The sequence below is a fragment of the Candidatus Nanopelagicales bacterium genome (genome assembly GCA_030700225.1).
Taxonomy (GTDB): Bacteria; Actinomycetota; Actinomycetes; order S36-B12.
Map to the genome: position 1 here is coordinate 1 of JAUYJT010000004.1, position 41,074 is coordinate 41,074.

The following is a 41,074-nucleotide window of genomic DNA, read 5'->3' on the forward strand; positions in this document are numbered from 1 at the left end:
ACCCGTTACCACGACACCGGCGACACCCCGATCACAAAACCGTCAGCCTGACCATCAAGGCCCCGCCCCGAACACCGCGACGGGGCCCACGTCACACCGCCTCACCCGCACCCGCGATGACGCCGACATCTCAGCCAGCCTTGCGGTCAACAGCTAGCATCTCAGACGGGACAGATGCGGCCCGTTTCATCAACCGCCGCTGTCCGTTTCCGTAACACGCAAACGCGCCTCAACCGTGACAGATGCGGCGCCGCCGCCTTGCACGGACTGGGCTTCTTCGTCGGTGAGTGGCGCGTCTTGGGCGGTCTTGTCATCGGTGTTGTCTTTGTCGGACATGGTTGTCTCCCGTCGTTCCGGCCGACGCGATGTCAGCCAGTAGTGACTCTATGACTCCGCGTCCATGATCGCCACCGCAGCGCGCTACCAACACCCCATCCCGGCTTTCAGCCGGATCTTCGGTGGCGCTGAGACCTTAGCCTTCAGAGACGAAGGTTTTCTTCCTTGGCCTCCAGAATCCACTCAGACCGGCGAAGGGCGGCGCCGCCTTGCACTGACTGGGCTTCTTCGTCGGTCAGTGGCGCGTCTTGCGCGTCGGACTTGCTGGTGTCTTCTTTGTCGGACATGGTTGTCTCCCGTCGTTTCGGCCGACGCGATGTCAGCCAGTAGTGACTCTATGACTTTGCGTCCATGATCGCCACCGCGGCGGGCTACGAACACCCCATCGCGGCTTTCGCCGGGATCTTCGGAGGCGCTGAGACCTTAGCCTTCAGGGACGAAGAGGTTTTCTTCCTTCCGGCGAACGGCGGCGCCGCCTTGCACTGACTGGGCTTCTTCGTCGGTCAGTGGCGCGTCTTGGGCGGTCTTGTCGTCGGTGTTGTCTTTGTCGGACATGGTTGTCTTCCCTTCGTCGCGGCCGACGCGATGTCAGCCAGTAGTGACTCTATGACTGCGCGTCCATGATCGCCACCGGTAGAGTCGCAGACCCAGACGTCCCCCAAGGTCCACGCAGGTTAGCGCCGCAGCGAGCGGCGATGGCGGTAGATGTGATTGAGTGCCATAGTGCGGCGTCAACCGAAGGTGGTGACTGCTGGTACTCACCGTGCTAGCAGCGCTGAGGCGACCTGGGAGCGGGTGCGGCCACTGCTGCCCGAGTTTGGAATAACGCGAGTCGCGGATCTGACGTGGTTGGACGACATCGGTATCCCCGTATTCCAGGCAGTCCGCCCCAAGAGCAGAGCCCTGGCCGCGTCCCAAGGCAAGGGATTGACGCGCGAATTGGCTCGAGTGTCAGCAGTGATGGAAGGCGTGGAAGGCTTCGCCGCGGAGTGTGTGCCCGTTACGCGAAGCGGACTAAGGGCAGCAGAACTTGGCTTGCCCTACGACGTCGGGGACTTGGCCCGGTCCGGTTACGAGTCGATGGCGCGATCTGTCCGATTGGACTGGACTGCCGCAGTGGACTTGATGACCGGGGCCAGCACCTATGTCCCGGTGGATGAAGTCTCACTGGACTGGACTGTTCGGTTGAGCTGGCGGCCGCCGGTATTCGCCTCCGACAGCAATGGGCTGGCCAGCGGGAACACCTACGAGGAAGCCGTTCTGCACGGCCTGTATGAGCTGCTCGAGAGAGAGGCGCTCGCCGTCGGTGGGCGCGAGACGGTGGGTGCGGCGTCGGTCACCGGGGAGCATGCGTTGACCCTGTTGGACCGGATGACGGCTTCTGGCGCGGATGTCCTTATTGAGTCAATGACGAATGAGATCGGGCTCCCGGCGTTCGCCGCTGAGATGATCGACCCATCGTTCCCTACGTCGTTCGGTGGCTATGGCGCACACTTGGACCCGGATGTGGCATTGTGCCGGGCGTTGAGCGAGGCCGTGCAGTCTCGGTCCACTGTGATCTCGGGAGCACGTGACGACATCAGTGCGTCGACCTACAAGTGGAGCAGCACTGATTGGGTCGCGCGGGACCCGGGCTCAACCATCACGTTCTCAGAGGTCGCTGAGCGCGCTCGCCATCGCGGACTGGTCCCTACGTCTGATCTGGTCGCGGATCTGGCGATCTTGCGGGACTGTCTGCGAAGCTACAGCGAGTCGGTGCTAGTCGTCGACCTCACACCTGCGGACGGCGTTCACGTCGTGAAGGTAGTCGCTCCCGGCTTGACCCCGTATCGGGGGCACTGATCATGGCATCTGGGACTGTAGTGGTATTCGCTGGACCGACCATTGGTCACAGCGGTGTCCGCGCCCTGCTCCCGGCAGCGCGGGTGATGCCTCCAATCGCGGCGGCGGACCTGTGGGACCTCGAGCTGGGCCCGGGCGACACGGTTGCCGTCATCGACGGCTACTACTTCCAGCAGCGGTCGGTGCGTCACAAGGAACTCGTGGCCTTGTGTGACCGAGGGGTCACTGTGGTCGGGGCGGCCAGCCTGGGTGCGCTGCGGGCCGCCGAACTGGAACCGTTCGGGATGATCGGTGTCGGTCAGGTGTTTCAGTGGTACCGCAGTGGATTGATCGAAGGCGATGACGAAGTCGCGGTTGTGCACGGCTCGCCCGCAGAGGGATTCCCGGCCTTCTCGGAGGCGATGGTGACGGTTCGCGCGACACTGGATGCCGCCGTGTCCGCTGGGGACTGCCCGCTGCGGAGCGCCCAGATGATGGTTGCCGCCCTGGTGGCGATGCCCTTCACGGAACGCACGGTAGCTCGAATGCGAGCCAGGGTCGCCGCCGAGCTCGGCCCCGAACTCGCCGAAGAGTTCGCTCGAATCTGGACGAAGTGGCAGGTGGACGTCAAACGCGAGGACGCTGAGACGCTGCTGCGGATGATCGCGCGAGATGAACTTCCCGAACGAGATGTTCGCAGTTTGTCTGCCCATGTGGACGAGACGGACGTCGCCGGAATCTCGCTGTTCCACGGGTGGGCCGCCGCTGAGCGGGGAACGACGGGCGACAGTGGCGCGTTCATCACGGAGGGCCTGATGGTCGCGTGCGCTCGCATGCTCGCCGCCGACTTTCCCGCGCTACACCGGCGGGTGGCATTGGCCGCGGCAGTGCCTTCGGACCCTCCGGACCCTTCGGACCAGGCTGTCCTGTCAGAGCTGCTGACGGCCCGGGGCCTAATTGATCAACCCACCGATATCGCCGCGCTGGTCAATCCGTGGCTGACCGAGGCGGAACGAGACTCTGCCGACACCGTCGAGCAGCTGACGATCTTCCTGGCCCGCACTCACACCGTGCCCTGGCTCACCGAGCAAACGGCGACCGCGATGGACCGCATGGGGATCGCCAAGCACTGGCGCGCGGTGGCCGACCGGGTCGTTCGGCTCAATGCTGAACTGATAGAGCGCCGCCCCAACTTCGACTTCGACCGAGTGCCGGTCGATGATGTCCGGCGGTGGTGCGAGCGACGCTGGCTGGGTGCCGACACCGCCGTGACTGATCAGGAATGGTTGCTGGCCCTGGCTGACCGTGGATTCGTCGACGAGCGCACTTGGCGCGATCAGGCCCGGCGCACCTTCCCGTTCGCCCTGCTGCGAGCCGATCGGTACGAGGACCTGGGGATATTCGATGAGCCCAGGCCGACGGATGCCAAGGGCGATCAGGACAACTCGCCGTCCTTGTAGCCAGCTTCTGTTCTCAGGACAGGCGGGAATGCGGTAGACCATACTGGGCGCGTGCGACCGCGACGCTCCGACCGAGTATCGGCCTGAGCGCGCGGCTGTGGCTGCGACTGAGGTGAGGGCGAATGGGCACACTCTTCCGAGATCGTGCCGCCGCCGGACAGTCGAGCGCTGACACTCTTAACGCCCAGGTGCGGATAGTTCGGCTTCCTGCTTGGGCTGCCCTCTGCTTCGCTTTGCTCCTGCTCGCCGGACTCGCGGTGTGGCTCTTCGCCGGAACGGTCGCGATTACGGTCGGCGGATCCGGAGTTGTGAACAACGCTCCCGCGAACGCGGTGGTTTCCGCCCCAGTCACCGGGTTGTTGACGCGGGCCGCCCCGCCCGTCGGAACGGTAGTGCGTGCCGGTGATGTGATCGGGAAGGTCAAGGAGTCTTGGGAGGATGAGTCGACTATCGTGCCGGTTCTCGCGCCCGTCGCTGGCACTGTGATCGGCATCGGCGCGGGCAGCCACACGGGTGTGTCATATGGCGACTATTTGGCGACGATAGCCCCTGACACGGCTGACCAGATCGGGTACCTGTTCATCCCTGTCGAAAAGGGCGGCGAGTACGTGCAGCCGGGAATGAGCGCGCTGCTCATTCCTGATTCGGCGGAAGCCTCGTCGGAAGGACAACTGCGAGGAAGAGTGACCGCGGTCAGCCCAATTCCCGTCACGCGATCGCGCATCATGTTCATCACGGCCGACCCCGAGTACACGGACATCCTGTTGAGGCAGGGGCCGTCGGTCGAGGTGCAGATTGAGTTGCTGCCCGACCCAGCGAACCCGACCGGATGGGATTGGACTCTGCCGCCAGGTCCCAGCCAGCGACTCGTGTCCGGTGTGTCCACTAATGGAACTGTTGTTCTCGAGGAAGTGAGCCCCTACCGGACGATCTTCGGGAGTTAATGATGGCGGACCTTGATCAGAGCACGGAATCCGCGCCCGAAGCCGACCTGGCCTGGACCATGGACGTTCATGGAAGGCGCGTTTCCGTGCCCACGGTGCTGCAGATGGAAGCCACCGAATGTGGAGCCGCTTGCCTGGCGATGATTCTCGGGCACTACCAGCGCTGGGTTCCGCTGGAGGATCTCCGAGTAGCTTGCGGAGTCTCCCGCGACGGTGCCAATGCCCACAACATGGTGCTGGCCGGGCGTGCTCAAGGGCTGATCGTGGACGGCTTTCGGCGGGAGCTGGAGCAGCTGCCGGATGAGCCCTTCCCGGTCATCGCGTTCTGGCGGTTTTCGCACTTCGTGGTGATTGAGGGGGTGGACAAACATGGTCTGCTGCTCAACGATCCAGCCGTTGGCCGGGTTCGGGCTGACTGGTCCGAGGCCGACCGGGATTTCACCGGTGTCGTGCTGCGAACAGCGCCTGGACCTGACTTCGCTAGAAGCGGTCGGGCACCTAGCGCCTGGCGTGGGCTGGGCCGCCGCCTGGGCGGCACCTGGTCGGCCCTGATCTACTTGACGATCGCCTGCCTAGCGCTGGCAATGCCAGTTGCCTTGGTTCCGATGGCGTTGCGTGCCTACGTGGATCGAGTGGTGATCGACGGCATCACCGACTGGATACCGGCCACTCTCACAACCCTTGTGTTCGCCGGCGCCATGACGTTGTGGCTGACCTGGTGGCAAGGGGCGGTGGCTCGACGATTGGGACTGGCGCTGTCGCAGAATCAGGCGATTGCGCTCGTCCACCACGCATTGCGACTTCCGTTGAGCTTCTTCGTTCAGCGCTACGCCGGAGACACGGCATTTCGAGTTCAACTCGTTGACGAGGTCAGCTTGGTGGCGTCAATGCAGCTGATCCCGGCGGTCGTTGGTTTGGTGACCGCGACCGTGGTTGGAGTGACGCTACTCGTCTACTCCTGGCAGCTCGCTTTGGTTGCCTTGGCGGCGGGGCTCGCTGTTGTCTTGGCTGTGCGCGGTTCAGCGCAGTGGCGCCAAAGTGCCGCTGGCCGATGGGCCCGGGAGCAGGCGGCCTTCTCAGGTTCGCTCGCGTACGGTCTGCGCAGTATCGAGACCGTGAAATCCTCCGGAACCGAGGATGATCTTTTCGTTCTCAGCTCAGGCCGTCATGCCCGCTCGGTCAATGCGCTTACCCGACTCTCGGTGTCAGCGTTGGCGCTAGCGGCTTTGCCGACCTTGACGGCGGGCATCGCGTCGGCGGTGTTCGTATCGGCCGGGGGACTGCTGGTGATGGCGCAATCCCTGTCGCCGGGTGGTTTCGTCGCCGCTCTCGCCCTGCTTCCACTGTTCCTGGGCCCGTTGGGGGCTTGGGCCGGACTCGGCGCCACTTTGCAGCAGGCTCGGGCATCCCTTGACCGTCTTGATGACCTGCTGGAATACCCGATCGATCCCACGTGCGCCGCCAGTGTCGAATCCATCGAAGAGAACGAGGCCACTGGCCGTTCTCGGGTCGCGGATTCAGCGGAACCCAGTTTGGAGTTGCGCAATCTGACCTTTGGCTTCAGTCCGTCGGCTCCTCCACTCATCCGTGACCTGTCGTTGATTCTGAGTCGGGGCCGTCGCGTTGGCTTGGTGGGGATGTCCGGATGCGGGAAGTCCACGGTCGCGCGCATGGCAGTTGGGCTGCTGCAGCCGTGGTCCGGCGAAGTGCTACTGGACGGCGTGCCCTTGCCGCAGGTACGCCGAGATCTTCGGGTGGCTCAACTCGGCTACGTGGATCAGGAGATCGTGTTGTTTCCGGGAACCGTGCGCGAGAACATCACGCTGTTCGATGCGTCCATCACGGATAGGCAGGTTGTGGCCGCCGCCCGAGGTGCGGGCATTCACGAGGAAATCGCGGCGCGTCCCGGATCCTACGACTGTGCGGTATCTGAGGGGGGCTCCAACTTCAGCGGTGGGCAGCGGCAGAGGATCGAGATCGCCCGGGCGGCTGCCGGATCGCCAGCCCTGCTCGTGCTCGATGAAGCCACCAGCGCGTTGGACCCGATGAAGGAGTTCGAGGTGATGGAGGCCCTGGCACAGTCTGGGGCGGGGCTGCTGATCATCGCTCATCGGTTGTCGACGGTTCGCGACTGCGACGAGATCTTGGTAATGGATCAGGGCCAACTCGTTGAGCGCGGAACTCACGAAGAGCTTCTCGCGCGGTCGGGTCACTACGCCGCGATGGTGTCGCTGTGAGCCCTGAACTATTCGGCGGATCTGGCAGCCCGACGTCGGACACCATTCCGCTGGAGGTCGCCGCCGACGCGGCGCTGCGCGAGATCCTGACCCCCTCCGGCATGGACGTCATCCAGGCGTCGGGCTCCGACGTCGTGGACGCACTCGTCGTCGCGGCTGCCGCCAGCGGCTTCCACGTGTCGCCGGCCCGCACGGCCCAGGTCGGTAGGGGCGAACCCACCGATGTGATGGATGCGGCTCGGCGTATCGGAGTGCCGACCCGGGCTGTGGCGCTGAAAGGCCGCTGGTGGCGCAGGGACTCTGGACCGTACATTGTTCAATGCCTTGATGGGCGGGTAGCCGCCGCCGTCCCGCGGGGGAGATCGTACGTCCTGGTTCTGGACGCGCGAGCTACTCGGCTCGATGACGGCATCGCCGCTTCCCTGAGTCCCAGGGCCTGGTCGGTGACCCCGCGGCTACCCGATGAGGCAACAGGACTACGCGAATTGGTCAAAGCGTCGGTCGGAACGAGCTTCCGATCGGACATTGTCATCGCGCTTGGCGCGGCGGTGTGCACCGCTGTGCTTGGTATCGCCGTGCCGGCCCTGTCGGGGTATGTCGTGGGCGACTTGGTGGACCGCGGCGCCGGAGCCCGGACCGTGGCGATCGGGCTTCTGCTGGTGATGGTGGCCCTAGCCGCAGCTGGCTTGATCCTGTTGCAATCGCTTCTGCTTCAGGGGCTTACGACCCGCTTGAACTCCAGGATGGTCGCTGCCCTACTCGATCGGGTAGTCCGGTTGCCTCTGTCGTTCTTCCGCGCCCATAGCGTCGGCGATCTTGTTCAACGCATCCAAGGGCTTGATCAGGTCGGATTCGCGGTTACCACCTCGTTGCTGCGGATCACTTCGGGCTTGCTGTTGGCGGTGTCCGGGTTCGCAGTGATGTTCGTCGTCAGCCCGGCGCTGGCGTGGATGGTGTGTGCTGCGCTCTTCGCCACCGGGCTTGTGGTCGTCACAATCATGTACCGACAGGTGCAAGCGCGGGAGCGCTATGTCGGGCAAGCCCTAGAGCTGTCCGGGACCACGTTGAGCCTGTTCACTGGAATCGCGAAGATCAAAGTCGCCGGTGCCGAGACGCGGATGCAGGCCTTGTGGACTTTGACCTACGCTCGGCAACAACAGGCCGCCCGGGACGCTGCCCGCGGGGTTCAGAGGCTGTCGTTGGTGGCCGCACTCGCACCGGTTCTGGTGACGGTTGTGGTAGTTCTGGGATCGATCCGTGCGTCGAACGGACTTCCGCTGGGGGCCTTCACCTCGTTCATCGCGGCCGCTGGCCAGTCCGCCGGTGCCCTGGCGGCCCTGTTGGGACCCATGAACGTTGTTGTCGGAGCGATCCCGGTTCTCAAGGCGGTCCGGGTGCTTCTGGCGGCGAGGCCAGAACCCCTTGGGTCGGCTGCCGCGGATCCCGTGCTGGAGGGCGGTGTCGAACTGGCGGAGGTGTCGTTCAAGTACGACGAAACCGGACCCGACGTGCTGTCACACGTGTCGCTTCAAGTCGCGCCCGGGGAGTTCGTCGCCATCGCAGGGCCGAGCGGCGCTGGCAAGAGCACGCTGCTGCGAGTCTTGATCGGCCTTGAAGTGCCCACCTCCGGTGAGGTTCTCTTCGACGGCCGACCACTGGAGCGACTGGGTTCGGATTCGATTCGCCGACAGATCGGCGCGGTGGCTCAGTCCGCTGAGCTGGCTAGCGGCACGATCCTGGACAACATCATTGGCGCTTCGCCGCTGACCGAATCGGATGCTTGGGCCGCTGCCGAACTAGCCGGGATTGCCGCGGACATCCGTGCGATGCCGATGGGTATGCGAACCTTTGTCAGCGACGGTGCGGCCACCTTCTCTGGCGGCCAGAAGCAGCGCATCATGCTGGCTCGTGCGCTCGTTCGCAATCCCAGAATTCTGCTGCTGGACGAGGCAACAAGCGCGTTGGACAATCGAACTCAGGCGGCGGTCGGCGACAGCATGCGGGCACTTGGCGCCACCCGTATCGTCGTCGCCCATCGACTGACAACGATCCGCGACGCTGACCGGATCTATGTGGTGGACGGCGGCCGGATCGTTGAGCATGGCTCCTACGAAGAACTGATGCGACGCCGGGGTGTGTTCTTCGCGCTTGCCGCCCGGCAGCTGAGTGCCTAGCCGGGCCTGCTGCCCCTCGGACACACCGCGCCTTCCGGACCCTGTTCCGGTGATCACCACGTGCCCGAATGGCAACCACGGGCGTTCCCGGGCACACTGCTCGCAGGACGCCTGACGAATGGAGGCCACCATGAACAGAAAACGCACCGCGATCGCGGCAGTCGCCGTCGGCATCACCCTGCTACTGGGCGCGTGCTCCAACTCGGAAAGCACCACGCCGACCCCCGAAGACACGAGCCGCGACATAGGCGCCTCACCGGGCACCCAGTCCGAAACCTACCGCAACTGCGAGGGCATCATGCCGGCACCCGGCGTCGACCTGTCCAACTGCGACCTAGCCGGGGTGTACTACCTGGCACGCGCGGACCTGAGCATGGCGAAACTGGACAGGGCGAACCTGAAAGGGACATTACTGTCCGCGACGATCCTGTACAAGGCGGACCTGAGCGATGCGTTCCTGGAGGGGGCGAACCTGAGCTGGGCGGACCTGGAGGGGGCGGACCTGCCGAAGGCGAACCTGGGCAAGGCGAATCTGTTTAAGGCGGACCTGACGAAGGCGAACCTGAGCTGGGCGGACCTGGAGGGGGCGGACCTGACCCAGGCGAAACTGGGCAAGGCGAACCTGATGAAGGCGAACCTGCCGAAGGCGAACCTGCCGAAGGCGGACCTGAGCGATGCGTTCCTGGAGGGGGCGAACCTGAGCGACGCGGACCTGACGAAGGCGAACCTGACCGGGGCGAACCTGACCGGGGCGGACCTGACCGGGGCGGACCTGACCGGGGCAATTTGGATCGATCGTCGGAGTTGCGATCGAGGCTCGATAGGGAAGTGCGTATTGCGGTGACTAGTCTAAGCGCGCCTCGCTGATCTTTGGGTGGCTACCGACTCGGTGACCCCGGGATGAACAACGGGGCATCCGACATCCACGACAGCCGCGCGGCAGCTGATGCCCCGACACCGGACACCCGTATTCCAAGATCACCTCACGATTGCGACACGTGGATCACATTCAATGGTCGATGCGGGATTCAACCGGATCCTCGGCGTTGTATCTGCAGGCTGTGAAACTGTGAGCAGGTTGCCCGCGGATCCTGCACGCCGGGCGGCGGCCGGGCGTGGATCGGACGAATCGGACATACCGGGCGCAGCGGCTCACGGCGGAGCGGCGCGCTGCGACGTCGCACACTCCTGGCGCCCGCCTGTGCCCCGAACGAGGCTGTTCGCGGGCTACGGTGGCGGGGGAGGTCAGATGGAACTCGGCGGTACCCACATGATCTACCGGCGTAGCGGCAAGGGAGATCTGCCGCATCAGCGGGCGGCGCAGAACGCTGCTGGTTGGGTGGGCGATCGCTTCTTCCGAGCGATCGCCAGGGCTGGTCGCCTTCACCCCCAGGCCGACCCGTCGCTGCACGGTGTGGAGGTCATCCATGACCTTAGCTACGCGCCCCCCGGGGACCGGGAGAACTCACGGGCCCACCGGCTCGACGTCTATCGGCCAACCGGCGCGGGCGAGGGGATGCCGACCGTGCTGTACATACACGGGGGCGCGTTCCACTCGTTGTCGAAAGACACGCACTGGATCATGGGCCTTGCCTACGCGCGCCAGGGCTACCTCGTCTTCGTGATCAACTACCGGGTGGCGCCCAGGCACAAGTTCCCGGCGGCTGCCCAAGACGTGGCGCGGGCATTCACTTGGACGGTCGAGCACGCGGCCGACTTCGGCGGGGATCCCCGGCGGGTCGTCGTCGCTGGCGAGTCCGCGGGGGCCAACTTGGCCGCTTCGCTGACGGTCATGGCGTGCTTCGACCGGCCTGAGCCCTGGGCGGCTGACGTATCGGCCACCGGAGTGACGCCGACCGCCTGCCTGCCAGCGTGCGGCCTGCTTCAGGTGTCAGACACCGAGCGGTTCACGCGGAGGCGCAGTCTGCCGGGGTTCATTCGCAACCAGATCGTCAGGTGCGAGGCTGGCTACCTGCACGGTGCGCGCCTCGGATCCGGTGGCGTTGACCTGGCAGATCCGTTGCTTGTGCTGGAGTCGAACGAAGTCCCGACTCGCCCGCTGCCCCCGTTCTTCGCGCTGGTGGGTACCCGCGACCCTCTCCTGGATGACACGCGCCGACTCGAGGCAGCCCTTCGTGCTCGCGGCGCCGACGTCGAAGCGAAGTACTACCCTGGCGGCCTGCACGGCTTTCACGCTGTGCCGATGTTGCGTAACGCTCGGCGATCGTGGAGAGACCAGTTCGCGTTCCTCGACCGGGTCTTGGCGCGCACCTGATGCAAATCCTCTGTTGATCAAGCTCGTTCGCGATCTTCCCCGCTCACGTGATCGCGAATGTCCAAGGTCAACAGAGGATATGCATCATCTGGGCCGGCGCACACCGAGGCTCGGACCGACCACCTGCGTGGAAGGGATCCCAGAAGCTGACCACTCACGATCTGCGGATCGAAGCTTGGTTCCGGGCATGCGCGCGACCCAGGTGAACTTCGACTCGAATTCAGCGATGGCAGCGTGATCGATGCCGGACCGAGCCACAGGCATGAAGCCGGGACGTCCCCGCCGACTAGCGAGTCGCCCGTAAGCTTATCCAGCGGAGCGTTCGTAACTTTCGCAACTGCGTTACAGTGAAAGGGCAAGGACATGCGAGGCAAGGAGGAGCCATGAACGCGACCGACGCAGAGGTCGTTAGTCCTGCGCCCGCTGACGCTGACGAACTGGCCAAGGTTCTCAGCTTCATGGAGGCGCACGAGGCGCGTCACGGCACATCGCCTGAGTCGGCGTTCTACCTGACCGGCTCCGGCGAGCACGATCGTGTGGAACTCACCAAGCAGCTTCACGCCATCCTCAAGCAGGTCGTTCAGGCTCTGAGTCACGGCCAATCGGTCAGCATCCTGACCCGCGATCAGGAGATCTCCACTCAGCAGGCCGCGGAGATCCTCGGCCTGAGCCGCCCCACCGTCGTGCGCCTGATTAGCGAAGGTGAACTCGCGGCCCATGTGCCAGGAACGGTGCGCCGCAAGCTTCGGCTGGCCGACGTGCTCGCCTACCGTGAGGGACTGCGCGCCCGGCGCAACCGCTTCATCGCCGAGGGTTCGGCGGAGTACGACGACGTCGAAGACGACGACGTAACCTCGCTACTCGCCGAGGCCCGTCGCAATCGCTGAGGTTCGCGGGCTCTGGCAAACTCGTCACGTGTACCGCGCCGTCCTCGACACCTGTGCCCTGGTGCCGGGGCTTCAGCGGAACTTCCTGCTCCAGCTCGCAGATGAGGACGCCTTCGCTCCGCTCTGGGGGTCGGGAATCCTCTCCGAACTGGACTACGTCCTTGCGCGCCTCGATCCCAAGCGCGGCCGCGAGGGTAGCGAGGAGCGAAGGCGCCATCTCTTCGAGCAGATGAGTCAGGCTTTTCCCGGCGCTGAGATCAACGCCCCGAAGGATCGCGACTACGACTACGGGCAGAGCGACGCGGACGACGGGCACGTTGCCCACGCCGCCATCATCGGGAAGGCCGACGCGATCGTCACTGACGACACACGAGCGGGGTTCAGATCCTCCTCTGTCCTGATCGACGCGGGGATCGCTATCCTCTGCCCGCACCAGTTCGCCGCGAACACCGTCGCCGAGATCCTCGAGCGCGAACTGTTGAGGGGCCCGTGACTGATCTGGCCGATGCAGTCCTCCCGCTCCTCAGGACACGTGCTGATCTCCACCGCTGGCGTGCCTCGAACGAGCATGGCCGCCAGATGCACGAGGCCGTCGACATCCTCGACGAAGCGATTCCGACAACCGACCCGGCCGAGGTCTACCCCGTCACGCACAAGGCCCTTGCTTCCGCGATCAAGGTCATCACCCGTGCCGACGACTCCAGCGGGATCATTGGCGACGCCTGCCACCGCCTGCTCGACCTCCACCCGAAGGCTGCGGTGGCCGCCCAGGTCCCGGCTAGCAAACTGATCGTCTGGATGATGAAGTTGCGGTTCGCGACGGCAAGGGCCCATTCGACGCCATCGGGTGCGAGGACACCGAGCTTGGAGAGTGGGTTGGCGGCCTCGCGTTCCATCAGAGGAGCACCGCCTCTCGGCGGATGTCATCATCGATCCGCGGCTTGAGTCCGCCGTACTCGACAAGGTCGACCTCGCGCCCGAGGACCTGCTCGATGAGACGCTTGAACCGAATGAACCCAAACGAGGATGTCCCCTCGGGCGCCTCGACGATGAGGTCGATGTCGGAGTCTCGTCGGGCTTGGCGGCGTGCGACGGACCCGAACGCAGCGAGCCTGGTGTAGCCGTGATCGGCGGCGAGAGCCTTGAGGATGGGCGCTGCCGCTTCGAGCAGGACCTCGGGGTGGAGGTCGTCGAGCTGGGGGGCGAACTTGAGCTGCTGACTGACCGCAGGCTGGCTGATGCCGAGCGCGTCGGCGATCTGGCGCTGGCTCATGCCCGTTGCGACCATCGCGCGCAGCGCCAGTACGCGTCGCAGCCGCGCGACTTCTTCGCCGCGTCGGGCGTCGCGGTACTCCGCAGAGAGTGACATAAGACGATCTTATCAGCACGAGGGCTGCTGACGTGTGAGGCAGGCGCAGCTCAGGGCTGGCGTCGCCGGAAGCGCAGGCATGTCGCGGCCGCGGCACCAGACGTCCCGTGCCGCCAGACCGAGGCACGGGAGGTGCGGGTGGATACGTCGAAGCGAAGTACTACCTTGGCGGTCCGGCAGCAGATCGGCATCAGTCTTTCGCGCTCCCGGCCCTCAGGGCCACGACGCTCAGTCCGTTGATGCCTGAGAAGTCGTCAGGGTTCGCGGTGTAGACAGGCATGCTGTTGGCGATCGCGATAGCAGCGATGAGTGCGTCGTAGGCCCTGGCTTTGTGCATGCGCCCAGAGCGGCGCAGCGCGGAAGCCACTTGACCGAAAACGCGTGCGGCGGGAGCGTCGAACGGCAGCGGGTCGAAATCCGACTCGGCTTGTTGGAGGACGCTCTGCCGCCGGGCTCGCTCCGCGGCATCGTCGGTGACCAGCGGTCCGGCCGACAGCTCCGCGAGTGTGATAGTCGTGATCAGTGGCGTCTCAGGTAGAGCTGACGCGTCGCTCAGCGTCGGGAGAGCGATGATCGCGGACGTGTCAAGAATGCCGACGGAGGCACTCATACCGAATCGTCCATGACTTCGGCCATGTCAGCGCGGAGCCGGACGAGATCGATCACGGCGACGTTGCGCCAGCGCTCGATGAGAGCTGGACCGGACAGTGGAGGCCTGGGCAGGGCGGTGAGTTCCATGATGGGCTTGCCCGCGCGGGTGACCGTGACATGTTCACCAGCTAGTACTCGGTCCGCGACAGCTCCGCCGCTGTTTCTGAGCTCGCGAATCGGAACATTGGACACACAGTCAGTGTCTCACATGTGAGACGCCGACAGAGCGCCGTCGCGACGGGTCAGAAACTCGAATTCGTGAGGGAAAGGCGGCGTGAACCATCAAGATCACAACAAGTAGCGGGGGCAGGATTTGAACCTGCGACCTCTGGGTTATGAGCCCAGCGAGCTACCGAACTGCTCCACCCCGCGATGATCGCCACCGCGACTTCGCAAGGATACATGGCCGGGCTCGGGGCCGCCAACCGCCGACTGAGCCTGTCGGTGCGCGGGTCCGACGGGTGTGCGCGGTCAGGCACCCTGCTCGTTGTCCGGTTGCTCCCCAGCGGACTCGTCCTGTGGCTGGCTCGGAGCCTCGCCCGGAGCCGGGCTGGCGTCGGGGTTCGGTGCTTCAACAGATGGTTTCTTGCCCTGGATCTCGGCATTGGCCTTGGCGGCACGGTCCAGAGCGTTCTTCAAAGCCTCTTGGGCCTTGCCGTAGGCGGCGAAGTCGCCCTTGGCCAGCGCCGCTTGGCCGCTGGCGTACGCCTTGGACGCGTCCTCCAAGGCTTGAGCCAGCTTCTGTTGGGCGGTGGACTTGTCGGATTCCTTAGAGGTGTCGCCGGTGACGTTGAATACCCTCGTCAGTGCCTCGTCCACCGTGTCGGCCATCACCACTGCCTGGCCGTAGGACGCGAGCACTTTTTGCAGCAGCGGATAACCCTGTCCCCCAGCGGCAGCCACGTAGATCGGCTCGACGTACAGCATGCCTTCGGCGACCGGCAGGGACAGAAGGTTGCCGGGCACGACGTCTGAGCCGCCCGCGCGCAGCAAAGTCAGTTGGGAAGAGATCACCGTGTCGGCTTCGAAGTTGCTCTGGACCTGGGTCGGGCCGGGAATCACAGTGTTCCTCGGCATCTGCAGAATCTGGATCTTCCCGTAGTCGGGGCCCGGTGTGGAGTTCGCGGCCATGAACGCGGCAAGAGTCTCCCGTCGGCTGGGCGAGAAGGACGTCGTGAGTGAGAAGCTCGGCTCGCGCGCCCCGGGCATCTGAAGCGTTAGGAAGTACGGGGCCTGGTAGGCGCTCGCGCCGGGCTTGGTCGGGTCGAACGGGATGATCCAGACATCTCCGCCTGAGTAGAACGTCGATGGGTCCGTGACGTGATAGCGGCTCACGATCGCTCGCTGCACCTTGAAAATGTCCTCGGGGTACCGGATGTGCTCCAGAACGCTAGGGGGTATGTCGGACTTGGGCTGAACCGTTCCCGGGAAGACACGCATCCACGTTTGGGCCACCGGGTCGGTTTCGTCCCACTGGTAAAGAGTGACCGTTCCGTCGTAGGCGTCGACCGTGGCCTTCACGGAGTTGCGCATGTAGGTGACCTGGGTTCTCGCCTGAGCGGAGATCGACCTTGAGGTCGTGGTGACCGCGTCACTCGTGGCTTCGCTCAGAGTCGTTCGCGATGCGTTTGGGTACTGGTTCGACGTGGTGTAGCCGTCGACGATCCACGTGATCCTTCCGTCCTGCACGACCGGGTAGGGGTGGCTGTCCAACGTCAGCCACGGGGCGACCTTCGACACCCGGTCTCTGGGATCCCGGTCCCACAGGACCCTCGAGTCCTCGTTAACCAGATCGGACAACAGGATGTTCGGGTCTTGGAACTTCGTCGCGAAGACGAGCCGGTTGAACAACCCACCCATGGCGGCGCCGCCTGTTCCCTCATACGTGTTGTTCCGCTGGCCGGTCGGGCTGGAGTCATCCGGATAGTCCAGCTCCTGCGGCGTGGCGCCCGCAGGAGCGCCGACGATGGAGTAGGGCGGCGACATCTCCCCGAAGTACACGCGCGGCTGTTCGATGTCGAGCCTGCCGACCGGCGGCACGTCACGTTCGAAGAAGTCGGGCTTGCCGTCCTTGAGGATCGTGTTGTCGTATGCGGAAACGAATCCGAATCCGTGCGTGTACACGGTCTTGTCGTTGGTCCAGTTGCGCTGGCCGTCAGGAATCCCGGCCTGGTTCAGCTCGCGGACCGAAACGACTGCCCCCTGCGGAGTGCCACTGGTCAGCGGGTAGCGGTCGATGTTCAACGCGTCGGGGAAGGCGTAGTAGCCGCGGATCTGCTGTAACTGCCGGAAGGTCGGGCTGATGATCGCGGGGTCAAGGAGCCGGATGTTCTTCAGAGTCCCCTTGTCCGTCTTCAGGACAGCGTCAGGAGCAACCAGCTTGCCTGGATAGTCCTGGACCTCAGAGCCGTCCAGACCGTACGAGGTGCGCGTGGCGGTGATGTTGTTCTGGATGTACGGGCGTTCCCGCACCTCCTCGGTCGGGCTGACCTGGAAGGTCTGCACGATCGCGGGATAGAGCCACCCGATGACGATGCTCGACAGCACGAGCAACGCCAGCCCGATCAGAGGCAGCGCCCAGCGGCGGCGAGTGGCTCCGATGAACAGCAGGATCGCGACGATCAGTGAGGCGAACATTAGGATGGTCTTACCCGGCAGGATCGCGTTCGCGTCGACATACTTCATGCCCGTGAACCCTGACCCCTGAACGAGTGACTGGCTCGCGGTGGCCAGCTCGAACCGGTCCAGCCAGTATGAGCCTGCCTTCACGATCAGCAGTACGCCCGCCAGTATCCCCAGGTGAGTCTGCGCCGCGGGCGAGATCCCGCGGTCCGACCCCTGGACCCGCAAGCCGCCGTACAGGTAGTGCACAGCTACGGCGGTGACCAGGGAGAGAAGCAGCAAGGCGAACAGGAAGCCCAAGAGGAACCGGAGCCACGGGACCTGGAAGACGAAGAACCCGATGTCAACTCCGAACACGGGGTCCGTTTGCCCGAAATCGCCACCCTCACGCCACATCTGGTAGGTGGGCCATTCGGCTGCCGCGGACAGTCCGGTCATCAGCCCCAAGAACGCGCAGCCTCCTGCGGCCAGGATCAAGCGATACGGCTCCAGGGATGCCCGGTAGCGCTGCAAAGAGACCTGCTCGGGCGTCATCCTGGCGAAAGTCGGCCTGGACCGGAAGGCGATGGCCGCGTTGATGCCGATAACCGCGCCCATCACGGCGCCGAAGACCACGAAGAGACCTATCTGGGTAGTCAGAGTTGTCGTGAAGACCGACGTCTTGTCGACCGAGTCGAACCAGAGCCAGTCGGAGTAGATGCCGACGAACACGATGAATAGCAGCACGAGTCCGCCCAGAACCAGCAGGGTGGGCGCCAGAGCGCGGCTTCGGCCCGGAGGCTCGGCGACGTCGGTGCGACCATATGGGCCGGGCCCGCTGCCTGATGCGCTTCCCGGCATTTCAAACGACATAGCGCCGAGCCTAACGCGCTGTAGGCGACGCGAGAGAGGCCGGGCAAGTCGGAAGCTCATCGCCGGACTGCCAACGTTTGATCGCGTCCACGGCTTCGGACAGGGTCGAGACTGGGACGATGGGCAGCTCCGGCTGCTGGGCTCCCACGACGTCATCGCAGTTACCGGCGGGTGCGAGGAATAGCTGAACCCCGGCTCGGGAGGCCGCCAGGATCTTCTTGTCTATCCCGCCGATCTCGCCGACTTCCCCGTTGGGCTTGATCGTGCCGGTGCCAGCGACCTGGCGCCCGGCGAGCAGGTCTTCGGGGGTGAGCTTGTCGACTATCGCGACGGCCAGCATCAGTCCCGCGCTTGGGCCTCCAATGTCCGGTAGGGAGAGGACCGGCTTGAAGTTCGACACGTACTGTCCCCCGACGGTGATTCCGATGATGGCGCGATCTGAATCGTCGGGGCTGGCGGTCGTCTTGATCGTCTCGTCCAACCTCTGGCCGCCTCGCTCGACCCGCAGGTTTAGCTCGTTGCCTGGAGGGCGGCTGGACACCTGCTTCGCGACTTGTCCGGAGCTGGAAACGCGGTGACCGTCCACTGATCGGATCACGTCGCCGGGTTGGAGCTTGCCGTCGGACGGGGATCCGGGTTTGACGCTGGACACCACGGCGTCGGTCACGGGGCGGTGCAGGTAGTTGGCGGCCGCGGCGAGAGCATCGGATTGGGATTGGCTGAAGACTTGTTGTTCGAGGGCTCGTTCCTCCTGGCCTGGGTCCCCGCTTGGGTACCTCGCCTGGACAGGCAGGACGGTCACGTCCGGTGTGAGTAGTCCCCAGATGGCTGTCGCGACGGAGATGCTCCCGGAGGGCCCGCCGGCCTCAGCGACGGTCGTCATGTCGAGCTCACCGGTCGTGGGGTAAGAGCGGGTGCCCTCGATCTTGAGCACTGGCTCGCCGTCGTGCTCCCCGAGTATGTCGAAGACTGGACCAGGCGCCAGAGTCACGAAAGGGGCTGGGGCGATGACCGCTGTGCCAGCGACGGCGACCAGGAGTATCCAGGCGCTGGCGTACCAGAACTGGCGCCGACTCATCTGTGGGCCTGGGCGTCGCGAGGGACCGGCGTGCGGCGCAGGGCCTTCTCCATCCTTGCCAGACGGCGAGCCCGGTCCGCGGAACTAAGGTCCCGCTTCCGGGACCGCGCAATGAACAACAAGGCGATGAGGCCACACGTCGCAAGCAAGATCGTCGCGGCCAGCCAGACGAGCGGCTCCACGCAGTTCCTCTCGCTCGATCAGACCCACAAGTATGCATCCAGATCCACATGTGGCCAACGCCATCGGCTCGGCCATTCGTGTCCAGCCCGCTACGGGGATAGGTTGATCCCACACCCTGCAGGAGGACGCATGAGCGGCAACTTCCCCTTCGGCTTCACGCCGCCGGATCCGGACAAGCCAGGAGGCGATCCGACCGGCGGTTTCGACATGTCCCAGCTTGGGTCCGCTCTTGAATCTCTCGGGCGGATGCTCCAGTCAGGCGAGACCGGACCGGTGAACTGGGACTTGGCAAGTCAGATGGCCAAACAGCACGAGGCGCAGCAGAGTGACCCGGAGTTGACCGCCGGAGAGCGGTCGGCTGTCGCGGACGCGGCCATGCTGGCGGATCACTGGCTCGACGGGGCTTGCTCGTTCGCCGCGAGCGATGCGGGTGCCGTCGCGTGGACGCGCCGGGAGTGGGTAGACGGCACATTACCGACCTGGCAGGAAGTCATCACGCCCGTCGCCGAACAGGTCCAAGGCACCTTGGGTGGATTGATCGCTGGACAGGCCATGCCGGGAATGGATGAGCAGGCCGCTGCGATGATGGGCCCACTGGCCGGCATGGCCAAACAGCTCGGCGCGGCACTGTTCGCCGCGCAAGTCGGGCAGGGACTAGGGACGCTGTCAGGAGAAGTCCTGTCGGCCAGCGATATTGGCATCCCACTCACCCGGAGTGGCCGACCAACCATTCTTCCCGGCAACGCGGGTCAGTTCGCTGACGGGTTGGGGCTCGATCGCCAGGATGTGCTTCTCTACGTGGCGCTGCGAGAGTGCGCCCACGAACGGTTGTTCACGCACGTCCCGTGGCTGCGCTCGCGACTTGAAGCCGCGGTCGCCGCTTACGCTCGCGGGATCCACGTCGATACCGATCGGATCGAGCAGGCAGTGGCCCAGATCGACCCCGCCAATCCCGAGTCGATGCAGGAAGTCTTGTCCGGGGGCGTGCTTGAACCTCAGGACACCCCAGAGCAGCGCGCGGCCTTGTCCAGGTTGGAGACCCTGCTGGCGATGGTTGAGGGCTGGGTGGAGCACGTTGTTACTGAGGCGGTGGCGGACCGGATGCCGGACCTTGGCAGGTTGTCAGAGGCGATGCGCCGACGCCGCGCTGCGGGTGGGCCGGCTGAGAAGACCTTCGCGACGCTCGTCGGACTGGAGCTTCGCCCCCGAAGGCTCAGGGAAGCAGCCCAGTTCTGGGGCATGGTTCTTACGGCGGAGGATGCCGCTGGGCGTGACGCACTGTGGGAGCACCCCGACCTGTTGCCCGCGGCCGACGACTTGGACGACATCGATGGCTACTGGGAGCGGCGTCAGTCGTCCGAGCCGCTCCAAGTGCCTGAAGATCCTGGGGCCGCAGGCGAGTAGGCGTGCTGTCCGATCTGATCAGGTCGTCAGTTTGTACTTGCCGTACCGCCGTTTGACGAAGAATCCGGCGATGCGGTTCGTCATGGACGGCTTGCGGGCGAAGTCATCGATGTTGGCGGCGATCCAGTCCGCGACCGCGACCGGCGCCTGTCCGGTGACCCGGGCGACTGTGTCCGTCACCAGGTCCGCGTCGCCGTTCCGCCAGGCGCGCAGGTGACACAGGACGTTGATCTCGAGGGCACGCATGTCGGGGTAGGCGCCGTGCTCGAGCAGCATCTTCGCGAATTCGTCCTCGGGCAGGTCGTAGTAGGGGATGGGCCGATGTAGTGCGTTCGAGAACAAGGCGGTGACCTCAGCCATGTCCAGCGCAGCGGGGCCGGTGCACTCGAGGTTCTCTCCCTCGTGCCCCGCCGTCGTGATCACCGTTGCGGACACGCGGGCGACATCGGCCAGCGCGACGAGACCGACCCGGCCCCTCCCGCTCATGCCCATGACAGCTCCCATCCTCAGCTGCGAGGCGAACGGCGCCAGCGATGTCTCCATCACGGAGTTGGGAGATACGAGCGTCCAGGGCAACCCTGAGTTCTTCAGATGGTTGATCGACTCCACGTGCATCGAGTCGAGCGAGTCGCCATGATGGCGCACGGCCCCGTAGATGGCCACGATGTGGGGTGCGCCGCCAGCCCGTGCTGCGTCGACGACGGCGGTTTCCCGTTCCGCGATGTGCCCATCCATCGGCGATGAAAGGTACACATGTGTGACGTCTGTCAGAGGCGCGACGAGCGAGGCCGGGTCATCCATGTCCCCTTCGACGACTTCGATGTTGTTGCCTGACAGCTTGAACTTCGACCGGTCGCGGACCATCGCTCGCACCTGGATGTCGTCGCGGTTGGCGAGTTCGGCGACGAGCGCATGGCCGAACATCCCGTTCCCGGTTGTCACGAGCACACGTCGGGTCATGTGTCGTCCTCCTGATCGAACTGTCGGCCGCGTGCCACCAGAACTAAGGCTGAGACGTACTCTCCGCTACGGGTAGCCGCAAGGCCCCAGGCGCGCTGGCGGGGACGGCCGGGGAGTTCGGCGGGACAGGGTCGACCCTGCGGTACGGCTCACCCTGTTCGGGACGCGGGTCGGCCTCGCCGCGGTTGGGCCACATGGCGAAGGCACGCTCGGCTTGCGCCGTGATCGTCAGCGAGGGGTTGACCCCGAGGTTCGCTGTCACGGCCGCTCCGTCGACGACGTGGAGCCCGTCGTAGCCCCAGGCCCTGTGGTACGGGTCGATGACACCGGTCTCGGGTGACTCCGAAATAGGCGCTCCGCCGATGAAGTGGGCGGTCAGCGGGGCCGAGATGACTTCACCGAAGTTCCCACCAGGTATGCCGTCGACGCGCGCGGCCATCCGGCGTACCGCGTCGTTAGCGGCTGGGATCCAGCTCGGCGAAGGCTCGCCCATCCCCTGCTTCGACGTCAGCTTCCAACGTCCAGATCGGGTCTTCTTGCTGTAGACGGTCAGCGAGTTATCAACCGGTTGCATGCAAAGCGCGATCACGCTGCGCTCCGACCATCCGCGGATCCCCGCGTACAAGCCCACGAAGTCCCTGGGCCGCTTGGCGACGGTCTTGACCCATGTCTTCCAACGAGGAACGCCCGGCTCCTCGTCAGTCATGACAGTCCCCAGCAGTCCCATCATGTTCGAGCCCTTGCCATACCGGACCGGCTCGATGTGAGTGTGAGGCTCGGGGAAGAACGACGAAGTGATCGCTACGCCGCGCGTGAAGTCGCGACGCCGGTCACGCGAGATCGCTCCCAGCAGGCTCTCGGAGTTCGTGCGCGAAAGCTCTCCCAGCGCTGGGCTCAGCGCGTGCAGGTGTCCTTCGTCCTTCATCCTGTGCAGCAGCTTCTGAGTGTTGAAAGTTCCCGCGGCGAAGACGACGTGCTCGGCTGAGAACTCCCGGCGACCCCGCTTGGGCAAGATCCCCGTGCGTTCGCTCTCGACGGCGAACCCCCCACCGGGAAGCGGGCGGATCGCCCGGACCGTAGTCATCGGGAACACTTCAGCGCCAGCGTTCTCGGCGAGCCAGATGTAGTTCTTGGCCAGGGTGTTCTTCGCGTTGTTCGGGCATCCGGTCATGCATGAGCCGCACTCCCTGCAGCCGTTGCGTTCCGGGCCCGCCCCTCCGAAGAAGGGATCTGGCGACTTCACTCCCGGCCCGTCACCGAAGAACACCCCGACTGGAGCCATCCGGAAGGTGTGACCAGCCCCCATCTCATCCGCCACGGCCTTCATGATCTCGTCGGCTGGCGTCATGTGCGGGTTCTCGACCACGCCCAGCATCCTGGCGGCCTGGTCGTAGTAGGGAGCCAGCTCGGTGGACCAATCGGTGATGCCACTCCACTGCGGGTCGTCGAAGAACCGCTTCGGAGGCACGTACAGCGTGTTCGCGTAGACGAGAGACCCTCCGCCGACCCCGGCTCCCGCAAGGATGATGACGTTCCGCAGGAAGTGCATCCGCTGGATTCCCGTCATGCCCAGCCTGGGTGCCCACAGGAACTTGCGAAGCCGCCAGGATGTCTTCGGGAAGCTGTAGTCGTCGAACCTGCGGCCCGCCTCCAGCATGCCGACGCGGTAGCCCTTCTCGGTGAGGCGCAACGCCGCGACCGAACCGCCGAATCCGGATCCGATCACAACCGCGTCGAAGTCGAACGAGTCCATGCTTGCCCTCCCAGGCTTCGCCGAGCCCTACTTCAGGCCAAGCCGCTTCATTATCCCTATGGAGACCGTCAGCGCGTTGCCCCACTGCTCGTCGCTGAGGCCGAACTGAGCTCCGAGTCCGAGCAAACGCTGGTTGGCGACTGTCTGCGACTCGGTGTACTTCAGAAGTCCCTCGTCGCCGTGTCTTCTGCCCATGCCCGAGTCGCCCATGCCGCCCATGGTCGAGGTGTTGCTGCCGAAGGCGGCCGCGTACCCCTCATTGATGTTGACGGTGCCGACCCTAAGGCGCTGGGCAATGTCGTGACCGCGCTTCCAGCTCCTTGTCAGGACGGAACCGTTCAGGCCATACTCAGTGTCGTTTGACGCCGCCACGACCTCGTCATCCGTGTCGAACGGGTACACCGAAACTACTGGGCCGAACGTCTCCTCCCGGTAGACAGTCATACCGGCGGTGACATCGGCGAGCACCGTTGGCTCATAGGCGTAGGGGCCAAGATCGGGGCGAGCCTTGCCTCCGGCGAGGACGCTGGCTCCCTTCGCGGTGGCGTCGTCCACGTGGCTCTCGACGGTCCGCAGCTGGCCCTCCGATATCAACGACCCCATGTCGGCTCCCCAGCCGACGCCGACTTCGAGACGCATTCGCGCGACGCGGGGGATGAACAGGCTGAGGAATTCGTCCCAGACTGACCGGTGGATGTACATGCGCTCGATGGAGATGCACAGCTGCCCAGCGTTGGCGAAGCAGGCGCGCACAGCGACCTCGGCCGCCCGCGGCAGATCGGCGTCGTCGCACACGATCAGCGCGTTCTTGCCGCCCAGCTCCATTGAGCAGCCGATCAGGCGCTCTCCGCAGGCTGCGGCCAGAACCCGGCCAACCCGTGTGGAGCCGGTGAACATCAGGTAGTCGCTTTCGGCGACGATCGCGGGTCCGAGTTTGGACCCGGCTCCAACAACGATGCTCATCACGTCATCGGGAAGTCCGGCTTCGCGCAGGAGTTCCAGAGCCCAAAGGGCAGTCAGTGGTGTCTGGGAGTCAGGCTTCAGGACCACGGCGTTGCCAGCCAGCAGAGCTGGCAACGCGTCAGTGATCGCGAGTGTCAGGGGATAGTTCCAAGGCGCGATGACGCCGATTACGCCCTTGGGATGGTGGAATTCGCGTACCCCGACGACGAAGGGGAGGACGCCGCGGTGGCGTTTGGGTCGAAGCACGCGCCGACCGTCTCTGCCGTAGTGCCGGGCCACGATGCAGACGTCGAGGATCTCCTCAAGGGCGTCGCGGCGAGCCTTGCCGGTCTCCTGTTGCACCAGGTCGAGTCCCTCGTCGCGGTGCTGCAGCACTAGATCGTGGAAACGCAACAGGACCGAGGCGCGGTGCGCGACGGTCGACTCAGCCCACGCCCGTTGCGCGCGGCGCGCGAACCTGAATGCTTGGTTGACGTCCTCCACAGTTGACACGGGCACATCGGCCAGATGCGCCCGGTTGATGGGTGAATTGATGCTGAGGTGTTCACCGGAGGTCCCGTGCACTCGTCGCGTCAACCGCCTCACCAGACTGGGTTCAAGAGTTGACTGCTGGGAAACGACCGTACTCACCGGACCTCGCTCTCACCGTCGACGCTGACCTCGGACCTAGAGTAGGGGCAGGCGAACAGCCGACCTGGCTTCAGCCCCCAACAACCATGTCGACGCGCTGAAATTCCTTCAGATCCGTGTAGCCGGCGGTCGCTACGGCCTTGCGAATCGCGCCGACGATGTTCATCGTGCCGTCCGCCACGTGGCTGGGTCCGTTCATGATCTGAGCCAATGTGCCGACGGTCCCAAGATTCACACGCTCGCCACGGGGAAGCGTTGGGTGAGTCGCCTCCGGGCCCCAGTGGAAGCCCCGCCCGGGTGCGTCGGTCGCCCGCGCGAATGCCGAGCCGACTACGACCGCATCGGCTCCGCACGCGAGGGCCCGCACCATGTGCCCGGATCTGCCCAGAGACCCGTCCGCGAGCACATGCACGTAGCGCCCGCCTGATTCGTCGAGGTAGTCCCGTCTTGCCTCCGCGACTTCGGTCACGGCCGTCGCCATGGGCACGCTTACGCCCAGCACGTTGGCGGTTCGGTGGGCAGCGCCGCCGCCGAAGCCGACCAGGACGCCCGCAGCTCCCGTGCGCATCAGGTGCAAAGCGGACTGGTAGTTCGCGCAACCGCCCACGATCACCGGGATCTCGAGTTCGTGGATGAAGTCCTTGAGGTTGACGGGCTCCTGATTCGTGGACACGTGCTGCGCACTCACCGTGGTACCCCGCACGACGAGGACGTCCAAGCCCGCGGCTACCGCGATAGGCCCCAGAACCGCTGTTCGTCCAGGTGAAACCGCTGCCGCTGTCACGCCGCCGCTACTCTTCAGCTCCGCGACCCGCGACGCCACCAAGGCGGGCTCGATCGGCGCTGAGTAGATCTGCTGCAACCGGGTGGTTGCCTCCTCCTCGGGCAGATCCGCGATCTGCGACAGCATGGGCTCGGGATCGGCGTAACGGCACCATAGGCCCTCCAGGTTGAGGACCGCCATCACGCCGAGGCCGCCGAGCGTCGCGGCGCTCGCGGGGGACACGACCGAGTCCGTTGGTGCGGCCATGATCGGGGCGTCGAATGTGTAGGCGTCGATCTGCCAGCGAAGCGAAACATCGGCACTGTCGCGTGTTCGACGGCTCGGGACTACTGATACTTCGTCGAACGTGTAGCCACGGCCGCGCCACGCGCGCCCTCTGGCATGTTCGCTCACTGCTGCCACCTGGTCGTTGGGAAGTAGTTCGGGGCTTCGGATGTGACCCGAACGTCATGTGGGTGGCTTTCCCTGAGTCCGGCGGCGGTGATGCGAACGAAGCGTCCCTTTGTCTTCAGCTCCGCTATCGAGGCAGCCCCGGAGTAGCCCATCGCGGCGCGCAGCCCGCCAGTGAGCTGGTGCGCGACGGCGGCGAGAGGTCCGCGGTACGGGACTTGAGCCTCGACGCCCTCCGGAACCAGCTTGTCGTCGGAAAGCACATCGTCTTGGAAGTAGCGGTCCTTGGAGTAGGAGCGTGCCTCGCCGCGGGATTGCATGGCGCCTAGCGAGCCCATTCCCCGGTACTGCTTGTACTGCTTGCCGTTGATGAAGACGATCTCGCCGGGAGCCTCAGCGCAGCCGGCCAGCAGCGACCCGAGCATCACTGTGTCGGCGCCGGCGACAAGCGCCTTGGCGATGTCGCCTGAGTACTGCAGCCCGCCGTCCCCGATCACCGGTACCCCAGCTGGTCGCGCGACCAGGGCGGCCTCGTGGATGGCCGTCACTTGCGGCACTCCAACGCCCGCTACGACCCGCGTCGTGCAGATCGACCCTGGGCCGACTCCAACTTTGATGCCGTCGGCGCCAGCATCGATCAGGGCCGCGGCCGCCTGTCGTGTGGCGATGTTGCCCCCGATCACATCGACCGCGGTGTCCGCCTTCAACCGCCTGACCATGTCCAGGACCGCCTTGGAGTGGCCGTGAGCGGTGTCAACGACCAGGACGTCCACGTCGGCGTCGACGAGCACGCGAGCCCTCTTGTATGAGTCCTCGCCTACCCCCACCGCCGCGCCGACCCGCAACCGACCTGTTCCGTCCTTGGTGGCGTTCGGGTACATCTCTGATTTGGTGAAGTCCTTCACGGTTATCAGTCCTGCGAGTCTTCCGCCTTCGTCGACCAGCGGGAGCTTCTCAATGCGGTGGTGTGACAGCAGGCTCAATGCCTCTTCCCGCGTGCACCCCGCGCGGCTCGTGATTAGAGGCACTGCGGTCATGACTTGGTGAACTGGGGTGAGCCGGTCCTCGATGAACCGCATGTCCCGGTTCGTGACGATACCCAGCAGGATCCCATCGGCGTCCACTACTGGCACCCCGGAGATCCTGTACTTCGCGCAGAGGCGGTCGACATCCGCGATCGTGTGGTCCGGGCCGCACGTGACAGGGTTGGCGAGCATCCCGGCCTCGGATCGCTTCACCAGGTCGACGTTCACCGCCTGGTCTTCAGCGGACATGTTGCGGTGCAGAATCCCGATTCCGCCATGGCGTGCCATCGCGATCGCCAGCCGGGACTCGGTCACCGTGTCCATGGCGCTGGACACGAGCGGCACGGCCAAGGCGATCGATCGGGTCAGGGCAGTGGATGTATCGACTTCACTGGGAATGACGTCAGACTCGTTCGGTAGTAGCAGTACATCATCGAACGTCAGCCCCACATCGCCGAACTGCCCGGCGCTGGTCTCGGCTCCCGGTGTCACCGCATCACCTCACAGATCAATGCACCAGCGTAACGCGGTTGGCTGAAGGCTGTTGATTCCACGAATCGAGTCACACAAGCAGCCCCAGGCGGAATCCTTCCGCGACGGCGTGGCTGCGGTCGCACACTCCGAGCTTCCTGAACAGCCGCCGAGCGTGGGTCTTCACCGTGTCTTCGGACAGGAAGAGGTCGCTTCCTATCTGGGTGTTGCTTCGTCCCTCGCTCATGCCACGTAGGACCTGGAGTTCCCTCTCCGTCAGTCCCGGCTTCGCGGAAGCTCTCGGTTTCGGCAGCGACGCGAGCGCCTTGTTCCGCATCACTGTCGCCAGGACCGCGGAGACTTCCTGGGGGGATGCGTCGGTGGCCAGGTAGCCCAGAGCGCCCCCGGCGATGGCTTCGGCTACCACCGATGGCGACTCTCCCAGGGTCAGCACCAGGACACGGGCTCCCGCGTCGAGCTGAAGTAGCTTCGACAGGGCGCTTGTTCCGTCGAGTCCGGGCATTTGCGCGTCAAGGAGCACCAGATCAGGCCTGTCCTTCGCGTACCGCGAGAGCATCTCCTCGCTGCTGCGAGCCGCCAGTACATTCTTGACTTCCGGTAGCGCCGACAGGCATCTGCGCAGAGCCTGCTGGTTGGCCGGGGAGCGGTCGACAATCAAGACAGCTGTCATGGACCGCCTCTCTTAGGGTCGCGGCGCCGACTGAATAGCCAACTTTCCCACGGCGGCGTCGATTCTGTGAGGTTTTCGCCCTTGAACCCGGCTGATTAGCGGAGCCAGGCGATGTCCGCCCGGTCGAGCCAGAAGCGGTCCGCCCCGGCCGGCAGGTGATCATCTATGAACGCGATCGCGTCTCGGGCTCCCGCTACAGCGTCTGGACCGGCCTTGGCCCCAGCCGCGCACACCGCGGACCAGGCCAGGGGGCGAAGCTTCAGGCCAGCGGCGTCGATAGCGACCTCCGCGAGGGAGTCGCTGGGACCCGATGGGGTTGGGGCCACCCCTGCGGCGGCGTCACGTGCGACGAGCAGGAACAACCTGCTCTTGATTGAGTGCTTTGGCGATCCGGAGGCTATAGACAGGCTAAGCGCATGCCCAGCGTGGTTGATGGCTGAGACCGGCTGATCGGCAAGGAGGCTGAGTTCGGTCCTAACCCAGTTCAGTCGGACTTCGTCCCGCCAGCCGTTTGCAGCGGCCGAGGCCCGCGCGAGGTAGCTAGCGGCCGCTCCGGCGTGGCCCAGTCCGATCTCGTCAGCCGTCCTGCCGATAAGTCCATCCGCCACGGCCGCTCCTTCGGCCGAAATAGCCAAGTCGTCCCATGCGATCGCGAGATCGTGGGCTCCCAGTTCGCGGTAGACCGACCCGATCGCAGCGGCTGCCAGTCCGGACGGTTCCGGGGGCGCGGACTCGCACACCCCCGCCAGGGCGTCGACAGCGTCGTCGTAACTGCCAAGTGCCGCTAGGCACACCCCACGGGCCCAAGTCGCCCAGGGTCCGGAACTCGTGCTGAGGTCCGAAAGCCCCGTCAGGGGTTCGCTCGACACCGCGAGCCAGGCTGCGCGGCGACTGTGTCGGGGGGCGGGTGTCAGTGCGAGTGGGGGTGGTGGCTGTGCCCGTGGCCGGAAGGGGCTGATTCCTGCGGCTCCTCAGGCTTGTCCACGACGAGTGTCGCGGTCGTAAGCAGCATCCCGGCAATCGAGACGGCGTTCTGCAAAGCGGACCGGGTTACCTTGACCGGGTCGATGACACCGGCTGCGATGAGGTCGCAGTATTCACCGGTAGCGGCGTTGAAACCGTTGTTTCCTCCAGCTTCGCGGACCTTGGCGACAACGACAGCCCCGCTTTCTCCGGCGTTTTCCGCGATCCAGTACAGGGGGGCTGAGCACGCTCGCTTGACGACATCCACACCCGTTGCCTCGTCACCAGTCAGGCCGAGCAGGTCGTCCAGGGCCGAAGAGGCGTGGATCGTGGCTGAACCGCCGCCGACCACAATCCCCTCCTCGATCGCTGCGCGTGTAGCCGAGACCGCGTCCTCGATTCGGTGCTTGCGCTCCTTCATCTCGATCTCGGTGGCGGCCCCGACCTTGATCACGCACACGCCGCCGGACAGCTTGGCGAGGCGCTCGTTGAGCTTCTCCTTGTCCCAGTCGGAATCGGAGTCGTCAATCTCGCGCCGGATTTGGGCGATCCGCTCGTTGATTGGTTCGGGGGCTCCGCCACCTTCGACGATGGTCGTGGTGTCCTTCGTGACGACAACCCGCCTGGCCGAGCCGAGCACTTCCAAGCCGACTTGGTCCAGTCGCAGACCGACCTCATCGGACACGACCTGACCGCCGGTCAGGATCGCGATGTCCTGTTGCATGGCCTTGCGCCGGTCGCCGAATGCTGGAGCCTTCACGGCGACGACGGTCAGAGTGCCGCGGATCCGGTTGACTACGAGCGTGCTGAGGGCCTCGCCTTCAACGTCCTCAGCGATGATGAGCAACTGTTTGCCAGCTTTGACAATCTTCTCCAGCAGGGGCAGGACGTCCGCCAGGGAGCTGACCTTGCCGCCGACCTGGAGGATCTGGACATCTTCCAGGACCGCTTCCATGCGCTCGGGGTCGGTGACGAAGTATGGCGAGATGTAGCCCTTGTCGAACTGGAGCCCTTCTGTGAACTCCAGCTCCAGACCCATTGTGTTGGCTTCCTCGACCGAGATGACACCGTCCTCGCCGACCTTGGCGAACGCATCCGCGATGAGGCGGCCAATGCTCGGATCCTGTGAGGAGATCGTCGCGATCTGCTCGGTCTCGGTGGTCCCGGTCACTTGACGTGCGTCGGCGATCAGTCTGTCGGTGACCGCCGCTGATGCCTTGTCCATTCCGCGCTTGACGGCGCCAGGGGCCGCGCCCGCGGTCACAACGCGCAGACCGCGGTGGACCATGGCTTGTGCGAGCACTGTCGCCGTCGTTGTGCCGTCGCCCGCGACGTCGTTGGTCTTTGTGGCCACTTCCTTGGCCAGCTGGGCGCCCAAGTCTTCATAGGGGTCATCTAGCTCGATCTCACGGGCGATTGTCACGCCGTCATTAGTGATAGTTGGAGCGCCCCAGGACTTGTCGATCACCACGTTGCGCCCCTTGGGGCCGAGCGTTACGCGCACGGTCTTCGCCAGCGCGTCGACTCCGCGGTCCAATGCCGCTCGGGCGTCCGTGTCGAACTTGAGGATCTTCGGCATCCATGGCTCCATTCCTTGCGCCGTGCGGCGTTCTTCTTTCGGGTGCGCAATCGCCTGTCAGCGGTGCGCGCAAAGCCCCGGGAAGCCCGGGTGACGGGCCGCCCGGGGCGGTGCACTAGTGAGTCGGAGTTACTTCTCGACGATCGCGAGCACGTCGCGAGCGGAGAGAATTAGGTACTCCTCGTTGTTGTACTTGACTTCGGTACCGCCGTACTTGCTGTAGATGACGGTGTCCCCGACCTTGATGTCGAGCGGGATTCTGTGCTTCCCCTCGTCGTCAAAACGGCCTGGGCCCACAGCCAAGACTTCGCCCTCCTGGGGCTTTTCCTTGGCTGTGTCCGGAATTACCAGGCCGGATGCGGTTGTTTGCTCCGCATCCAGCGTCTGGACCACGATGCGGTCCTCAAGTGGCTTGATGGCGACCGACACGGTCTAACCTCCCACACGGGTGGATCGAACTACGGTTGGACTCCGACAGGAACGCACCGTCGTCGCGGTACGGCGGAACCTGCCGACTGGCACTTTCAGGGTGAGAGTGCCAGGGCCACACTAAGCGGATTCTTAGCACTCCGTCAAGCAGAGTGCCAGCGTGTCGGAGTTGGGCTGCGGTGTGTCAGCGGTGCCCCGCTCTGAGGCGATGCGCTGCGGCGGCGTCGGCTTGCCGCCCAACGGCGACGAGCAGGGAATCCAAGGGCAAGGACCCCGGCTCGCCATGTTTGGGGGCACGGGTGGGGGAGTCGGGACTGACGAGGTAGGCGCGGTCGGCCAGTTTCGGATGCAATTCGACAAGCTTGCGCAGTCCGCCCAGATGATGTGACGGGGACGAAGCGACTTCGAAGGCAACCGGACCGCTTGGGTGGTCGAGAACGAAATCCACCTCGGTCTTGGCGTGGCGCCAGTGGTAGAGGCGGTGACCGGACTGAAGCGCCAGTGAGTGCAGGGCACTGGCCACTAGGCCCTCCAGCACCAATCCCATCTCTGCCGGGTCAGTGAGCGGGGCCAATCCCCGTTGTAGAGCGGCGTTTCGTACCGCGCCATCCAGGAAGTACAACTTGCGCCCGCGCCGCTGGACGCTGGCTTCGGTCCCCGAGTAGTTCAGGGTTCGGAACACCAGGAAGGTTTGCTCGAGGTAGGAGATGTATCGATCAAGCGTCGGTTGCGACAGCCCGTCCAGCTCCTTCGTCAGATTCGACGGGGAGAGGATCCCCGCGACTTGCCCGGCCAGCACGTAGAGCAGGCGCTCCAGGAGCATCGGGTTGTCGATACCGAACGACTGGGGAATGTCCTTGTACACGGCGCGCTCGATGGCTTCGTCACGAAGGCGCTGTTGCGATCGGAGAAGGCGGGTTTCCATGTCCGCACCGCTTTGATCGGCCATGAGTAGCTCGGGGAATCCTCCGACGAGTGCGAACGTACGCCGCAGCTCGGCAAGGTCTCTTCGCGGGCCAGATGACCGGGGCATCTGGGTCAAGGTCTCAGCAAGGTTCGGGCCCACGTCCACAGCAGCGTCGAAGGAGACCAAGTCCAGGTACTCGCTGAACTGGTATGGGCCCAGGTGGTGCTCGTCCCAGCGGCCGACGCCGCTCTCGCGGTGGCGGTCACGCAGTGCGGCGGTGGCACTTGAGGTGCCCACGATCCGAACTGGCCAACGTTCGTCGTGGAAGGTCTTCAGCCACAGGTCCCAGTCCGCCGCGTACACCAACTCGTCCAGGAACAAGTACACCTCCGAGCTGGCGTTCGCCTGTGTTTCCTCGATGACCCGACGCACAAGATCCCCGAGCGGTTCGCGCATGAGGAACGGATGGTCCATGCGCAGCCACCACAGCCGACCGGGGAGGATGCCCTCGGCGAGCAGCCGACGCACTGTTTGGTACATGACGGTGGTCTTGCCTACGCGCCGGGGGCCCAGGATCACATGCGCTCGCCGTGGATTGCCGGGGTCGAGGACCGGCCGCCACAGCATCCGCGCGAGTGGGCGTTCCACCTCCTGGGCGAGGGCGGTCGGAACGGCGCCAGTGGCGTGCCACGGACTCTGCTCCACGAGGATCCGGGCGACCTCGTGCGGGCTGGGTTTCCAGCTAGCCACGTCGAACGCCGCCAGTGAGGCGTAAATGAACCATAAGCATCATGGCGTGAATGTTATAGGAAGAACAAGCCTCACGGCAGGCGGAACGTGAGGCCTGTGTCGTGACGTCGACAGGCCTTAGCCCTTGCCGCAGCCACAGCCGCCTTTCTTGCCTTCGTCCGCCTTGGCCTGGGCGCCGTGTCCTTGGCCATGGCCCTTGCCCCCGCAGCCGCAACGGCCGCCGCCATGACCGCCTTCGTGGCCCTTGCCGCCGCAGCCGCAGCCGCCCTGTTCGCTGGCTGCTTCTTCGGATGAGTGGATCTGCATTAGCGCTCCCAAACCATTGGTGTCGCTACGACTGTGCCAGTCGCGACGTCGGACCTAGACGATTCCAGAGTAGCCGCCCCAGCTGGGACTCACGGGTCAGCCGTCGGTCGGCTTCGCGGGCGGAGGAATCCGCTTGCACGCAACACGGATAAGCTTGATCCATTGCCCGCAGTGGTCGGGTAGGTGTGTCGAGAGAGAATCAGGAGATCCCGTGGCCGATGTTCCTTCAGATCCCAACTGGCACTGGGACGGACAGAAGTGGCTCTGGTGGAATGGCGTCGAGTGGGTCGCCGCCGAGCAGCCCGCAGCGCCGCCACCGGCTCCCGAGGTCCCTGCGACACCTCCGGCACCAGTGGCACCCGCGCCCGCAGCGGCCGCACCGCCGTCGGCACCCGTCGTACCTGCCCCTGCGGCGGCCGCGCCCCCCCGAGGCCCGGGGTACGGCAAGAGGCTGATCGTTGCCCTGTGCGTCGCGGGTGCGCTCGTGGTCGCGGCGATCGGCGCGAGCGTCGTGATGCTAACGAAGCAGAGTGGCACTGATGGCGAGACGACAGTCATCCAGACCGAGCCGGTGTCCACCGCATCGGACCCCTTCACTCCGGCTGGAGAAGTCGGCACCGACAAGAAGGTCAAGCCAGTCGAGAGCGATTCCTCCGTAACGGTTCCCGGCGGGCACGCGGGGCTGTACGGCGGGACGATGAAGGTCTCGACATGCGACGCCAAGAAGTTGGTCAGCTTCCTTGAGGCCCATCCAGACAAGGCAGCGGCGTGGGCTGAAGTTCAGGGAATCAGCGTCGACGAGATCCGCTCCTTCGTGGATCGCTTGACACCCTTGATTCTTCGTTCCGACACTTTGGTCACCAACCACGGCTACGTTGACGGCCGCGCGACGACGGTCCCCGCCGTGCTCCAGGCCGGAACGGCCGTCCTGGTGAACGACCGCGGACTGCCGGTCGTGAAGTGCTACTGCGGGAATCCGCTGACCGCAGCGCCTGTCGACCGCGGCCCGGTGATCTACACGGGTCCGACGTGGCCGGGTTGGCGCCCGACCTCGGTGACGGTGATCCAGACGAACGTCACGATCATCGATGACTTCACGGTCATCAACATCATCAACAACAAGCCGTTCGACCGCCCGGCAGGCACTGACGGATCTCAGGACACTCCGACAACGATGCCGACCGCGACGCCAACGCCGACTGGGCCGTCGCCTTCGGCTACCGGGTCGGGCGACGAGGCCTACGACATACTCCGCAGGGCGGCGGGCGAGTGTTCGAAGGAACTCGGCGGTGGGGGGCTCACGGAACTGGATAAGGATCCGGGGAGGTTCAACGTGACGACCACTCCTGCGGCGGGGCCCGACCTGTACAAGGTGTCCATCAAGGACTCAGAGGACGGGAACGTCTACTCCTGGACGGTGAACGTAGCCACTGGGAAGCTCACGCCGGCAAACCAGTTGGCCTCGGAGGTCGCGGACTTCTGCACGAGCCTCGGCTAGACGTAGCGGTCTAGGCCCTCTTCGAGATCAGGTGCCGCGCTCATGGTGCGCCTGATCTCGGGGGGGCCCAATAGAGTGACGCAGTGCGCATCCTGATCTGGCACGGGTACTTGCTACACGGAACCGGGTCTAACGTCTACACACGGGAACTCGCGCGGGCCTTGGGCGCGCTCGGCCACGAGGTCACCGTCCTGTGCCAGGACCCGGACTCAGCCAACGTCGACTTGGGTGGGGCGCGTGTAGTGCGGCCCGAGTTGACTGGCCCTCTTCCAGTCTTCGTCCTTGACCGGTACCAGGACGCCGATCCTCAGCTCTTGAACGAGATGAGTGAAGGAGACCTGCGGCGGTTCGTACGGATCAACGCGGACGCGGTGCGCGCCGCTGGTCCGGCAGACCTGCTACTCCTGAACCACGTTCTGCTAGGTGGACCGGTGGGAGAGGCCTCCGGCTTGCCGTTCATCGTCAAGGCACATGGCTCGGAGCTTGAGTTCGCGATGCGTGGCAACCCAGGCATGTGTCGATGGGCGAAGGAGTCCTTGCTTCCGGCGAAGGCCGTCATCGCCGGATCGGCTCACGTCGCGGAGGTTCTGCGGGATCTGGTTGGGACGGCGCCCGGTCAGGTTCATGTTATTGCCCCTGGAGTCGACCTTGAGCGGATGCGACCGCAGCCCCGCGCCGTGGCTCTCGCGGCTCTGCTTGCTGAGTGCCGCGAGGATCCCGCCAGCCCGATGGGACCGCGGAATGAGCGTCTGCCCGACACCAACAATGCCGCTCGGCTGGCCCGGTTCCTGGCTGGCGACCGGCCGACCGTGGTCTACGTGGGGAAGCTGAGTCAGGAAAAGGGCGTCCACTTGCTTCTGGAGGCGCTGCGTGGCCTCGGCACCCGGGCGGTGGTAGTCGGTTTCGGCCCGGAGCGGGCGCGTCTGGAGTCTCTGGCCGACCCGGACGTCTTGTTCACCGGACCACTGGAACATCGGCACTTGCGTCATCTGTGGCCCCTGGCCGACGTGAGCGTGACCCCTTCGATGTTCCCGGAGGCCTTCGGCATGGTCGCCGCCGAGGCGGCCGCTTGCGGGTGTCCACCACTAGTGGCGCGGCACTCCGGACTCGCTGAGATAGCGGCCGCTCTTGAGAGTGCCTATCCGCCCCACTTGAGCGCACTGACGTCCTTTGACAGCGGCAGCGCTTCGGATTTGCGGGCGAGACTCTCGGCCGTGCTGGCGCTGCCGCCTGGTCAGCGGCGAGTCTTGTCCGCCTCGGCGCGGCGGGCCGCAGAACTGAACTGGGGCTGGGAGACAGTCGCGCGGCGGATCCTCGCGCTGGCTTGAACGCGCCAGGGGTATGGTTCCCGCGTGGGTCGGCCCTTGACAGAGATTGTCCATCCCGAGTGGGCCGAAGCCCTTGAGCCGGTGGCTGGGCGCATCCGCGCCATGGGGGATTTCCTGCGAGGTGAGCTCGCCGAGGGGCGCGGCTACCTTCCCGCGGGCGAGAATGTCTTGAGGGCGTTCAGTCGTCCGCTATCCGAGATACGGGTCGTCGTGGTTGGCCAGGATCCATACCCAACGCCTGGTCATGCGGTTGGGTTGTCGTTCTCTGTCGCCCCCGACGTGCGGCCGCTGCCGCGCAGCCTGGCCAACATCTTCCGCGAATACCAGGCCGACCTGGGTCTTCCCGCGCCCAGCAACGGCGACCTTGCGCCATGGTTCGAACGGGGCGTCCTGCTGCTCAACCGGGTCTTGACCGTGCAGCCCGGCCGACCTGGCTCGCATCGCGGACAGGGATGGGAGGAAGTGACCGAACGGGCCATCGCCGCTGTGACAGACAGAGGTCAGCCGATGGTGGCGATTCTGTGGGGGCGCGACGCCCAAGCGGCCCGGTCTCTGCTAGGTGACTTCCCGGTGATCACCAGCACGCATCCAAGTCCCATGTCGGCTGACCGAGGGTTCTTCGGAAGTCGCCCGTTCAGCCGGGCGAACGACGCTCTGGCGCTGCAGAACGCCGAACCGATCGACTGGCGGCTGCCTGGTTAGGTGAGTTAGCCGCCCAGCGTGATGTATTGGACCAGAGCATCTCGTTCGTGCTCGAGTTCGCCGAGCCTGCTCTTGACGACATCTCCGATGCTGACAATGCCCATCAGCAGTTGGGCCTCGTCTAGAACTGGTACGTGGCGAATTCGGGAGTTCGTCATCAAAGACATGAGGTCCGACGTCAGTGCCGTGGGTGGCGCGCACTGGACGACTGAAGTCATGATGCTCGAGACCGGTTGAGACAGCACTGAGGCGCCTTGAGTGACGATGCCGCGGACGATGTCGCGTTCGGACACAACGCCTTCAACAGACCGCCCGTCAGTTGATACCACCATCGCGCCGACATTGCGGTCAGCGAGCTCGGCTGCCAGTTCAGCGACGGTAGCTTCCGGCGAGATCGTGAAGACATCCCCGCCCTTGAGTTGCAGCACGTGCTCGAGTTTCATCTGTACCTCCCGATCAGCACCTGGGGCGCTCCTGGCATATCGGGCGCCCGCAAGATCAGACTACTGGTGGCAGGCCGCTAGCGCACTAGCGCGAGGACTTCATCGTGGAGGATTCCGTTTGTCGTCACCGCTGACCCATCTGCCAGAGGGTCACCGCCCTTCAGCGACGTCATTCGGCCTCCGCTCTCGGTGACGATTGGAATTAGAGCTGCCAGATCCCACGGCTTCAGGTCGGGCTCCGCGGCGACGTCCACCGCGCCTTCGGCTACCAGGACGTGCGACCAGAAGTCCCCGTAGGCGCGGGTCCTCCAGCAGCGCTTGATGAGATCATGCAGACCATCGCGAGCCGAACCCCAGCCGACTTCATCGGAGTACGAGAACGAGGCGTCGGCGAGGTGTCTGACGCCGCTCGCGTGAAGCTGCCGTACTGAGCCGTCGACGTCTCGGGTCCAGGCGCCTCCTCCGGCCGATGCCCACCAGCGCCGTCCCAACGCGGGCGCCGACGCCACTCCGACGACAACCGAATCCCCTTGCCGCAGTCCTATCAGCGTGCACCACACTGGGACGCCGCGTAGGAAGTTCTTCGTGCCATCGATCGGGTCGATGATCCACTGCCGGTCCGACCCGTGCTCTTCGCCGAATTCCTCCCCAAGGATCGAATCGTGGGGCCGTTCGCCGGCCAGCAGGTCGCGGATTGCGCGCTCCGCCTTCAGATCAGCCTCGGTCACGGGCGTGTTGTCCGGCTTGGTCCGCACTCGCAAGTCCGCGGACCGGAACTGGCTCATGGTCAGCGCGTCCACTGCGTCCGCGATCTGCAGTGCGAGCGCAAGATCATCGGCAGGTGGCGGCAGCGCCGGAGATGCCGGTGATCGCACAGGATCGTCGCCTTGGGCGCTCACCAGATCAGCCGCCATCATCAACGTGGTCTCATGAGTCAGTCCGCTGCCCCCTGCGGAGCCGTGAGCTCACCGCTCTTCCGACGCGGACTGTGGTGCGGCTACCAAGCGCCTGGTTCTCGGCACGCAAGTGCTTGACGCGCTGTTGGAGGCGCTCTCTCCTCGCTCGGGCAGCCGCCATTTTCGCGGTCAGACGATCCACTTTGGCGGTGGATGCCTTCAGCTTCCGATCCGACTGAGCAAGTTGGAGAGTCGCTGCGGAAGCTGCGTTCTCGGCCATCACCGCCCGCTCCTCCTGTGCGGAGGCGCGGAAACGTTCGAAGAGCAGCTCACCGGCCAGTCGCCTCCAGGTCGCGCGTTCGTCGGTGCTTCCCAATGGTGGAATCGCGTGCTGGGTCGCGGAAACGAATGCGAGGACTCCGCTGGGTACCTGGATCCCGGCCAAGTGGGTGAGCTGACAGTCATGTCGGCTCACCCAGGCGAGCACTGATGGGACGTCAACAGCGCCAGGGCGGCCTGGAAGAACCACGGCGAGATCCGGCCACTTGTCCGCAGGGATTGCGGACAGCCACTCGTCCGCGTCATCCAACTGGTCAGCTAGCACGATGAGCACGTCGCGTTCGGACAGATCCTCGGGAGGTACAGCCGCGACGAGAACTTCGCGAGCTTCTTCGGATGACAGCGACATCGTGTGTCGCCTGTCTTCTAGCCGCAGGTCCACGAAGCGCGAATTCGCCTGGGTCTGCCGGATGAGGTGATCTTCAAGACGCATCAAGATTCCCGTCTGCCGATCACGAAGACGTTTGGGTAGCCCATTGGGCCGCAGGGCGATGTGCCATCCGGACGCAGGCCGCGGCTCTCGTAGATGTCGAAGTATGCCCTGGGCGCGCGCGTCTTCTGGTAGTCGGCCCAGCGGCGCGGTTCCGGATTTCCATGATCCACGAGTGCGATCAGCCCACCGAGCTGGACAGAATCACAGAGGTGTTTCACGGATCGATCCCATTCTCCGTCGTCCATGATGTGGAACATGACGTCGATCGAGTATACGAGCGCGAAGAGCCGGTCCGGAGCGTAGCTGGCGGCTGTCGACAGTTGGTAGGCATCGCCGCCGACTGCCTTCGCCCGGCACTCGGCGATCGCCGATTCGCTGGGGTCAAAGGCGTGAACGCGGTAGCCGGACTCGGCCATGCCCCGGGCGAAGATGCCTTTGCCGCATCCGGCGTCGAGGATATCCAGCGGGACCGATCCGGATGGGCCGGCTCCGGCGAGCGCCATCAGCTGAGCCAGACGAATCTGGTAGAGGATGCGATTGCCCTTTTCCCCCAGACTGGAATGACCCCCGGAGGATCGATCGCCGAGCTTGACGTGACGGCTCTCCCAGTATCCGACCGCTTCGTCTGGGGTGAGTTCACGTTGGTTGCCTGGCCCTGTCACTCGCACCACCTTCCGCGCGCAGTCTGACAGACTCCACACATGAGTTCGCTGATGGGTTTCGCTTTCCCGAATGTTGAGATCAGCGGTGTGCCATTGCACCCGCTTGTGGTCCACGCGGTCGTCGTACTCGTGCCCTTGGCCGCGCTGGGGTTGATCGTGATGGCCTCGAGCGTAGCCAGGTCCAAGCGCTACAGCCCGGCCGTTCTGTTCGTCGCCGCCGTCGCTGTGGTGTCCGCGTTCGTGGCGCAGGCGAGTGGCCTGGCGCTGCGTGACAAGCTCAACCTGTCAGCGTCGAACCACTTCAACGCGGGCAAGTGGGAGCCCTGGGCGGCGGTTGCTGTGCTGGTTGGCGTTGGTTTGCTGGCGGGACTGGACCGGAAGTCCGGTGGCAAGCGCAACACCCTCGGCACGCTAATCGCATTCCTCGGGGTCGTCGCCGCGATCGTTGCGATCGGATGGACCGTCTACACCGGGCACGCTGGGGCGTCCCTGGTATGGGGGTAGGCATTTGGTTGACGCGCTGCCTCAACCGAGGCCGACTGTCACCGCCATCGCAGTGGTCGCTTTGGCTGGCGTAGCTGCCGTTGAGATGTCTCGCGCCTTTGGCTGGGAAGCCGGGCCTTTGACGTGGCTAGTGGCGACAACGCCCTACTTGCTTCTTGTCGCGCTGGCTGCCGCCGCAGGCGCAGCGCTTGTGTGGTCGTGGTTGGTGGCCGGAGTCGGCGTGGTCCTGGCGGCGGTGATCGTCTGGTGGTGGGCTCCCGCGTTCGTGGCGCAGCCTGTGGATCCGGGGCAACCGCGGCTGACGGTCATGACGACGAATCTCCTGATGGGCGGTGGAGACGCGAAGTCGGTCGTCGATGCGGCTCGCGGGGTCGGCGCCGAGTTGGTGTCAGTCCAAGAGCTGACGCCGGAAGCTGAGGCGGGCCTGGCATTAGCGGGCTTGAATGACTTGCTGCCGTACCACTTCAGCTTCGCCCGCCCGGGCATCAGCGGCACGGGAGTGTGGTCCCGGTTCCCGGTTTCCAATGGACGGGCGCTGCCGGGCGCGACGCTGGGCGACGTGGTGGCGACAGTGACGACGGACCTAGTGCCCATCACCGTTGTCGCCGCGCATCCGTCCGCTCCGACGAGGCTTGACCATTCATATGCTGAGGCTGACTTCTCCCGGCTCACGGAAGTCTTGGCCGAGATTCCTGGGCCGGTCGTCGTGGCGGGTGACCTCAACGCGACACGCGACCACGAAGGCGTCTTGGATCTTGAGGCCATGGGGTTCCGGGACGCTGCCACGACGGCCGGCGCGGGACTGGTTCGGACGTGGCCCGCGAACCTGTCGCCGATTCCGCCTCTGTTCGGAATCGACCACGTCATGACGAGGGACTACGCGCAGGCAGCTCGCCGAGTCGAGACTGTGTTCATCCCGAACAGCGACCACAAGGCCCTGATCGCCTGGTTCTGAGGTCCGGGGGTAGGCGCTCGGCGTGACGGACAGGTGCGTCCTGACTGACACGCGGCGCCCGAACCGGCACTCCGCGCCACGGATCTGCCCGGAGTGGGGGTCCCCCTCCCCCGCAAGTAGGGGTACCCCCAACTGGGGGAGTCGCTATAGGCCGGAGATCCGCGTTCCTAACGACATCCTCGGGTCGATGCTGTCCAGGAACCTGACAAAACGGACACGTAGATCCTTCACCGGCTCGTTGCCGCCTCCGCTCGCCTCCGCAGAGGCCCCGCTGATGCGAATCCTCTGATGATCAAGCTCGTCAGCGATCTTCCCTTCCTGGGTGATCGTCGACCTCCATGATCATCAGAGGAGTGTGTCCTGAAAGGCGAGTGGTTGCGATGTAGGAGGTCGTGATTGTGGACCGTGCTGTGTTGGTGA

Annotated in this window: 39 protein-coding genes and 1 tRNA gene; 15 read left to right on the forward strand and 25 right to left on the reverse strand. The window is 65.0% G+C overall.

Features of this window, described 5'->3' with window-relative positions:
* Positions 1-189 precede the first annotated feature (189 nt).
* The 3 genes from Q8P38_00490 to Q8P38_00500 all read right to left on the reverse strand — a co-directional run bounded on the left by Q8P38_00490 (position 190) and on the right by Q8P38_00500 (position 891).
* On the reverse strand, positions 190-336 hold the full coding sequence (locus Q8P38_00490; GenBank protein MDP4013092.1) for a hypothetical protein: 147 nt from the start codon (positions 334-336) through the stop codon (positions 190-192).
* 143 nt (positions 337-479) lie between these two features.
* Positions 480-623: a hypothetical protein gene (locus Q8P38_00495; GenBank protein MDP4013093.1), complete on the reverse strand. Its 144-nt coding sequence runs from the start codon at positions 621-623 to the stop codon at positions 480-482.
* Between the two features lie 136 nt (positions 624-759).
* Positions 760-891: a hypothetical protein gene (locus Q8P38_00500; protein MDP4013094.1), complete on the reverse strand. Its 132-nt coding sequence runs from the start codon at positions 889-891 to the stop codon at positions 760-762.
* 189 nt (positions 892-1,080) lie between these two features.
* Here Q8P38_00500 and Q8P38_00505 point away from each other — a divergent pair, with 189 nt between their 5' ends.
* The 9 genes from Q8P38_00505 to Q8P38_00545 all read left to right on the forward strand — a co-directional run bounded on the left by Q8P38_00505 (position 1,081) and on the right by Q8P38_00545 (position 12,627).
* Positions 1,081-2,178, forward strand: coding sequence for a YcaO-like family protein (locus Q8P38_00505; protein MDP4013095.1), 1,098 nt, complete (start codon positions 1,081-1,083; stop codon positions 2,176-2,178).
* A 2-nt stretch (positions 2,179-2,180) separates the two neighbouring features.
* Positions 2,181-3,617 (forward strand): TfuA-like protein, encoded by a 1,437-nt coding sequence (locus Q8P38_00510; GenBank protein ID MDP4013096.1) that lies wholly within the window; start codon positions 2,181-2,183, stop codon positions 3,615-3,617.
* 122 nt (positions 3,618-3,739) lie between these two features.
* Complete coding sequence (locus tag Q8P38_00515; protein ID MDP4013097.1) at positions 3,740-4,561, forward strand: HlyD family efflux transporter periplasmic adaptor subunit; 822 nt, start codon at positions 3,740-3,742, stop codon at positions 4,559-4,561.
* A 2-nt stretch (positions 4,562-4,563) separates the two neighbouring features.
* Positions 4,564-6,798 (forward strand): cysteine peptidase family C39 domain-containing protein, encoded by a 2,235-nt coding sequence (locus Q8P38_00520; GenBank protein MDP4013098.1) that lies wholly within the window; start codon positions 4,564-4,566, stop codon positions 6,796-6,798.
* Positions 6,795-8,972 (forward strand): ATP-binding cassette domain-containing protein, encoded by a 2,178-nt coding sequence (locus Q8P38_00525; protein ID MDP4013099.1) that lies wholly within the window; start codon positions 6,795-6,797, stop codon positions 8,970-8,972. Before Q8P38_00520 ends, Q8P38_00525 begins: the two co-directional genes overlap by 4 nt.
* Positions 8,973-9,102: 130 nt before the next feature.
* Positions 9,103-9,816, forward strand: coding sequence for a pentapeptide repeat-containing protein (locus tag Q8P38_00530; protein ID MDP4013100.1), 714 nt, complete (start codon positions 9,103-9,105; stop codon positions 9,814-9,816).
* A 405-nt stretch (positions 9,817-10,221) separates the two neighbouring features.
* Complete coding sequence (locus Q8P38_00535) at positions 10,222-11,247, forward strand: alpha/beta hydrolase (GenBank protein MDP4013101.1); 1,026 nt, start codon at positions 10,222-10,224, stop codon at positions 11,245-11,247.
* A 383-nt stretch (positions 11,248-11,630) separates the two neighbouring features.
* Complete coding sequence (locus Q8P38_00540; GenBank protein ID MDP4013102.1) at positions 11,631-12,134, forward strand: excisionase family DNA-binding protein; 504 nt, start codon at positions 11,631-11,633, stop codon at positions 12,132-12,134.
* Positions 12,135-12,162: 28 nt separating this feature from the next.
* Positions 12,163-12,627: a PIN domain-containing protein gene (locus Q8P38_00545; protein ID MDP4013103.1), complete on the forward strand. Its 465-nt coding sequence runs from the start codon at positions 12,163-12,165 to the stop codon at positions 12,625-12,627.
* 145 nt (positions 12,628-12,772) lie between these two features.
* Here the strand turns inward: Q8P38_00545 and Q8P38_00550 are convergent, their stop codons facing one another.
* From Q8P38_00550 to Q8P38_00580, 7 genes are all read right to left on the reverse strand, one after another.
* Entirely contained in the window at positions 12,773-13,030 is a 258-nt protein-coding gene (locus Q8P38_00550; GenBank protein MDP4013104.1) for a hypothetical protein, read from the reverse strand.
* Positions 13,030-13,503 carry a nucleotidyltransferase domain-containing protein gene (locus tag Q8P38_00555; GenBank protein ID MDP4013105.1) on the reverse strand — a complete coding sequence of 158 codons (474 nt, stop codon included), beginning with the start codon at positions 13,501-13,503 and terminating at the stop codon, positions 13,030-13,032. The genes Q8P38_00550 and Q8P38_00555 overlap by 1 nt, the downstream gene beginning before the upstream one ends.
* 190 nt (positions 13,504-13,693) lie before the next feature.
* Positions 13,694-14,113: a type II toxin-antitoxin system VapC family toxin gene (locus tag Q8P38_00560; GenBank protein MDP4013106.1), complete on the reverse strand. Its 420-nt coding sequence runs from the start codon at positions 14,111-14,113 to the stop codon at positions 13,694-13,696.
* Complete coding sequence (locus Q8P38_00565) at positions 14,110-14,346, reverse strand: hypothetical protein (GenBank protein MDP4013107.1); 237 nt, start codon at positions 14,344-14,346, stop codon at positions 14,110-14,112. Before Q8P38_00565 ends, Q8P38_00560 begins: the two co-directional genes overlap by 4 nt.
* Before the next feature lie 106 nt (positions 14,347-14,452).
* Positions 14,453-14,526 (reverse strand) — tRNA-Met (locus tag Q8P38_00570).
* A 99-nt stretch (positions 14,527-14,625) separates the two neighbouring features.
* Entirely contained in the window at positions 14,626-17,628 is a 3,003-nt protein-coding gene (locus tag Q8P38_00575) for a UPF0182 family protein (GenBank protein MDP4013108.1), read from the reverse strand.
* Between the two features lie 10 nt (positions 17,629-17,638).
* The gene (locus Q8P38_00580; GenBank protein ID MDP4013109.1) at positions 17,639-18,706 is read right to left on the reverse strand and encodes a PDZ domain-containing protein; all 1,068 of its coding nucleotides are present in this window, start codon (positions 18,704-18,706) and stop codon (positions 17,639-17,641) included.
* A 312-nt stretch (positions 18,707-19,018) separates the two neighbouring features.
* Between Q8P38_00580 and Q8P38_00585 the strand changes: the two genes are divergently transcribed.
* The gene (locus Q8P38_00585) at positions 19,019-20,293 is read left to right on the forward strand and encodes a zinc-dependent metalloprotease (GenBank protein ID MDP4013110.1); all 1,275 of its coding nucleotides are present in this window, start codon (positions 19,019-19,021) and stop codon (positions 20,291-20,293) included.
* Between the two features lie 18 nt (positions 20,294-20,311).
* On the opposite strand, the gene Q8P38_00590 is transcribed toward Q8P38_00585, so the two are convergent.
* The 11 genes from Q8P38_00590 to Q8P38_00640 all read right to left on the reverse strand — a co-directional run bounded on the left by Q8P38_00590 (position 20,312) and on the right by Q8P38_00640 (position 32,894).
* Positions 20,312-21,253 carry an NAD(P)H-binding protein gene (locus Q8P38_00590; GenBank protein ID MDP4013111.1) on the reverse strand — a complete coding sequence of 314 codons (942 nt, stop codon included), beginning with the start codon at positions 21,251-21,253 and terminating at the stop codon, positions 20,312-20,314.
* A 43-nt stretch (positions 21,254-21,296) separates the two neighbouring features.
* Positions 21,297-23,006, reverse strand: a complete 1,710-nt coding sequence (locus Q8P38_00595) for a GMC family oxidoreductase (protein MDP4013112.1) — start codon at positions 23,004-23,006, stop codon at positions 21,297-21,299.
* 27 nt (positions 23,007-23,033) lie between these two features.
* Positions 23,034-24,599: a succinic semialdehyde dehydrogenase gene (locus tag Q8P38_00600; GenBank protein ID MDP4013113.1), complete on the reverse strand. Its 1,566-nt coding sequence runs from the start codon at positions 24,597-24,599 to the stop codon at positions 23,034-23,036.
* 70 nt (positions 24,600-24,669) lie between these two features.
* The gene (locus Q8P38_00605; protein MDP4013114.1) at positions 24,670-25,776 is read right to left on the reverse strand and encodes a GuaB3 family IMP dehydrogenase-related protein; all 1,107 of its coding nucleotides are present in this window, start codon (positions 25,774-25,776) and stop codon (positions 24,670-24,672) included.
* Positions 25,773-27,290 (reverse strand): IMP dehydrogenase, encoded by a 1,518-nt coding sequence (gene guaB / locus Q8P38_00610; protein MDP4013115.1) that lies wholly within the window; start codon positions 27,288-27,290, stop codon positions 25,773-25,775. Before guaB ends, Q8P38_00605 begins: the two co-directional genes overlap by 4 nt.
* Before the next feature lie 70 nt (positions 27,291-27,360).
* On the reverse strand, positions 27,361-27,960 hold the full coding sequence (locus Q8P38_00615) for a response regulator transcription factor (GenBank protein ID MDP4013116.1): 600 nt from the start codon (positions 27,958-27,960) through the stop codon (positions 27,361-27,363).
* A 95-nt stretch (positions 27,961-28,055) separates the two neighbouring features.
* Positions 28,056-28,829, reverse strand: coding sequence for a hypothetical protein (locus Q8P38_00620; GenBank protein ID MDP4013117.1), 774 nt, complete (start codon positions 28,827-28,829; stop codon positions 28,056-28,058).
* A gap of 41 nt (positions 28,830-28,870) precedes the next feature.
* Positions 28,871-30,502 carry a chaperonin GroEL gene (gene groL / locus Q8P38_00625; protein ID MDP4013118.1) on the reverse strand — a complete coding sequence of 544 codons (1,632 nt, stop codon included), beginning with the start codon at positions 30,500-30,502 and terminating at the stop codon, positions 28,871-28,873.
* Positions 30,503-30,631: 129 nt separating this feature from the next.
* A complete protein-coding gene (gene groES / locus Q8P38_00630; GenBank protein MDP4013119.1) occupies positions 30,632-30,931 on the reverse strand; it encodes a co-chaperone GroES in 300 nt (99 codons plus the stop codon).
* Between the two features lie 184 nt (positions 30,932-31,115).
* Positions 31,116-32,588: an ATP-binding protein gene (locus tag Q8P38_00635; GenBank protein ID MDP4013120.1), complete on the reverse strand. Its 1,473-nt coding sequence runs from the start codon at positions 32,586-32,588 to the stop codon at positions 31,116-31,118.
* A gap of 117 nt (positions 32,589-32,705) precedes the next feature.
* Positions 32,706-32,894 (reverse strand): hypothetical protein, encoded by a 189-nt coding sequence (locus Q8P38_00640; protein ID MDP4013121.1) that lies wholly within the window; start codon positions 32,892-32,894, stop codon positions 32,706-32,708.
* 211 nt (positions 32,895-33,105) lie between these two features.
* Here Q8P38_00640 and Q8P38_00645 point away from each other — a divergent pair, with 211 nt between their 5' ends.
* The 3 genes from Q8P38_00645 to Q8P38_00655 all read left to right on the forward strand — a co-directional run bounded on the left by Q8P38_00645 (position 33,106) and on the right by Q8P38_00655 (position 36,422).
* A complete protein-coding gene (locus tag Q8P38_00645) occupies positions 33,106-34,392 on the forward strand; it encodes a hypothetical protein (GenBank protein ID MDP4013122.1) in 1,287 nt (428 codons plus the stop codon).
* An 83-nt stretch (positions 34,393-34,475) separates the two neighbouring features.
* Positions 34,476-35,720, forward strand: a complete 1,245-nt coding sequence (locus tag Q8P38_00650; protein MDP4013123.1) for a glycosyltransferase family 4 protein — start codon at positions 34,476-34,478, stop codon at positions 35,718-35,720.
* 24 nt (positions 35,721-35,744) lie between these two features.
* Positions 35,745-36,422 carry a uracil-DNA glycosylase gene (locus Q8P38_00655; protein MDP4013124.1) on the forward strand — a complete coding sequence of 226 codons (678 nt, stop codon included), beginning with the start codon at positions 35,745-35,747 and terminating at the stop codon, positions 36,420-36,422.
* Positions 36,423-36,427: 5 nt separating this feature from the next.
* On the opposite strand, the gene Q8P38_00660 is transcribed toward Q8P38_00655, so the two are convergent.
* From Q8P38_00660 to Q8P38_00675, 4 genes are all read right to left on the reverse strand, one after another.
* A complete protein-coding gene (locus Q8P38_00660) occupies positions 36,428-36,865 on the reverse strand; it encodes a CBS domain-containing protein (GenBank protein ID MDP4013125.1) in 438 nt (145 codons plus the stop codon).
* Positions 36,866-36,942: 77 nt separating this feature from the next.
* The gene (hisN, locus tag Q8P38_00665; GenBank protein ID MDP4013126.1) at positions 36,943-37,782 is read right to left on the reverse strand and encodes a histidinol-phosphatase; all 840 of its coding nucleotides are present in this window, start codon (positions 37,780-37,782) and stop codon (positions 36,943-36,945) included.
* A 10-nt stretch (positions 37,783-37,792) separates the two neighbouring features.
* Positions 37,793-38,533 (reverse strand): hypothetical protein, encoded by a 741-nt coding sequence (locus tag Q8P38_00670; protein MDP4013127.1) that lies wholly within the window; start codon positions 38,531-38,533, stop codon positions 37,793-37,795.
* Positions 38,533-39,195, reverse strand: coding sequence for a class I SAM-dependent methyltransferase (locus tag Q8P38_00675; GenBank protein ID MDP4013128.1), 663 nt, complete (start codon positions 39,193-39,195; stop codon positions 38,533-38,535). Before Q8P38_00675 ends, Q8P38_00670 begins: the two co-directional genes overlap by 1 nt.
* A 39-nt stretch (positions 39,196-39,234) precedes the next feature.
* Here Q8P38_00675 and Q8P38_00680 point away from each other — a divergent pair, with 39 nt between their 5' ends.
* Both Q8P38_00680 and Q8P38_00685 read left to right on the forward strand, forming a co-directional pair.
* Positions 39,235-39,699 carry a hypothetical protein gene (locus Q8P38_00680; GenBank protein MDP4013129.1) on the forward strand — a complete coding sequence of 155 codons (465 nt, stop codon included), beginning with the start codon at positions 39,235-39,237 and terminating at the stop codon, positions 39,697-39,699.
* Between the two features lie 4 nt (positions 39,700-39,703).
* Positions 39,704-40,654 carry an endonuclease/exonuclease/phosphatase family protein gene (locus Q8P38_00685; protein ID MDP4013130.1) on the forward strand — a complete coding sequence of 317 codons (951 nt, stop codon included), beginning with the start codon at positions 39,704-39,706 and terminating at the stop codon, positions 40,652-40,654.
* The last annotated feature ends 420 nt before the right edge of the window (positions 40,655-41,074 follow it).

What these genes read in the sequence shown, in the direction of transcription:
- Q8P38_00490 (MDP4013092.1), bottom strand. Translation starts at nt 336, where the DNA reads ATGTCCGACAAAGACAACACCGATGACAAGACCGCCCAAGACGCGCCA.
- Q8P38_00495 (MDP4013093.1), bottom strand. Translation starts at nt 623, where the DNA reads ATGTCCGACAAAGAAGACACCAGCAAGTCCGACGCGCAAGACGCGCCA.
- Q8P38_00500 (MDP4013094.1), bottom strand. Translation starts at nt 891, where the DNA reads ATGTCCGACAAAGACAACACCGACGACAAGACCGCCCAAGACGCGCCA.
- Q8P38_00510 (MDP4013096.1), top strand. Translation starts at nt 2,181, where the DNA reads ATGGCATCTGGGACTGTAGTGGTATTCGCTGGACCGACCATTGGTCAC.
- Q8P38_00515 (MDP4013097.1), top strand. Translation starts at nt 3,740, where the DNA reads ATGGGCACACTCTTCCGAGATCGTGCCGCCGCCGGACAGTCGAGCGCT.
- Q8P38_00520 (MDP4013098.1), top strand. Translation starts at nt 4,564, where the DNA reads ATGGCGGACCTTGATCAGAGCACGGAATCCGCGCCCGAAGCCGACCTG.
- Q8P38_00530 (MDP4013100.1), top strand. Translation starts at nt 9,103, where the DNA reads ATGAACAGAAAACGCACCGCGATCGCGGCAGTCGCCGTCGGCATCACC.
- Q8P38_00535 (MDP4013101.1), top strand. Translation starts at nt 10,222, where the DNA reads ATGGAACTCGGCGGTACCCACATGATCTACCGGCGTAGCGGCAAGGGA.
- Q8P38_00540 (MDP4013102.1), top strand. Translation starts at nt 11,631, where the DNA reads ATGAACGCGACCGACGCAGAGGTCGTTAGTCCTGCGCCCGCTGACGCT.
- Q8P38_00550 (MDP4013104.1), bottom strand. Translation starts at nt 13,030, where the DNA reads ATGGAACGCGAGGCCGCCAACCCACTCTCCAAGCTCGGTGTCCTCGCA.
- Q8P38_00555 (MDP4013105.1), bottom strand. Translation starts at nt 13,503, where the DNA reads ATGTCACTCTCTGCGGAGTACCGCGACGCCCGACGCGGCGAAGAAGTC.
- Q8P38_00560 (MDP4013106.1), bottom strand. Translation starts at nt 14,113, where the DNA reads ATGAGTGCCTCCGTCGGCATTCTTGACACGTCCGCGATCATCGCTCTC.
- Q8P38_00575 (MDP4013108.1), bottom strand. Translation starts at nt 17,628, where the DNA reads ATGTCGTTTGAAATGCCGGGAAGCGCATCAGGCAGCGGGCCCGGCCCA.
- Q8P38_00580 (MDP4013109.1), bottom strand. Translation starts at nt 18,706, where the DNA reads ATGAGTCGGCGCCAGTTCTGGTACGCCAGCGCCTGGATACTCCTGGTC.
- Q8P38_00585 (MDP4013110.1), top strand. Translation starts at nt 19,019, where the DNA reads ATGAGCGGCAACTTCCCCTTCGGCTTCACGCCGCCGGATCCGGACAAG.
- Q8P38_00590 (MDP4013111.1), bottom strand. Translation starts at nt 21,253, where the DNA reads ATGACCCGACGTGTGCTCGTGACAACCGGGAACGGGATGTTCGGCCAT.
- Q8P38_00595 (MDP4013112.1), bottom strand. Translation starts at nt 23,006, where the DNA reads ATGGACTCGTTCGACTTCGACGCGGTTGTGATCGGATCCGGATTCGGC.
- Q8P38_00615 (MDP4013116.1), bottom strand. Translation starts at nt 27,960, where the DNA reads ATGACAGCTGTCTTGATTGTCGACCGCTCCCCGGCCAACCAGCAGGCT.
- groL (MDP4013118.1), bottom strand. Translation starts at nt 30,502, where the DNA reads ATGCCGAAGATCCTCAAGTTCGACACGGACGCCCGAGCGGCATTGGAC.
- Q8P38_00640 (MDP4013121.1), bottom strand. Translation starts at nt 32,894, where the DNA reads ATGCAGATCCACTCATCCGAAGAAGCAGCCAGCGAACAGGGCGGCTGC.
- Q8P38_00660 (MDP4013125.1), bottom strand. Translation starts at nt 36,865, where the DNA reads ATGAAACTCGAGCACGTGCTGCAACTCAAGGGCGGGGATGTCTTCACG.
- hisN (MDP4013126.1), bottom strand. Translation starts at nt 37,782, where the DNA reads ATGATGGCGGCTGATCTGGTGAGCGCCCAAGGCGACGATCCTGTGCGA.
- Q8P38_00670 (MDP4013127.1), bottom strand. Translation starts at nt 38,533, where the DNA reads ATGCGTCTTGAAGATCACCTCATCCGGCAGACCCAGGCGAATTCGCGC.
- Q8P38_00680 (MDP4013129.1), top strand. Translation starts at nt 39,235, where the DNA reads ATGAGTTCGCTGATGGGTTTCGCTTTCCCGAATGTTGAGATCAGCGGT.